Genomic DNA, 57,671 nt, shown 5'->3' on the forward strand with positions numbered 1-57,671 from the left:
CGACGCTCGCGCGGTCCACATGGCCTACATCCAGTTTTCGCTTCTTCATATCCCGGCGACCGTGATTGTGGGCGATAGCCTGGCAATGCGGTTCCGGGACGAATGGCACACAATGGCGCATATCATGGGCGGCTGGTCGGCAAAGCTGGGGGGAGCAAGGGAAAGCTCGGCCTGAACCTTCTGGCAAAAGACTCTGCTCTTCGTCGTGATCGAGGCTCCGTTCGCAACCTTCCCGGGTCGGCGTAGATGACACGGCAGCGGCCACTTCAGCCACCCCGATTTGTCGTCACTTGCAACCGAGGTGGCGCAAATCAGCTTTGCGAGGACTGCAGCGCTGTTCTTGGCAAATATCCGCGCGCACGCTTTTGTTTCAGAAGGTCGAGGAATAACAGGACCGCCTCCTCTTCCCGTTCGAAGACATGTTGCTTCTCCTGACCGCTTTTGCCGATCCTCCCCCATCGCCGGGTTAGGCAGGCCTCTCCGAATATCGTCTGCTCGATTTCCATGGCATAAAACCGGGCCATGTTCTTGGCTGGATCCATTCGTTCGACATACAGCTGGTAGGGTTGCGAAATCATGCCGGCATGATCGCCACACGCCACCGCCGCGTCCAACGACATATATGAATCATAGAGGTCCGACCGATTCATTTTCGTGAAGAATGGCATTCGGGTATGGCGCCGATGGCGTGCGGACTTCAGCCAGCTAGGTCACGGTCGGAAAGCCAAATGCCATCAGAGGCGGCAAGCGGTCGAGGTATTCGTCGAACGTAATCTTTTCATCTCGCCCCGGCTGGTGAATGAAAGCGGTTCTCACCAACGCAGGCCTTCATATCGCCGCGGCGGAACCAGATGGCGCGCCCGCATCTGAGTGGTGAGTTGCCGGCCGTGAAGACGATCTGGTCGTCGGCACGCATGCGCAGAACTTCGTGAGGCTGGATGAGTGGTCGAGCCGCGAGTTGCTTCGAGCGTGTTCGCGACGATCCCTTTGCCTGGAAGCTGCGGCTCATCTGGTCGATCTCGACCGTGGTCATGCCACAGCGCTTTGATATGTAATCCGCGGTTTCGGGATCGTTGATGGCAGCGAATGAGATCCAGCTAGCACTCTCGAACCACTTGCTTGCCGCATCGCGGCCGCCATAGGTCTCGCGCATCTGGCCGATTGACTGATAGATCATTGTCAGTGTGATGCCGTACTTGCGGCCAGCATCGCGTGCCGTTTCGAGAATCCGCATGTAGCCAAGCCGCGCGACTTCATCGAGGAGAAACAGCGCGCGCCCCTTGATCTGTCCGTCGCGATTGTAGATCGCATTGAGAAACGAGCCGATGATGACGCGTGCAAGGCCCGAATGGGTCTCCAACGTCTTAAGGTCGATGTTGATGAAGACGTCAGTTTTGCCGGTCGTAATGTCGTTGGTCGAAAATTTCTTTCCAGACACAAGCGCGGCATAGTTCGGATAGGAAAGCCAGTGTGTTTCCTTGACCGCATTGGCGAAGACACCGCTGAATGTTTCTGGCGTCATGTTGACGAAGGCCGCGACGTTCTCCTTCACGAAATCCGAACCCGAATTGTCGTAAATGTCTTGCAGCCGCCTGCGCAATGTCGGCTCTGGCTCCGAGAGATTCATGCGCACCTGCCGAAGCGTCTGATCCTTCTCATCCGTGTGGCCGGAAAGGCAGACATCGGCGATCAGCGCCGTCAGAAGTTGCAATGCCGACGCGCGAAAGAAGTCGTCACGGACGCCGCGCGCGCCGCCGCTGTCGCTCATGATCCAAGATGCGACTGAGGCGATATCCTCTTCCTTGGTTCCGCCGAAACGGCCGACCCAGTCCAGCACGTTAAAGCCGATTTCGGGTTTCCTCGGATCGAGAACGAACACGTCCCTTCCCGCTCCGCCGCGTTGCGCCGAGACCATCGGTGCGACCTCGTTCGAGGGATCGAGCACGATCAGTGTGCCGCCCCATTTGAGTGCTGTCGGGATTGTAACCGACGTTGTCTTAAAACCACCAGAACCGGCAAAGACGATGCCGTGCGACGAGCCGAAGGAGCCATCGAAGCACAGCAGCGGCGACTTTCCGCCGGCGCCCCAGGTCTCGGTGCGGTCGGCTCGAAACGCGTGGCTCCCGACATCGTCTTTGTCGACGCGATAGCGCTCACCGATGACTATGCCACCGGCATCGGGAAGCAACTTTGCCGCTTCTGTGAGTTTCATCCAATCCGCTTCACCATGGAGCGCCCGCTTGCCCTGAATGCGTTGCGGCTCGGCCCTTGCGAAGGCGGCATTGCCTATGAGCACCACGCGGAAAGCGAAGCAGGCACACATGAATGCTGCGCCCGCTCCGATCGATGTTGCCGGATCAAGATAGGCGAAGATTGGCTTGTCTGCAGGCAGCGCCTTCGTGAAGGCGGCAAGTCGCATCGTTTCGCGGGTAGCGGCGATCAGGATCGCCCCGCTGCATCCAAGAATGACGCCCCAGCCTGCCATCCTGATGTTGATCGAACCGGCGCTCGCGAACAGGAACAGGATGCCGATCACCACGCTGGCGATATAGGGTAGTGCGATGCCCGCCCGTCCCCATGCCAGCCGTGCGGCCTCGGTCTTGCCGAGACCGGAAAGCCACTGTTCGATCCCGGTCATTCCGATGACGACCAGGATCATCAATGCCGCCGGCCCGACGACGAGCGCAATCCTATTGATTGTCATTGCCAAAGGCCTCTGCGCCGATTGCGGTGAGCCGGGTTCGCTCGCCCTCATCGCCTTCGATACGGTGGGCTGCATCGATCAGCGCACCTAGCAACAGCGCGCGCTTCTCGTAGCGGAGCCCGGCTTTTACGATCAGGCCGCCGAGCTCGATCTTTTCGCGCGTGTCCTTCTTGCGGGCGTCGGATGTCATCGTCCTCGCCATACGCTCAAGCCTCGCTAGCGCTGCCCGCGCCCGCGCCAGACCCGTCCGCCCCGGTCGATGCTTGTCGGCTGCTCTCGCTGCCGCCTTTCTTCCCTCCGGTCGTAGCACCCTGCCCTCCGCGAAATCGCTTGGTTAGCTGCTCAAACGCTGCCTGAAGCTCCGCCTCGTCGATCTCGATCTCGCCAAGACCCGCCTTGAGCGCGATCCGGCCGATCCGCTCGGCTTCCCTTTTCTCGGAGTCCTTGAGCTGTTCCTGCAGCTTGGCGATTTCGTCGCGGATTTTCGAGGATGGTTTCTTCATGTCCGATCGTCTCCCTGGGTGAGAAAGCTTGTCTTTCGAACCGAGTTTCCGGGAGAGCAGTGCGGAACGCACTACTGTGAATTCTGCAATCGCCAACGGCGATGCTTTGGTGAATGATCCCGGCCGTTCCGAAGGAGCGGCTTCCAAGGGCGCAATTATACGTCGCTGGCGCGACGCCCTTGCTTGAGGCCCGGTCAGGCCTCCCGCTCCCGACGAACCCATTGATTTCGTTCGCAACCGGGAAAGAACTCCGCCGTGGCCGTCCCTCACTTCTCCGTCAGCATTGTCGCCCGCGGCTCCGGCCGCAGTGCCCTGCTGTCGGCGGCCTACCGGCACTGCGCCAAGATGGAGTTCGACCGGGAAGCCCGGACGATCGATTACACGCGCAAGCAGGGGCTCCTGCATGAGGAGTTCGTCATTCCAGCCGATGCGCCCGAATGGTTGCGTTCGATGATTGCCGATCGTTCGGTCGCCGGCGCATCCGAGGCCTTCTGGAACAAGGTCGAGGCATTCGAGAAGCGGTCCGACGCGCAGCTCGCCAAGGATGTGACCATTGCCTTGCCGTTCGAACTGAAGGCCGAGCAGAACATCGCGCTCATGCGCGATTTTGTGGAGCGACACATCACGGCCAAGGGCATGGTCGCCGATTGGGTCTATCACGATGCGCCTGGGAATCCTCACGTGCACCTGATGACGACATTGCGACCGCTGACCGAAGACGGCTTCGGTTCAAAGAAGGTCGCGGTTCTCGGTCCGGACGGCAAGCCGATCCGCAATGACGCCGGCAAGATCGTCTATGATCTATGGGCTGGTAGCACTGAGGATTTCAACGCGTTTCGCGACGGCTGGTTTGCCTGCCAGAACAAACATCTGGCGCTCGCCGGTCTCGATATTCGCATCGATGGACGCTCTTTCGAAAAGCAGGGTATCGACCTCGAGCCGACCATTCACCTCGGCGTCGGCACCAAAGCCATCGAGCGCAAGGCGGAGCAATCCGACCGGAAGCAGGAGACCTCGACTCCCGAACTCGAACGCATTGAACTTCACGAAGCTCGTCGTAGTGAAAATGCGCGCCGCATTCAGCGTCGTCCCGAGATCGTGCTTGAGCTGATCACGCGGGAGAAAAGCGTCTTCGATGAGCGCGATGTGGCGAAGGTGTTGTATCGCAATATCGACGATACCAGGCTCTTCCAAAGCCTGATGGTAAGGATCCTGCAGAGTCCGGAAGCGCTCAGGCTCGATCGCGAGCGAATGAATCTTGCGACCGGCGTCCGGGAGCCGGCGAAATACACGACGCGCGAGATGATCCGGCTTGAAGCCGAGATGGCCAACCGGGCGAACTGGCTTTCGGGCCGCGTCTCCCATGGCGTCCGTGAGGCGGTGCTGCAGGCGACCTTTGCGCGCCATTCCCGTCTGTCGGATGAGCAGCGAACGGCGATCGAGCATGTCGCTGGCGGCGAACGGATCGCCGCCGTCATCGGCCGCGCCGGCGCCGGCAAGACGACGATGATGAAGGCTGCCCGCGAGGCGTGGGAAGCGGCTGGCTATCGTGTCGTCGGCGCCGCCCTGGCGGGCAAAGCGGCCGAGGGATTGGAGAAGGAAGCGGGCATCCAATCGCGTACCCTGGCGTCGTGGGAACTTCGCTGGAACCAGGGTCGCAACCAGCTGGATAACAAGTCGGTCTTCGTACTCGACGAAGCCGGCATGGTGTCGTCGCGGCAGATGGCGCACCTGGTCGAAGCCATAACCAAGGTTGGCGCCAAGCTCGTCCTTGTCGGTGATCCGGAACAGCTGCAGCCGATCGAGGCAGGCGCCGCCTTCCGCGCCATTGCCGATCGCATCGGCTATGCCGAGCTAGAGATGATCTATCGACAGCGCCAGCAATGGATGCGCGATGCCTCGCTCGATCTCGCTCGTGGCAATATCCGCAAGGCTGTCGATGCCTACACCGCTCATGGTCGAATGATTGGTTTGAGACTGAAGGACGAAGCGGTCGAAAGCTTGATCGCAGCTTGGGATCGCGACTACGACCCTTTGAAGACCAGCCTGATCCTCGCACACCTCCGCCGCGACGTCCGAATGCTCAACGATATGGCGCGAGCCAAGCTGGTCGACCGCGGCGCCGTCGCAGACGGATTTGCATTCAAGACCGAGGACGGAACCCGCATGTTCGCGGCTGGCGACCAGATCGTGTTCCTCAAGAACGAGGGCAGCCTCGGCGTCAAGAACGGCATGCTCGCAAAGGTGCTTGAAGCCGCTCCCGGCCGCATTGTTGCCGAGGTTGGCGAAGGCGAACACCGCCGCCAGGTCACAATCGAGCAGCGCTTCTACAACAACCTCGATCACGGCTATGCGACGACGATCCACAAGAGCCAGGGCGCGACCGTCGACCGGGTGAAGGTGCTTGCCTCCCTCTCGTTGGACCGGCATCTCACCTATGTCGCCATGACGCGCCATCGCGAGGATCTCGCCGTCTATTACGGCAGTCGCTCCTTCGCGAAATCCGGCGGCCTTATCCCGATCTTGTCGCGCCGAAACGCCAAGGAAACGACCCTCGATTACGAGAAGGCGTCGTTCTATCGCCACGCTCTTCGTTTTGCGGAGGCGCGAGGTCTGCACCTCATGAATGTCGCCCGGACGCTTGCTCGCGATCGCCTCGAATGGACCATCCGGCAGAGCTCGAGGCTGGTCGATCTCGGCGTTCGCCTCGCCGCTGTTGCAACGAAACTTGGTTTCGTCGGTAGCATCAAAAACCCCCGAATCCAGGACCCGATCAAAGAGGCCAAGCCCATGGTGTCAGGCATCACCACCTTCCCGAAATCGTTGGAGCAGGCTGTCGAGGACAAGCTCGCCGCCGATGCCGGCCTCAAGAAACAATGGGAGGACGTCTCAACTCGCTTCCATCTGGTTTACGCACAGCCGGAAGCAGCCTTCAAGGCGATCAACGTCGACGCCATGATCAAAGACCATTCGGTCGCGCAGTCCACCCTGGCGAAGGTTGCCACCGCGCCCGACAGCTTCGGTACGCTGAAGGGCAAGACCGGTGTTCTCGCCAGCCGCGCCGACAGGCAGGATCGGGAAAAAGCCATCGCCAATGTGCCGGCGCTCGCCCGAAATCTTGAACGCTATCTGCGTGAGCGGGCCGAGGCCGAAATGAAACATGAGACGGAGGAGCGCGCGGTCCGGCTGAAGGTTTCGGTCGACATCCCGGAACTGTCTCCAGCGGCCAGGCAAACGCTTGAACGCGTCCGCGACGCGATCGATCGCAACGATCTCCCGGCCGGCCTCGAATACGCACTGGCAGACAAGATGGTGAAGGTCGAACTTGAAGGTTTCGCGAAGGCTGTGGCCGAGCGCTTCGGCGAACGAACCTTCCTGCCTTTGGCTGCGAAGGACGCCGATGGCAAGACCTTCGAAACGGTCACGGCAGGCATGACCGCCGGCCAGAAGGCGGAGGTCCAGACCGCGTGGAATTCCATTCGGGCGATCCAGCAACTTGCTGCTCATCAACGAACGGCCGAGGCGCTGAAGCAGGCCGAGACGCTGCGTCAGGCGAAGAGCCAAGGGCTCTCGCTGAAATGACGGCGGGAGTTGGAACGCGCCGGGTGACGACCGCGCAACGACGACGAGCGGCTGCGATCCTGTCGGCGGCGACGTTCGCCGCTATCGTGCTCGTGGTGACTGCCCTCGCCGGCGGTTACCGCATCAATCTGACACCGAGCGAGCCACTCGGCCTGTGGCGCTTTGTTCCGCTCGATCGCCCCGCTGCTGTCGATGACCTGGTGTTCATCTGCCCACCGGCAACCGCGGAAATGCGGGAGGCGCGAGCGCGCGGCTATCTCCGTCCCGGTTCCTGCCCGGACGGTGTTGCACCTCTGATCAAGACGGTGATCGCAGTTGCAGGACAGCATGTCGAAATCGGCGCCGATGTGAGCGTGGACGGGCGGCCGGTTTTCTCTTCCAGGCTCGCATCACGAGACGGAAGCGATCGGCCGTTGGTGCCGTTTACGAGTGGCATCGTACCGCCAGGATATGTCTTCCTGCATTCGTCGTTCTCCGGTTCTTATGACTCCCGATACTTCGGTCCGGTGCCCACCTCTGGCATTCTCGGGCTGGCGCAGGAGGTCCTCACCTATGCGCCGTGATCATCTTCGAACGACGCTGCTGCTATTCGCTTCGATCGCAATCGGCGTGGTGGGCTGGAGCGGCTATGTGTTGCTCCTCCCTGTCGCGCCGGCGTTTCCGATTCTTTGGTCGATCTCGCGCACGAGGTTAGTGGCCGCACTCGTCTCCACCGGATACTTCCTTGCCGCGTCGCGGGGTCTGACACAGGGCGTCGCCGCCTTTTATTCGTCCGATATCTGGCCGGGCTTGTTGCTCTGGCTATGCGCGTCCATGAGCTTTGTCATCGTGCATACCGTCGTCTGGACGAAGAACGCCTGTACTCGGCCGTTCCGCTATCTCCTCGCGGTCGTGATCATGGCCATTCCGCCGTTCGGCATCACGGGCTGGGCACATCCTATCACCGCCGCCGGTGTTCTGTTTCCGGGCTGGGGATGGTGGGGATTGGGCTTCATGACAGCTGGCCTTGCGGGCCTCGTAACCCGCATTTGGCCAGCTGTCGCCATCGCCTTGATAGGCCTTTGGCTTTGGTCCGCCGCGTCGTGGACCGAGCCGCATCTACCGAGTGGCTGGCGCGGTGTCGACCTCGAATTGGGCGCTTCGCTCGGTCGGGATGCTGGTCTTCAGCGCCAGCGTGACATGATGGCAACGGTGCGTGGCGCAACCGGCGATGGCGCCCTCTATGTGGTGCTGCCGGAAAGTGCGCTCGGCTTCTGGACGCCGACCGTGGAGAGGTTTTGGACAGACGTCCTCCGCGACGGCGATGCAACAGTCATCGCTGGCGCCGTGGTGGTCGACCACGGCGGCTACGACAATGTCCTCGTGGCGATCGATGGCAAGGGCGCTCACACCCTCTATCGCGAACGCATGCCGGTTCCGGGTTCTATGTGGCAGCCGTGGCGATCCTGGTTTGGGGAGAGCGGCGGCGCCCGGGCGGATTTCTTCGCGAACCCGGCCATCGCCGTTGGTGCCAACAGGGCGGCACCACTGATTTGCTATGAGCAACTGATCATCTGGCCCGTCCTCCAGTCCATGCTGCACGATCCTGACTTCATCATCGCCGTCGGAAACGGTTGGTGGACCGAAGGGACATCAATTGTCTCCATCCAGCGTGTTGCCACGACCGCGTGGGCAAAGCTCTTCGCAAAGCCACTCGTCATTGCCTTCAACACCTGAATGCCAAGGAGACACCATGCTGGACGCCGCTCTGATCAAAGAATGTGCAGACCCTGCCCTCAAGCCCGCGATCGTCGAGCAGTTCGTGACATCAGCGGGCTCGGCTGATCCCCTCGCCGTCACAGTCAAATCGGGCGGCCGGTTGATCCTCATTCCAAAAGCGGCATCGGCCGATGAGGCGATGGCGATCGTGCGTCAATATGCAGGTCAGGCCGTCGTTCGCGTCGGCCTCACGCAGCTTCCTGCTGGGATTGGAGTCAAGGATCCGACTGATCTGAATCCCGACCTTGTCGATGCCTGCCAAAACCTCCGCAAAGGTACGGCGATGTTCGCCAAGGCCCTGCGGATCGTCGCCAAGTGGTACGGCAACCCCACGAGTAAAGACGTCTTCCCGCAGATCTTCGAGGACGCCATCTACGCATGGAAGACCGGTGAGTTCGAGGGCGTGAGTGTGTTCCAGGCTTCCGATCCAGGAGGCGACGTGACGGCTGCAAGCGCGCCGGCCCTGGATGACGATGTCGCCCACCGTGGGAACAAAGGGGATTCGCACCCTGAGCAGTCGGATGAAAATCTCGGCGCGGAATCGGCTGAAATGCGGATTGACCTGTCGCGGATCGGTGGAAAATGATGCCTTAGGGAAGGTGACTAAGCCTCCGGAAGCGAATAGCGCGTGAGAACGGCGCCATCCTCCCCATCGAGGGTCACCTCGATGACTTCATTAACAAAATCGCTCGCGCCCGCGAGGTCTCCGAGAATAAGATCAAACAGTTCCCGTTGCAGCGACGGCAGGACCTGCGGCACGATAATGATCAGTCCGGCGTGCAGTTCTTCTTTGGCATAGAGTTTTCGGAAGTCGCGAGCGTTGTTCGTCACGAAGGTGAAATCCTCCTCGATGATCCGAGGCATCAGATCCCAGTCGGTTTCGCCGCTCAGTCCCAGCCAATTCACATGGAAACAATCATGGCCGTGAGTTTGTGCCACGGCCACAAGAGACGTGTGAAGGCATTCGTCGATAAGAAACCTCACGAGGTCGAGCCGGATTGTTTTGGGACAATCCCATTCCGAAGGCTCAGGCGCTTCACGGATTTGACTTTGAGACCCTGCTCCGAAAGCTTCCGCGGACGACCCCTGGCCGGATGTGCGGCAGCCCAGATCTCGGCCAGCCCGACCGTACGCTCAGTGAGCGAAGGATAACCCTCTAGGATTTCCGCGGTGCTCGCACCCTGGGTCTTCATCGCGGCGATCGTTCTCACCGGAACGCGAGTTCCCTTGAAAACCGGTTCTCCGCCGACGAGGCCCTTCGTGCTCTCAATCATTCGCTCGGCTTCTCGAAGCGCCTCGGCGCGCGCGGCCAACTGTTCCCGTGCCCGTGCTACATCGACAATGAGATAGTCGTCTGCCCTCACCGTATCAGCATCGGGGTTCTGATCGATGGTGTCGAATAGACGCTTGCGCCGCTCGGCAGACAAGATCGACCCGACGCCATACCAGAGCTTCAGCCGAAGGAGATCCTCGTCGTTGAGTGCTCGTCCCTTGCCGCCGATAATATGAGTCGCGATGATCCGCTTGTCGATTGCATTATGCACAGACTTTACAGCGATCTCACTGACAGCTGCAGCCTCGGTGGGCGTGTAGGCGTGTGATGTGGTGGCCATAATAATCATTCTCCTTGCGAAGAATATATAATAGGCGCGACGCTCATGTAAAGCCCTGATGCAAAGCGGGCTCGGTGGTAGGAACAGGCTCAAGGGTTTCACGGAAACGGATCCGCTGCGAAAGTCACCTCCAAGGCTGGAAAATTATTCGCCTTTGGCACGATTGGCCAGTCAGTTTGATTTCGTCACAAGCTCTGCGGGTTCGACGCCGAGCGCCTCTGATATCTTACCAAGGACGGTGACGGTTGCAGACCTCTCGGCGCGCTCGATCGCTCCGATATAACGCATACTAAGGCCCGTGCGGTGCGCCAATTCCTCCTGCGTCAGTTCCTTGCCATGGCGTATTCGACGCAAATTAGTCGCCATGACATCCTTGAGATCCATGACGAGAGCGGAACCTGAATCGGAACTATTGTTCTAGGAACTATAGTTCCTATTCCGCTCTGCACGTGATATTAGTCATCGTGCCGATGTTCCCTCGTGATCTTGGGCGTATGATTGCTGCACGCGGGCAGCGCAATCATGGCTCAAACCAGCACGGGCACCGAGGCACCTTTTCTGGTGATGAAGCAATGAAATTAGGGGAGAAATGGATGGCTGAAGTGGGCTCCTCCGAAACCGAAAGAGATGGAAGAGCAGCTGGATACGGTTCGATGCAAAGGTCAGAGCTTGAGACGCTGGCAGTTGCAGCGATTCGAGAACATCGCCAGCTCGTCGCGGCAGACCAGGTTGTCTATGACGAGTGGTTGCGCGCAAGCGATGACCCGTCGATCTCAAGTTCCGTGCTTCAGACCCTCCAGGACGAATACCTCGCTCGACAGAAGAGGTCCGAGGCCCAGCAGGAGGAGCTGTCTGAAATCTTGGACGCACTTGGCTACGTTCCAGACGTGGCTTTGGAAAGCGGCGAATAGACTTCAGACGAGCCCACGATCCTTGGCAATGGCAACGAGCTGTGGCACGGACTGGGCGTCATATTTTTTACGCGCCTTATCGAGATAGTGTTGTACGGTTCTGGCATTGATCCCGGTCACCATCGCCGTTTCAGATGCCGTCTTTCCCTTTGTTGCCCAAATAAGGCAGGTCATTTCGCGGGGCGACAGCATTCGCTTGGGATTCACCGCAGTCTTTGCCGCAATGATCTTTAGTTGATAATGGATGGCCATCACCAGCTGAACCGCTCTCTTGGAATCCAGCGAAGCTGAAATGTCCACTCCTTGCTCCGATGAAGCGAAGGTCAGCATCATCGCGGATCCGAAGCTTCCCTCCACCGGGATGGTTACACCGCAGCGAATACCGTGGTCGATCGCCTCGTCGCGAAACCGCCGCAACGGAGATGATCCCCGGGAAGGCCAGTCGTCTGCCGTCCAGAAGAATATCTCGCGTTTGCGCTTCGCATCCGTCACCACGGGATCGATGCGCGAATATTCACTGCTGAGATAGATGCGCTGCCACCGCTCAGGGTAGGAGTTGAACGTCCTGACTTCGAGACCCTCGGTTTGCAGGTAGGCGAACCGATCATATCCACAGGAATGCGCGAAATATTTAAGCGCACTCTTGATCATGTGCTCGTCCTGCGCAGCTTCCACACTATCGATAAGCGAGCGAACGTGTCCGTCCACGGCACCTCTCCTATGTTCCTGACCCGCCGTTATCGTTCATAGACGATGGTCAATCGGGCCACGTGTCTAGTGGGCCGCCGGGTGGCGTTACGATCGGTTTTCCATCGGCAACTAGAGGTGCTCGCGCCTGGCGAAGCAGTCCCTTGATCCGTGTAGAAAGTATTACCAGCACGGCGGCATCTTCAAGTCGCGCCAATCTAAAAGTCGACTGAGATGCGAAAGTTTATGCGGACGTGACAACACTGCCACTGATTCAATCGCGGACATGGTCCTTGGCTCTACGTGCCTAACTTTGACGATAGGCAGAAGGAAAAATGATGTCCTGGTCGACGAGTACGTTGAATTTGTACCCCGGACGAATCCGGATCGTTGGCTGAACGTTGAGGTTCTTCGAGATCGTCTCTTCCGCGACGCGGCCGAAGCTTTCCGCAAAATTCCGCCTCGCAGCATCAGAGGCAGTTTCCTGTGTCGCAAGGGTCGAACTCTCGGGCATCGACATATCGATCCCGGTCCCGATGATTGCCACCAGAGCCGCCGATCCGAAAGTCCTCCAGAGATGGCGGTCGACCTTGTCCTGGAATCCGCCATATCCTTCCGCGTCAGTTCCTGCCATACTACCGATCTGCAGGGTAGACCCATTCGGAAAGATCAGGTCCGTCCAGACGGCAAGAACACGTTCCTGACCGAATGAGACCTTGGAATCATAGCGACCGAACAGCTTCGCTCCCTGTGGGATTAGAAGGCGATAGCCGGTTGCGCTGTCGTAGACATTCTGGCTGACCTGAGCGGAAATCCGCCCCGGAAGATCGGAATTCAGGCCGGTGATCAGTGTTGCCGGGATGACCGATCCGCGCTTCAATTCGTATGGTGACATCTGGGGCACGACCTGGTTCGGCAAGTAGCCGAGATCCTTGATATCCTGATTGAGAAAATCCTCCTTCGACGTCTGCCCGTTCTGATCGATGTTTTGGCCCATCTGGCCGGATTTCATGGCCGCGGCATAAAGGTCTGACGCACTGTTTGCCGCGATATTCTTCGGCTGGCGCCCGGTGTTATCGGTGGTGCCGGCGACCTTCTCGACATCGGAGATGTCTACTTTAAGCGGCGAATCGAGCGCCGTGGAACGAGCCTGGAGGCGTGCCATCCGTTGGCGCTGGGCCCCGCGCAAAAATTGCTCATCCTGCTCCCGCTTTAGGCGAGCCCTCCATTCCTCTTCGGATTCGAGCTTTTGTCGGGGGGCTTGTCGTTCCACTGGTTGGCGCTCGACGGCCGGATCCTGCCTGTCCTTTTTCTCGACGGCGACGGGTGCAGGCTGGAACACCTCCTGCTTTTCTGGGTCACCGATAATGCCATCGGTAACGCCTCGCTTGAGCCGGTCGCCGAAACTGGTCGCCGGGCTGTTGGAAGCACCCGCGATGCCACCGCGATTGAAAGAAAGTCCTCGCAGTGACAGACCAATCACGACGATACCGACGAACAGCACGACGACAATGATGGCGATGATGATCGGCAGCCGGTTGAGTCGACGCATACCATTCTCATCGGCGGCCTGGCTGGACGTGCCAAGCTGGAGCGATTGGACCATGTTAATCTCCGTCAGTTGCGCTGCTTGATCGAAAGCGGACTGACCGGCGTGGTGCCGGCTGCCGTCGGCGTATAGGCGCGGCCGAGAGCGATGGAAGGCGTCGAGATCCGCACCAGCAACTGTCCCTCGAATCCCTCAATTGCATAGGTAAGCTCGACAGGCTTGATGTCTTTGGCGACTTTACCGTCCGAGACGACTGTATAGCCCCACCCCTTCAGAGCCGCCTCGAGGGCCGTCGCGAACTCCGACGTATCTTTCTCCATTTTGATCGTGGTCGCAGCACCGGCTGGGCCAATCTGTTCGATCAGACGACTTGCCATGTCGCCGGCGATCGCACTCGCAGCCGGTCCGGTGACGGCAACAGGTGTGGAGCTGATGGTCAGTGCATCGTCGGCTGTTTGGCAAGCTGAGAGCAGCGCGACAACGACGAAACACGCGAGAAGTTTGCCCATCGATCACCCTCCCCGCCGGATGGTGATCTGCTCCTTCTGCCAACCGACTCCAGAAACGAGGATCGCTTTGTCTATCGCATAGTCGACGGTCATCATGTCGTTCTTCATCCGATAATTGACGATGCGGTTCTGTCCGCCGGAGACGACGAAGAGCACAGGTGCATCCTTGCCGGAGATCGACTTCGGGAACTGAATGTAGGTCTTCACCCCATCGGAATAGACGCGCTTCGGTTTCCACGGAGCACCGCCGCTGATCGAATAGGAAAAGTTCAGCTTATCCGGTGCCGTGCCGGGAATGCCTCCGGTTTCGAGGCGGGCATTGATGTCAGCGAGCTTGGTCGACACGTCTTCTGGATACTCGAAACCAACACGTGCCATGTACTGGCTGGGATGGGACTTGAGCTGGATATGATAGGTACGGCGCGATGTCGTAACGACCATCGAAGTGAGAAGGCCTGGCTCCGACGGTTTAACGATGAGATGGATGGCCTGCCCGCCTGTGGCCCCCGATGTGGCCGGCTCGACCTTCCAGCGCACGGTGTCGCCGACGAGGACGTCGCGAACGATCTCGCCACCCTGAAGTTCGATGTCGCAGACCTGCAGAGGAGAGCAGACGACAGAAGGTTGGGTCTCGCCGAACAGAAAGATGACCTTTCCATCCGGACCTGTTGTAACCAGTCCCGGCGAGCCACGCCATTTGCTGGAAAGGTTTGTGCCCTTCACCTCGTTGCTCGTCATGCCTTGCGCCTGCGCGCCTGCCGCAAACAAGAGCCCAGCCGTGCAGCCGACGACTGCGATCAATTCTGTTTTCTTCATTGAAGGTATCCCTGCCCTTAAAGCTGTGCTGTCCAGTCGAAATCTCGGACATAGAGGCCGATCGGATTGAGGCGGATCGTCGCCTCATCCTGTGGCGCGGTGAGCGCAACAGTCGCGATGCCGCGGAAACGGCGTGTACCGGTTTCCGCGCCCTTGCGGTCCCGCTCATATTCCGTCCAGTCGATCTGATAGGTCTGGTTCGAGAGCGCCACGATGTTGTTGACCTCGATGGCAACGGTCGAGGTCTTCGCCTTCTCGAACGGAGAGTTGCCTCGGAACCAGGCGTTGACCTTCTCGGTCGACGGATCGGACGTGCGAAGAAGTGCGTAGGTGCGGTCGATATATTGCTTCTGCACCACCGCATCCGGCGTGATCGAGCGAAAGCTTGTAACAAAGTTGCCAAGTGTAGCGCGCACCACGCGGACATCGGCATACTCGATCTGCTCGGGAAAACCTGCCGTGACCGCCGTTCCGAGCTTGTCGACCTCGACGATGTAAGGCACGAGCCTGACCTGGGTGCTGAGATACATCGCGTAGCTGAAGCCGATGACGGCCATGACGAGACCGAGGACACCAACGATGCGCCATGCGGCGGCGGCCTTCACATAGGAGCCATAGCGTTCGCTCCATTCCTGACGGGCGGCAAGGTACGGGTTTTCCGGGGCGCGATTCGCTGCCATTTATTTTTCCCTTATCTTGATTACGGTTTGTCGTTGCGTTCCGGAGGAGGCTTCGGTCCACTATGACCGCCGCGCTGTTCATCGAGCTTGGCGTTGGCCAGTCCGAGAATGGATCCCGCATAAGCACCGGGAGAGCCGATTGCCTTATCCTTAGCAGCCGAGCTTGCTGCGCCCGACACCGATCCGATGGCTGCCCCCATTCCACGAAGCGCAGCACCAGCGAGGGAAGAACCCGCTGCTCGCGCGGATTGACCCGCTGCGAAGCCTGCACTGGCACCGCCGGCCGCGAGGAAGCCAGCACCGGTTGCAAATGACGCCGCTTGTCCGCCGTGGCGGATCGCTTCCATTCCTCCTGACACGGACGCGCCTTGGACAACGCCCTGGATGATGTTCGGGACATACATTGCGATGATGAAGACGACGACGGAGATGCCAGCAATAGCCAAAGTCGTGACGAACTGATCCGATGAGGCAGTTGGAGCTTGAGCAAGGCCAAGCAGAACGTTCGATCCGATCTTGGCGATCATCACCAAGGCCATGAGTTTCATCCCGACGCCAAAGGCGTAGATGAGGTAGCGAATGGCAAAGTCTTTTGTGAAGGAAGAACCGCCGAGCCCAAGCATGATCATGCCGGCGAGCAGACCAACATACATCTCGACCATGACCGACACGAAAATAGCTGCAACCAGCGAGAAGGAGATGACGATGATGCCCATGGCGAGGACAGCGGCAATCGCGAGCGCATTGTCCTGGAACACACCGAACCGTGCTTGTTGCGACATTTGGGAGGCGACGCGGATGCCGGCATCAAACACTTCCGCGGGTGAAGCTGAACCACCGCCGGCGCCAATCTGGAAAAGGCTGTCGACCACCGCGCGCGCAAAGGTCGGACCTTGGGTCAGAACGAATGCAAAGAACCCGATGAACATGATCCGCCGCACCAGTTCGGCGAACCAGGTGTCCAGCGAGGCTGACTGGATCGCCAGCCAAACGGCCGCAATGCCGATCTCGATCGTTGCGAGAATCCAGAATAGGGATTTCGCCGCATCCATGATGGTGGTTTCCCACCCTTTCGCGGCGGACGAGACCTGGTTTTCAAGCTCGGTGAGGACTTGTCCCTCCTGCGCGAAAGCAGGTGCGACATAGGCGAGGAAAAGGAGACCTGCAATCAGAAACGAACGGGGATCAGTTGCTTTCACCATCTCGGGCGCATCTCCTGACCATCCTTGATCGGTGGGAACTCCTTGCCAGAGCCGAAGAGTTTCTCCCCGGCGGCGCGTAGCTTTTCGGTGAGCGCCGGTTCGCCTGCGTTTCGTGAATTGACGATCAGCGCTGTCGCCGCAGACGATGCAGCGGCAACAGCCAACAGCAAGGCAATCAGGATGGAGCGGCTCACCAACGCGGCTCCATTTTCTGACCTTGGGGAACGCTCTTGACCTCGGCGTTGAAGAACTTCTCCCGCCGGGCCTGCGCCAGATCCTTGTCGGTCTGTTCCGTCTGAAGCCAGGTCCCCATCATCGTCATCTGTTGCGAAACGAGACCGCGAAGCTTCTGAATTTGCGCGACTTGCTGAGCGGCAATCTCGTGGCCGACCTGCAAAGCCTTCATCTGCCCGTCCGCCGTCTCGGACATCGACCGCAGCGAGGACATCGTGTCTTCCTCGCTATCGAACTGGTCGGCGGTGAGGCTCGCGGCCTTCAGCGAGCTGGCAATCGTGTCTCGGTTGGTATTCGACCAGGATTGGTAGGTCGAGGAGAACGTCGCGTTATCAGGCAAATTCGTCTTGAGATCGGCGTAACTCTGAAAACGCTGCTGAAGGACGTCGTCCGCATTGCCCATCGAAAAGGCGATACCCTGTCCCTGACCGACGATGCTGCGCAATTGGTTGAGATCGCTTTCGACCTGCCCCCAGGCATGGTTCGGAAGCTGCGCGGTGTTTTGCAGCATGTTCTGGTAGATCTTGAGCTGGTTCTGGATTTGCTCCGCAAGCTGACTGATCTGCGTCAGCTGATTGTCGACCTGGATGCCAGAGCTTTTCATAAGGTCGACGAGTTGCGCGTTGTTGGCGAGCTGTGTCCATTCCGTCGCAGCGCCGGTGGCTGTGCCGGCTTGCACTGTGCCTGCGGCTCCAATCGTGAAAGCGGCCGCCGCTAAGCAGGCGAGCCATCTATTTGAGTAGCGATGCACCATCGTGAACTCCTCTCGTTTCAAGCCAGTGGATCGGCCAGTCGCGGCCATGTTCGGATTTCAGTGCGCGGATGCGTTTGAGGTCCTCTTTGCCCGACGCGCCGACAAAGCTCAGCGCAACTGGTCCAAGCGACATGTCGAAGAGTCGCCGTCCCTCGGGGCTGACGACGTAGTATTCGCGCTTCGGCATCGCGGTTGCGACGATTTCGATCTGCCGCTCGTTGAAGCCGACGCGCTCATAAAATTCTCGCGCCCCCGACTCGCGAGCGGCGCCATTTGGGAGGCAAATTTTGGTGGGGCAGGATTCCTTCAGCACGTCGATGATCCCGGACCGTTCGGCATCGGAGATCGATTGGGTCGCAAGAACGACAGCGCAATTCGCCTTACGCAGCACCTTGAGCCACTCGCGAATCTTGTCGCGGAATACGGGGTGGCCGAGCATCAGCCACGCCTCGTCGAGGACGATCAGGCTTGGCGATCCGTCAAGACGCTTCTCGATCCGGCGGAACAGGTAGGTCAGCACCGGTACGAGATTGCGTTCACCCATGTTCATCAGCTGCTCGGTCTCGAAAGTCTGGAAGGCGCCGAACGTAAGGCCGTCTTCTTCAGCATCGAGGAGCTGGCCCATCGGGCCATCGACGGTGTAGTGATGCAGCGCGTCCTTGATCTCGCGCAGTTGCACGCCGCTGACGAAATCCGAGAGCGAGCGTCCGGATGCGCTCGCCATCAGTCCGATCTGCCGAGAGATGGCGTTGCGATGATCGGGGGTGATGGTGACGCCCTGTATACCGACCAGCATCTCGATCCATTCCGTCGCCCAAGCCCGGTCAGCATCACTCCTGAGTTCGGAGAGCGGGCAGAAGGCCAAGACCCTCCCCTCCTCCGCATTGTCGCCGCCGATCTCGTAGTGATCGCCGCCGGCCGCGAGCGTCAGGGGAAGAAGCGAACTGCCCTTGTCAAAGGCGAAGATCTGGGCATTTTCGTACCGGCGAAATTGCGCGGCGATCAGAGCCAGAAGTGTCGACTTGCCCGAACCGGTTGGACCGAAGATCAGCGTGTGACCGACATCATCGACGTGAAGGTTCAGACGAAACGCTGTCGAGCCGCTCGCAACCTGCATCAAGGGCGGTGAATTTGATGCGTAAAAGGGGCATGGCGCGACCGGGTTCCCGGACCACACAGAGTTCAGCGGAATCAAGTCGGCGAGATTGCTGGTGTTGATCAGCGGCTCACGAATGTTGCAATACCAGTTGCCTGGCAGGCTGCCGAGATAGGCGTCGGTGGCGTTCAGCGTTTCGATCCGCGCCCCAAAACCTTCCGCCTGGATCAGCCGCCGGATCGCTTCGGCCTTCTCCTGGAGCGCCTCGCGATCGCTGTCGAACAGCACGACGACCGGTGTGTAATAGCCATAGGCAACCAGTTGCGACGAGGCCTGCGCGATCGCATCCTCCGTTTCGACTACCATGGTCATGGCGTCCTGGTCGACGGATCGACTTTGTGTCTGGAATAGCTGGTCGAAGAAAGGCCGAACTTTTTGTTGCCATTTCTTGCGTGTGCGTTCGAGTTTTTGTCGAGCCTCCTCGGCGTCAAGGAAGATGAAGCGCGATGACCATCGGTAGGTGAGCGGCATCAGATCAAGGCTGTTCAGAATGCCCGGCCAGCTTTCTGCCGGCAGACCGTCGATCGCAACGACGCCGAGGAAACGGTTTTCGACCTTTGGCGTCAGTCCGTGTTCAAGCTCGGCCGTCGCGATCCAGTCAAGATACATGGGAGCACTAGGAAGCCTGATCGGGTGGCTCTCGCCGGTGATGCAGAAGCGGGCGAACTGAAGCAGCTCGTCATATCGGGCAATCCTTTCCCCTCCCCTCTCAACCGTTTCACGGGTTTCCATTCGCCGGATCGAAAGTGTGTTGGCAAAATACTGCTCAATCTCTCGCACCGCGTTCTTGAACACGAAGAGCACCGTGTCCGCGTAGGACTTCTTCCGGCTCTCCTCATCTGAGTAGATATATTTGCTGAGAGCGGTCTTCTTGGACTCTGGCGGCCGGTAGGTCAGGATCAGCGCATGCTTGCTCTCGAAATGCCCCTGCTCGCGGACAAAATGCGCCCGGCGCTCGGCGTCGATTGCGCGGGTTACCGGGTCGGGGAAATGGCAACGCTCTTCCGATGGATAGTCGACTGTTGGAATGCGGATGGCCTCGACCTGGATCATCCAGCCGGTGCCAAGCCGCGACAGGATCGCATTGATCTGCCTCGACAACTCGTTGCGTTCGAGGTCCGTCGCGCTTTCGGAATCCGGCCCCGCGAAGTACCAGCCGGCCATGAGGCTCCCGTCTTTCAAAAGGAGGACGCCATTGTCGACGAGTCCGGCATAGGGGACGAGATCGGCGAAGGACGGGCCGGTCACCCGGAAGCGTTTGAGTGCTACCATGACCGCCTCCTCAGTGCCGTCGCCACGGCGAAGTGGTTGCCTTGTAGGTGGGCTTGTAGGAAATGTGCCTGATATAGACCTGCCGCATGAGCGGATCGGACTTCGCCATCATTCTGAGCGCCCCGACGATCACGACCCAGACGGCGACGCCGAAAAGCACCGAATAGATGGTGAGGACGACGAAGATCAGGATGACGGCGGCAAGACCGGTGATTAGCACCAACTCCCGGTCGGCGCCCATGAGTAGGTTCGGGCGTGAAAGCGCCCGATGAATGCGATTGCGTCGCAGGCCAGACAGGGAGTCAGCCATGAGCCCGCTCCCCCGCCCCAGTCGAACCAATTGACGTGATCTGCTCGTCCGTCAGCCCGATCGAAGCGCCGGTCGCACCGAACAAGCCGACAATGTTGGTGGCGCCGAGCAGGATGCCGGCGACGAGAACGACGTAGACAAGCCGTCGCGCGAAGTCGTTGAGCTCACCGCCGAAGATGAGCATCCCGCCAGCGATCGCCACGGCTGCAAGTGCGATCGCACCCGCGACCGGGCCTGTGATCGACTCCTGGATCTGTTTCAGCGGCCCTTCCCATGGAAGACTTCCGCCTGAGCTGGCGAACGCCGGCTCGATCGAGGCAAGAACGATTGGTGCCGCCAAGAGCACAGCGGCGATGAGGGCATGCTTACGCGACATGGAGCGCCTCCTGTTCTTCGGTGAGCTGCTCGGATTCAATCTCATACTCGCCGTCCGCGAACCGCTCGACGTGGATAACGTCACGTACTCGCCGTCCGCGCGGCGTTCGCTCGATCGAAACAACAAGGTCTACCGCCTCTCCGATCACCTCTTGCATTGGCTGCTGGCTTGCCTCGGCCGTCAGTTGTTCAAGGCGGCGAAGCGCGGACATTGCGGTGTTGGAGTGAATAGTCGCAACGCCACCGGGATGGCCGGTGTTCCATGCTTTGAGCAATGTCAGTGCCGCGCCATCGCGGACCTCGCCAACCACGATCCTGTCGGGACGCAGGCGCATAGTGCTCTTCAGGAGCCGCGCCATATCGATCGCATCGCTGGTATGAAGAAGAACGGCATTTTCAGCAGCGCACCGGATTTCCGCCGTGTCTTCGAGAATGACGAGGCGGTCCTCCGGTGTGGATTTGACGATCTCGTCAATGACAGCGTTCGCAAGTGTCGTTTTTCCTGAGCCCGTTCCTCCGGAAATGATGATGTTTAGCTTCGCGGAAATGGCGCTTCTTATTGTCAATGCTTGAGACTCTGTCATGACGCGGGTCCGGACATAGTCTTCCAGTGGAATGAGGCGTGATGCTCGGCGCCGAATGGTGAAGGCAGGCTTGGTAACGACCGGAGGCAAAAGACCTTCAAAGCGATGTCCGCCAATCGGCAATTCGCCGGAAATGATAGGTTGCTCTGTGTCAACCTCGGATTGGAGGGCATGTGCCACGGTGCCGATCACCATTTCGGCCGCAACTGAGGACATTTCGCCAGCGGGCGCGACGCCGTGCCCGAGGCGTTCGATGAACAGCTTTCCGTCCGGGTTGAGCATGATCTCGACGACGGTTGCGTCGTCCAGCGCCACGCAAAGCTGATCGCCGAGCGCCTCCTGAAGTTTGCGGACAAGTCGTGGATGAGAACGGAGCTGGTTCACGGATTTCTCCTTACGCTGCCTGGCTGAGAGGGGGGAGTTCAGAACGATAGTCGGAGGGGCGGAGCCTCAGGAAGGTGTCCGCATTGGCGGGCAACGTGCCCGCCACAGCCATCGTCACGCCGATCTTCTTGGGTTCACCCAAACGCTGCAGCGGCCATCCGACGCGCGCAAGGATCCGCTCGAACCGAAGATCGGTCACCGTGACAATCTCGGTGTAGCCGTTCGCGATGCACCATTCGATGATGCCCGCGAACATGGTCAGTGTTGCTTCGTGGACCGAACCGTTTCCCCTTCCCTCCGCGAGAGCAGTGTCGACGCAGAAGCGGGAACTCTCGATCATCGCGGCATGACTGTTGAAGTGACCGTCGGGGAGAAGTGATGGAAAGACGTCGGCTACCATTGTCGGGCCAAGCGCAGGAAGTAGCCTCGCACATCCGGCCAGTCGTCCGGTCTCTGCGATTGCGACAACATAGGTTGGCGGAAGCGCGTCGAACCTATCCGACTCGCAACCCGCTGCAACGTCGACTTCCCAACCCAAGCGATCGGAAAAAACCCGTGCACGAAGCTGGTAATGTGTGTGGAGGAGGTGCGCTTCGAGGATCGTCCGAGGCGTTGAGAGGGCAAGAACCTGCATGAATTTCTCCGTCGTTGTTAGACGGCGAGGAAGTCAGCACAGATTGGAATCGAGGGGCAGTTGTAGAATCCTACAAGCTCGCCGTGAGTGAGTCGCGTTTCGACGGATGCACGGTTTCTCGGATTCAGACTTTTGCGCGCCAAAACCATATGAGGGTTCTTGTAGGATCCACAGTAAGACAGATCGTGAACACACGTGGTGGGAGCGCGCTTAACATGCGGATTCTAAACGTAAACTCTATTCCGGTTCCGGCTTTCTTGTTTTCCGTGTTAGGGATTCGTTAACCTAAAAACTCTTGCTCAAAAGTCAGAATCGGCGCTAACTGGTAGTGGCGGAACTTTATCAGTTTCGCGAAAATTATCGCCACTGGCAACGAATGGGTTTTGAGATGGCGAAGACCGCCGCAAAAGCAGCAGCTGTGATTGAGGGATTGACCGCCCTGATGGAGCGTCATGCCGACGCTCTTTCAAGCCAACTTCAAGCGCATCATCTCAAGGTGTTCCCGCCGACCTCCGAGAAGGGAATTCGAACGTTTGGTCCCTCTGAGGCGTCGAAGCTCCTCGGTGTTGGCGAGTCTTATTTACGCCAGATTGCTTCGGAAATGCCAGAGTTGAACGTTAGCGTCAGCCCGGGCGGCCGAAGAAATTTCTCAATTGATGATATCCATGCGATCCGCAAACATATGGACCACGTCGGACGCGGAAGTCGCCGTTACCTGCCCTACCGGCGCGATGGCGAACAGCTTCAAGTGATCTCGGTCATGAATTTCAAAGGTGGTTCTGGCAAGACCACCACCGCCGCGCATCTGGCACAATATCTCGCGATGCGCGGATATCGTATCCTCGCCATCGATCTTGATCCCCAGGCAAGCCTTTCGGCGCTTTTCGGCAGCCAACCGGAAACCGATGTTGGTCCGAACGAAACACTGTACGGCGCGATCAGATACGATGAAGAGCAGGTTCCGATCGAGCAGGTCGTCCGAGGAACATATATTCCAGACCTCCACCTGATCCCCGGTAACCTCGAGCTGATGGAGTTTGAGCATGACACTCCACGTGCGCTGATGAAGCGGAAGGAAGGCGACACGCTCTTTTATAGTCGTATCAGTCAAGTGATCGAAGACGTGGCCAACAATTACGATGTCGTCGTGATCGATTGCCCTCCTCAGCTCGGCTACCTCACGCTTTCGGCCTTGACCGCTGCGACGTCAATCCTGGTCACCGTCCATCCTCAAATGCTGGACGTGATGTCGATGAACCAGTTCCTCGCGATGACGTCGAATCTGCTCCGCGAAATTGAAAACGCCGGTGCCGAATTCAAATTCAACTGGATGCGGTATCTCATAACGCGTTTTGAACCGAGCGATGGACCACAGAACCAGATGGTGGGCTATTTGAGGTCGATATTTGGCGAAAATGTCCTCAATTTTCCGATGCTGAAGACGACGGCGGTATCGGACGCTGGTCTGACAAACCAAACCCTTTTTGAGGTCGAGCGCGGACAGTTCACGCGGTCGACATATGATCGCGCCTTGGAGGCAATGAATGCCGTTAACGACGAGATCGAGACACTAATCAAAGCAGCATGGGGTAGAACCACATGAGCCGGAAACATATCCTTGGCGTCGCCACAGACGTCTCAGAGACGTCATCTGCCGACAACAGGGCGCCGAAGAGCCGCTCCATGCCGCTTCTCGGTGTGACCCGGAAGGAACGCGATCCGGCAACGAAGCTGACAGCGAACATCGGTAACGCCTTGCGTGAGCAGAATGATCGACTAGGTCGTGCTGAAGAGATCGAGCGGCGCCTGGCCGAAGGTCAGACGGTCATAGAGCTGGACGCATCGGTGATCGAACCGTCGTTCGTCCAGGATCGCATGCAAGGCGATATTGACGGCCTTCTCGCCTCGATCCGCGAGCAAGGTCAGCAGGTTCCGATCCTCGTTCGACCGCACCAAGAGCTTTCGGGTCGATATCAGGTTGCTTTCGGACATCGGCGATTGCGTGCTCTTTCGGAGCTAGGTCTTCCAGTCAAAGCCGTTGTGCGGGACCTGACGGACGAGCAGCTCGTTGTGGCCCAAGGTCAGGAAAACAACGAACGCGAAGATCTCACCTTTATCGAGAAGGCCCGCTTCGCCTACCATCTGAACAAACAGTTTTCGCGCGAGATTGTCATCGCTGCGATGTCGATCGACAAAAGCAATTTGTCGAAAATGCTCCTGCTTGTCGACGCCCTCCCCTCGGAATTGATCGACGCCATTGGCGCTGCTCCGGGTGTTGGGCGCCCAAGCTGGCAGCAACTGGCAGAGTTGGTCGAGAATGCAGTGTCTGCTTCGGATGTGTCCGTCTATGCGGCCTCTGATGAGGTGCAGGCATTGCCATCGCCAGACCGGTTCAAGGCGGTGGTCGCCAGTTTGAAGCCTCGCCGTCCACCTCGCGCCCTGCCCGAGGTGATGTCGGCCCCGAATGGAGACAGGCTAGCGCAGGTCTCTCAAAGCAAGACTAAGCTGGAAATCACTATCGACCGGAAGGCGACGCCTGATTTTGCGACCTTCGTGCTGGAGCAAGTGCCGGCGCTATACCAAGCCTACCAGGCTGAGAACCAACGGAAACAGGGAGAGTAACCGCAAAAGAAAAGAGCCTCCTCAACGTCGCCGTCGCGGAAGCCCTTCTGTCTCTGTAGCAAGAACAGAATCGCATTTCCTCGAATCCTCGTCAAGAGTTCTTTGGCACCGTTTTGGTGAGCGCGTTTCTTTTGCCTGCTGAAAGGTGAGAGACGATGCAGACGGGAAGTGTGACGACGCCATTCGGGCGGCGGCCGATGACGCTTGCGCTCGTGCGGCGGCAAGTGGCGTTGGCCGAAATCAAGCAAGGAAAGGCCGCGGACAAGTGGAAGATCTTTAGGGATGCTTCCGCCGCGATGGATGTGCTCGGCATTCAATCCAATAGTCTCGCGGTGCTGGACGCACTGTTGAGCTTCTATCCTGACAACGAACTCCGCCAGGACACAACGCTGATAGTCTTCCCGTCGAACAACCAGCTTGCGCTTCGCGCGCATGGGATGGCTGGTGCGACATTGCGTCGGCATATCGCAATCCTGGTTGAGGCGGGTCTGATCGTCCGGAAAGACAGCGCCAACGGTAAACGCTACGCTCGTCGGGATGGTGCTGGCGAGATTGAGAGTGCCTTCGGCTTCGACCTATCCCCCCTTCTCGCCCGTTCTGAAGAACTGGCCATGATGGCGCAGCAAGTAATGGCCGATCGCGCGATGCTTAGAAAGGCCAAGGAAAGCCTGACGATCTGCAGGCGGGATGTTCGCAAACTGATTACTGCGGCCGTCGAAGAAGGTGTGGATGGCGACTGGCAGACGATCGAGACGATGTATGTAACGCTTGTCAGCCGGATTCCACGCGTACCAACGCTTACTGACGTTGCCGTAATCCTCGAAGAAATGCAGATGTTGCAGGAGGAGGTGGTCAACCGATTGGATATTTTGGGAAATTCAGAAAATAAGAGCACCGATGCTGCCCATAGCGAGCAGCACATACAGAATTCAAAACCCGAATCCTTAAATGAACTTGAACCAAGCTCTGAAAAGGAGCAGGGGGCGAAATCGGCTGGCATCGGTCGGCCGGTGAGGGAGACGATCAAGATGTTTCCGCTAGGGATGGTACTCAAGGCCTGCCCGGCGATTTTGGATTATGGGCCTGGCGGTGCGATCGCGAGCTGGCGTGACTTGATGTCCGCTGCCGTTGTGGTTCGGTCAATGCTTGGCGTTAGCCCATCGGCCTATCAGGACGCCTGCGAGGCCATGGGGCCGGAGAACGCCGCGGCTGCGATCTCCTGCATCTTGGAGCGTGCGAACTTCATCAATTCGGCCGGCGGATATCTGCGGGATTTGACGCGACGTAGTGAGCTCGGGGAATTTTCTCTTGGCCCGATGATTATGGCGTTGTTGAAGACAAACGGGCAATCGAGCCTGAGAGCTGGATAGCTTTTACGGTTGGGATGGTGCTACCGGGCTGATGCCTCCCAGGTAACGTTTTGGCCGCCTCAAGGTTACCGCGATGATGGAACAAGAGCCGGAGATTTTCGCTACGTGGTCAGCTGACCACAGCGCTAATTGTCTGAAATGTATAGATTTTTAGACGCACGATCTGAGGGGGCCTAAAAACCAGGAACTCACAGATCCTTCGAAAAGGGTTCGCCCAGAAAATTGGCCGTGGCGATCGATAGTCGACAGCGAGAGCAGAATGCGTGGGAAGGGAGGTTGAACGCCCAGACACAACGAAAAGCGAGCGCCTCGGATTTTTTGCGGAGTTGGAGAGTAGCGGCGACACCACAGTGTGTCGTACGTGATTTGATGAGGATAGCTCGACATTGTGGTCAGCTGACCACGTCTTTAACTCACTGGTTTTGCTTAAGTTTTTTTAACTGCCGTGCCAAAGGTCAGTCTTGACTGCTTCTTGGACGGTTTTCCGTGCCCTAAAACCAGAGAAATGGAAAACTGGCAGGTGGCTTGCTGCCTTGGAAGGCCGCAGCGAACTACGTGATGGCGTCTCAACACATAGAAACAGTCTAGCGAGAGAGACAGCCTGTAAGGTTTTCATAATGTTGGGCCTTCAATCGGATGCAACTTTTCATGAAGGAGTTGTGAAAATGCATTCGATCGCATTGGCGAGTTGCCCGTTGAAAGCACGCGTTAGGCCGTCAGCCGCGAGGTACAGGTCTGCTCTGGTGGCGACTTCAATCTTGATAATCACAAGTGGCTGCAGCTCAGTTCCGCTAAAGGAAGGAGGCATGCTTTCCTCCTACAGTAAACTTGGCGCGCCTAAAGGCAAGTTTTCGAAATCCAGGATTTATCTGGACGGCGTGAAGTTGAAGGAGATCAAAACAGTCGCCATCTGGCCAACGACCATGACGTTTTCGGCGGGAAGCAGAATTCAAAATTCAGGTGATAGGCTGTTGGTTTCAAATGCCATTGACCGCGCCATCTGTTTCACCATGAGCGAGAAATACAAAATTGTCCCGATCAGCGCGTCTCCTGATCTGACGATAAAGTCGGTCATTACCGATATCGTACCAACTCAGCCGACGGTCGCCGGTGCAGCGAAAGCAATCTCGATCGGCAGTTCAATCGCGCTGCCTGTTCAGATCCCGCGCCTTCCCTTTGGGCTTGGTGGCTTGGCGGTCGAAGCCGAGGCCCTAGACAATACCGGCGCTCAGCGCGCCGCAATTGTTTGGTCTCGCGGCGCGAACTCCTTCTCCAACGAGGCGCGCGTGTCAAAGGTAGGGGACGCATACGATCTGGCGGCGTCATTTGGAACCGAGTTTTCCAGGATGGTCATCGCCGGTAAAGAGCCGGGCGCCGTCAATATTCACCTACCTTCTATCTATGAAATTCGCACAGGCCTTGGTGGGAGACCCGGATCGCCGCTGTGTGAAGATTATGGGCGCTCTCCGGGCCTATTGGGTGCCGTCGGTGCGTCCTTCGGGGCGCCGCCCTCCTGGACGGACAAGGGCTCTCCAACACGCAATTCCTCAGGCGTTGCCTCGTCTCCGCTCTCGGTCGGTGGGCCGTCAAATTGACGGCGGCGGATGTTACGACCGCTCTAACCGTCAGATTACCGTAAGGTTCGCGTCGCATCCAAAACGGGGACGTTGAACAGAATGTAGATTATTGAGGTATCATCATGCGTTATTGGCTTACCCTGGCTCTGACCGTCGGGCTTGGTCTGTGGCTCGCAAGCTGCCAGTCTTCTGAGGATGGCGACCGCTGCGCCGGTTATGGTTTTGAACGTGATACGACGGCTTTCGCCGTTTGCAAGCAGCGGATTGACCTTGCACGTGAGCATCGAATGGAGAGGTCCATTGAAGCACCAAATTATGACTACTAAGGAATCATCCGTTCGATAAAAGGCTCGAACTGTCTCCTCCTGGCGGATCGGCTGGATCTTTGTTCAAGAGCAACCGTCGAAACACCGAAACCGCGAGGAGGCAGCCTGCTGCCCAATGCGACCCGCTTCAAGTCAAGGCCGAAAATGCACATTCTAATCGTTGAAGATGATCTCGAGTTGGCGTCGTCTCTCAAACTCATGATGGAGACCTCCATTGGGGTGACCGATACGTTTGCGACGATTGCCGAGGCGGAAGCCGCGTTGCTTGCCTTCAAGTTTGACCTGGTGATCGTAGACCGCCGCCTTCCCGATGGTGATGGTCTTTCCCTCTTGCCGGTCTTACGCCAGTTGCGTCCGCGCCCTGCGACGCTGATCCTGACGGCATTGGATGATCCGTTCGATATTGTCGCGGCATTGGACAAGGGCGCCGATGAATATATCGGCAAACCTTTCGAGCCGATGGAGCTCGTCGCGCGTGCAAGGGCTGTCCTGCGCCGCTACAACCTGGATGAAACGGGATCTACGCAGTTTGGAAACTTGGTCTTCGATCTCAATCATCGATCGGCGATGATCGGCGAAACCGTCTTGAACATTCCGAGGCGTGAACTGGGCATTCTCGAAGCCTTGATGAGGAGGGCCGGGCGTGTGGTTCAGCGCGATACGCTGGAGGCCTCCACATACAGCCTCGATGATGAAATAGAATCGAACGTCATAGAGTCTCATGTCTCCCGCCTGCGCCGCCGATTGCGCGAGGCCAATTGTGACGTGAACATTCGCACAATTCGCGGGATTGGCTACATGCTGGTGCAAGAATGAAGTGGCCATTTCGCTCTATTGCATTTCCGGTTGCCTGCCTGTTGATCGTCGGCATGTTTGTCGTCATGGTTTTGAGCACAGTTTTGACGCTCGGCGTCTTTTTGAGCACGAACACGCAGTCCGGCCAACGCGTCAGCACCGACGCGTTTAGCAAGCTCATCCGATCCAGTATGGATCACGACAGCAACGGACGACTCCGTCTGGATCCGAAAGGGATTTCAACGACGATTATGGGTTTTGCCGAAGCAGAACCTTCTTTCTGGTATTTGATGAGTGACGGGCAAGAGACGGTATCGCATGGCACAATCCCAGTGTCGGTCGACGCCATCATCAATGCGGCTCCTTCTGAAATCTTTGCTTCGGAGTTTTATTATACCTCTGGTGGGGAGCGCTATCTCGGACTGAGGCTGGTAGACGACCGAAATCCGAAAGTGGTCGTCGCCGTGGGCGGCCTTTCACTTTCCTATGCCCAGACCATATTTGTGGCGCTCTGGTCCGTCTGGCCCCAGGGCCTATATCATTTGCTCGGTCTCGTGCTGATTACGACGGCAACGATCGCGGCGGTCATCGTGAAGCGCACGATCGCGGCGCCTGTCAGGAAGGTTGTTGATTCGGCGGAACGGATTGATGGTCTTCCCAACGGCCGGAGGATTCCCGATGGGGATACACCCGCTGAGCTCCGGCCCATGGTCGCGGCGTTTAACACCGCACTCATGAGGATCGATAATGCGTTCGAAGCGCAGCGGAACTTCCTTGCAAGTGCGTCCCATGAACTGAGGACGCCGCTGACCAAGCTGCGTATCAAGCTGGATTTGGTGAAGGATGTCGAAGTCAGGGAAATGTTGATCCGCGACGCGACACGTCTCGCCTCGATCGTGACGACATCGCTGCAGCTTGCCCGTTTGTCCGGGCAATCCCTGGCCTTTACCTCGGTCGATCTGACGGCGATCGTCCGCTCGGCCGTCGCCGATCACGTGCCGAGGGCGATCAAGCAGGGTCTCGAAATCGAGTTGCGCGCTCCGCAGGCTGAGGTCGTCATTTCCGGATCGGAGGCAGCCATACGTGTTGCGCTCGATAACCTGATTTCCAATGCCATACACCACGCTCAACAAGCCGAGACAGTCATTGTCGAAGTCCTTGAGACCCTCACGCTGAAGGTCATAGACCACGGCCCTGGGGTTCCGGCCGAAGAGCGAGATGCGGTGCTGCGTCCCTTTACGCGGGGCATAAACACCGTGTCGGACGGCACAGGAATGGGATTGGCAATCGTGGCTCAAGTCATGCATGCTCACGGCGGTTCCGTCCTTCTCGAGGAAACTCCAGGTGGCGGATTAACGGTATGTCTGATTTTTCCACCGCATTCGTAACGTGCGGGGACCCACACCGGAATTTGCGGCGTTAAGGCTGAGTGAGCGTCTCCACGCGCCGAAGCTGTGACTATGGAATATAAGATGCCGGAAGGAGAGGGGCGTTCTTCACGGTGATCCCACGCGATCCTTTCCAGGCGATTGCCGCCCGGATGCTTATGATCCATATCCGGGTCTTGCCCAACCCGGCCGCGTTCGCCCTTGCTGTAGGTAGGGGCAGTATCGTCATCAGATCGCCAACCAGGAGCGGTTGAGCCGAGCAGCGCCCATCCGCCGGTGGCTGGGCGAAGTCCGTTAGTGCCTAGCTCACAGCGAAGCTGGCCATCAATGCCCGCACAATCTGCCGTGTCCCATGGGATATGAGCTGGGATTCTCGCCGATCGATGTCGTGTCGGTAAAAAGACAGGGCGCCGCCAACACGGCGCCGGGCGTCCTGACCGCAGATCAGACTGCGGTAACATTCGATACCTAACAGATGCGAGCACCGGGCCAGGCGAGTGTCTTCGACCCGAAGGTGGGCGGTTCCGATCACTTACTTACCGAAAGAATGACGGAGTTGCGAGGACTGCAACACGCTTGGAGAAGCTAAATGAATTTCTTCGAATCCGGACTGCGTATCGCGGGGCGATATTTTCTCTCAGCTCTCATTGTTGGGGCGCTCGTAGGCGGACCAATCGCCATCTTGATATTCAAACATAACTCTGGCGCCCTGATTTCTCAATTGGGTAGCTCCGGGACTACAAAGCTATCTCGCAGCGCATCTGTGTCGGGAATTTGACCGGCTTTTTGGATATCCATCTCGCAGTTGAGCAACAATGTCGCGCAGCGATGGTCCGGGATCTACAATGGCAATGCTCGCGACGAGTTGGCAAGCGGTCGTTTTGCCAGAGTGCGTTCGAGCTCTCTGATTATGCGTTGTACAGATAAGGAATGCGCGAGAAGGCGATCCTTTGCAGGCGTGTTTTATAGCTCGTGTCCGAAAGACACAGACACGAGAATCGCTCATCCGGTCGTCTATAGCGGAAAACTCGAGCGAGCCAGGACCTGTGGGTACAGACCATTGGCTGCTGACGTTACCACCCGTCATTTGACCGCCGCGTGGTCGGGAGCAACAAAGCCACTTATGGAACAGATCTGAGAAACACTATCAAGCGGGAATGATCGCTGGCACTCTCAACATAAGACTGCTAAACATATCCAATCGGGACAAGCCATTGGGCTGCGTTCTCGTTGAGGAACCCCAAAATGATTAATACCATTTTTCGGCCGCTGCACGACCGTGTCGTCGTGCGCCGTATCGAGGCTGAAGCGAAGACCAAAGGTGGTATCATCATTCCCGATACCGCCAAGGAAAAGCCGCAGGAGGGCGAAATCGTCGCCGTAGGCTCCGGAGTTCGTGATGAATCTGGCAAGGTCATCCCGCTCGACGTCAAGGCCGGCGACCGCATCCTGTTCGGCAAGTGGTCGGGCACCGAAGTCAAGCTTGACGGCGAAGATCTTCTCATCATGAAGGAAGCCGACGTTATGGGCATCATTGCCTGATCTTCGACCGCTTCCTTTTCCTCATCATGAAGACCATAGGGCCAACGGCCCGGGAGTTTTTCCATGTCTGCCAAACAGATCAAATTCGGCCGTGATGCGCGAGAAGCGCTGCTTCGTGGCGTCGACATCCTCGCTGACGCAGTCAAGGTCACGCTCGGCCCGAAGGGTCGTAACGTCGTTATCGACAAGTCCTTCGGCGCTCCGCGCATCACCAAGGACGGCGTAGCCGTCGCCAAGGAAATCGAACTCGAAGACAAGTTCGAAAACATGGGCGCCCAGATGGTCCGCGAAGTTGCTTCGAAGACCAACGACATCGCCGGCGACGGCACGACGACTGCAACCGTTCTCGCCCAGGCCATCGTTCGCGAAGGTGGCAAGGCAGTTGCAGCCGGCATGAACCCGATGGACCTGAAGCGCGGTATTGACCTGGCGGTCGCAGCCGTGGTCAAGGACTTGCTCGCCAAGGCGAAGAAGATCGATACGTCGGAAGAGATTGCTCAAGTTGGCACCATCTCGGCGAATGGCGAGAAGGAAATCGGCCAGTACATCGCCGACGCGATGAAGAAGGTCGGCAACGAAGGCGTCATCACGGTTGAAGAAGCCAAGGCCGCCGAAACCGAGCTCGAAGTCGTCGAAGGCATGCAGTTCGACCGCGGCTACCTCAGCCCCTATTTCGTCACCAATGCCGAGAAGATGGTTGCTGAGCTGGAAGATGCCTATGTGCTCTTGCACGAGAAGAAGCTTTCGAACCTGCAGGCCATGCTGCCAATTCTGGAAGCTGTCGTCCAAACCGGTAAGCCGCTCCTCATCATCTCGGAAGATGTCGAAGGCGAAGCTCTTGCGACCCTCGTCGTCAACAAGCTGCGCGGCGGCCTGAAGATTGCTGCCGTCAAGGCTCCTGGCTTCGGCGATCGTCGCAAAGCCATGCTGGAAGATCTCGCGATCTTGACTGGCGGCACTGTCATCTCCGAAGACCTCGGTATCAAGCTCGAGTCGGTCACCCTCGACATGCTCGGCCGCGCCAAGAAGGTCTCGATCACCAAGGAAACCACAACAGTCGTCGATGGTGCGGGCGCCAAGTCCGACATCGAAGGCCGTGTAGCCCAGATCAAGGCTCAGATCGAAGAGACCACGTCGGACTACGACAAGGAAAAGCTGCAGGAACGCCTCGCGAAGCTTTCCGGCGGGGTTGCCGTTATCCGCGTTGGCGGTTCGACGGAGATCGAAGTCAAAGAAAAGAAGGATCGCGTCGACGATGCGCTCAATGCGACCCGCGCAGCCGTTGAAGAAGGCATTGTTCCCGGCGGCGGAACAGCTCTGCTTCGCGCCTCCATCGTCCTCAACGTAAAGGCGGAGAACGACGACCAAAACGCCGGCGTCACCATTATTCGCAAGGCGCTACAGTCATTGGTTCGGCAGATTGCGGAAAATGCGGGTGACGAAGGTTCGCTCGTGGTCGGTCGAATTCTGGAAAGCAATACGGATGACTTCGGCTACAATGCCCAGACGGGCGAGTATGGCGACATGATCGCCATGGGCATCGTCGATCCGGTCAAGGTCGTTCGCACTGCCCTGCAGAACGCAGCCTCGGTTGCCGGCCTGCTGGTCACGACGGAAGCCATGATTGCCGATCTTCCTAAGAAGGATGCTGGCGGCGGCATGCCCGACATGAGTGGTGTGATGTAACGGGTTCCTTCTGGAAACTCGCAGATACTATTTTACATAGGGCTCCGATCGATCGGAACCCTTCATACCCCATAAGATGACACCGATATTTTATGTCTGGAGGCGCCCGCGCCTCCAGTTTATCCGCTTACGCCCATACTCCCGAACTAAAGAAAATGTTGGCCGATCAGCGTTGCTGATCAGCGCCCGACGCGATTCTGAAAGGATCGAAGCGATGATTCTCTATTCCTTCCCATGCCTTGGAACGTCCGCATCTGGCGGGATCAACGCATGATTGGTTATCTGATCCTCGTTCACCGCTACGCTGACCAATTCAAGCGCCTGTTCAGGGCGATCTATAACGATCAAAACCATTATGTTGTGCATGTCGACAAAAACTCAGGAACCGATCTCGAAAACGAAATCCGAGACTTTCTGCTTCCTTATTCAAACGCGGATATGATCAGAAGCGAAAAGGCCATCTGGGGTGGCTATAGTCTGGTAAACGCAGAGCTGCGCGGCATGGAACGCCTACTGGAAATGGGGGATTGGAGCCACTTCATCAACCTCAGCGGCCAAGATTTTCCGCTGAAGCCTCAAAAACAGATTATGGAGTATCTCAATGCCAACCTTGATCGCGAATTCATCAAGGTACTCGACCAGGATCAGTATCGCCCGGATACGATGCACCGCGTTACCGAGTATGTGGTCGAATTGGACGAAAGCATACAGCGCACTGCGCGTTCAAGGCCGTTTCTGAGCGACGCCACGCCCTATATCGGCAATCAGTGGATGATCGTCACCAGGGCTTTCTGCGAGTTCGTGTGCCGGGAACCGAGCGTGGACCGCTACAAGGCATTCTACGAGAACACGCTGATCGCCGACGAGGGGTTCTTCCAGACAGTGATGATGAACTGCGCGATTGAAAGCGAGATCATCAATGATGATTTGCGGATGATCGACTGGATTTCCGATGGCGACATCAAGCTGCGCCCCAGGACCTATCAGCGCGCAGACGCTGCTGACCTCAAAGGAAGCTCCAACCTCTTCGCCCGAAAATTCGACCAGACGGTTGACGGCGAGATCCTCGCGATCCTTGAACGGCATCTTGCCAAACAGGCGGTCGCGAATGTTGACAGGTTGCGCGCTATGCCGGTCGATCCTGCATTCGCCTTCCCCCTGGAGGGAAGCGCAGCGTGAGATGACGGGCCTTATGTTGATATTGAACAAACCACGGCAGGCCGGACCTTATTCCGACAGAGATATAGGCTGTCAGGAAGCCCTCGAACAGGCCTTTCTCGATCTGGCCAAGGGGCTGACGCCGGATAGTATCGTGGATACGGCTGGCGGCAAGCTTTCTCCTGTGCTGATGGCCCTTGCACAACGTGCCAAAGCTGTGGGCTGGACCTCGGAAGAGGCGGAAGTTGCCATCAGCGAGTTGGCGCAAAATCTTCTGGACGACATGTCGTCGATGTAAAACGGGCAAAGGCTCACCCGGCCGGATGGTTCAATATTTGGCGTTGGACTGGCCTGCTGTTATGTGAGCAGGTCCTGTAGAGCATCTGGTCTCTCGTCGTTTCGAAGACAGGAGTTTTCGCGACCAATCAGGTCAGATAGCGAGTTGGCGCGCTTGGAACGTGACAACGCTTTTCGATGAAATGGCCGCCGCTTTATGGTCACTCGCTGGCCGGAGTAACTGAAATGCGCGAGGCGACGTGCGTTGCTGCCGATCCCGGCCCACTCATTTGGAGAGATATATGACCCTTAAATATGACTCTAGATTTCCAAACAAAGCCGGAGTTTCGACGACGTGAAACGGACGGTGCGCTTTCACGACTATGACGGCATGTTCGAGGTGCGTTTCCTGATCGAGTCCACCGCTTTACTGAAAGAGGCGAATGGTGGTGATGTAGAAGCGGATTATCTCGACAGGTCTCGCCTGAAAATTCAGATGGCGGCGCTCAGGGTCTATTAGCGCTATCGCCGATCAGCTTACACATTCACGGCCAGCGAGCTCGAATGACGGTGTCCACCTCCCGCTCTGCGCTGGCATTTCCAACCAATAACCCGTTTCAGGGCCTTAAGGAAAATTCATTATGATCGAGTTCGAACCCGCACAGCCCCGTTTGGACGGACCGCGAGCCGCCGTTTACGAGTTCGCCAAGAAATACCGATTGAGCGACAAGGAAGCTGAACGGATTTTCCTCAAGCTGGGTCCCTCGGCGACGCAGGAGGCTATGCTTGCGGAGGCGCGGCTTCCTTCGCCGGAATTCAAGGCCGGTACGAACAAGCAATCATGAAGTCCCCCGTGCAGGAAGGCTTGGTTTTGAAGCACATTTCCGATGGTTCGCACACTGCTGAATTGCCTGTTACAAGCTTCTCCATCAAACCAGCCGAGAGCATTTCGATGAACCTGAGCGCACGCATTGCAGCGACGGTCAGAGAAGCTCGGGCTCAACGAGAGCTCGAACAGCAACAGGCGTCCGAACGAGCAAACGCTGAGCGTCGAGAAATACAGCAAAAGGCAAAGAACGCCTTGCTGTCGCTTTTGGCGGATGACGTCATTGATTTCATCATCGGTAAGCACGCCGCTTTGGGTGAACTTGATCTCGGAACGATAAAGATCACGAGGAGCGGTGTCGAGCTCATCAGAGGCGGCGGAGCCGGGGCATCCCATATGGCCGGCGACAGGCTCGATATCAAATTTGACGGCGCCATTTTGCAGGCCGGCCAGCAATTGAAATCCCTTGAGTTTCAGAATCGCGTGCTGGAACTTCAGGCCCAGGGCATAAAGATCGACGGCGCTTACGACGCCTCATCCCAGGGCATCTTGATCACCTTCGACTATCAAGGCGCTCTATACTGAGCCAGGGCGAAGGGTCACGGGAGCAGGCGTGCCGCCCGACCTGTTCGGCGTGTTGCGCTATTATAATAGTTTGAGGCTTGCTGCACCGACCGATGGCAAGATTGCTCCATCGCTTCGGGGAGGGGGATACCGCGGTTAGCCGCTTCGGTTAAATAACCAGACCGCAATCCATGCGCGGAAAACTCCCTAGGCTCCAATCCTGCCATCTCCACCCGCTGCTTGATGATCGCATTGACCGACTGCGGATCGAGCGCCCGCTTTGAAACCGTCCCCCAACGCCCGATCCCCCGAAATACGCTGCCCTTGTCGATCTTGGCAGCCGCCAGCCAGTCATGCAGCGCCTCCACCGGCCGGCCGGTCAGATAGACGACCTCGTCCTCTTCGCCCGTCGTGATCTTGGTGCGGCCGAGGTGTATGGCGAGAGAGGGGAGGGGAGGTCCACCCTGGACATCGATCGGCGGCTCGACGCTCAATTGCTCGCGTCGCAGGCCGGCCACCTCGCTGCGCCTGCGGCCTCCAGAGGCGAAGGCGACCATCAGGATCGCCCGGTCGCGCAGATCGCGCAGACTATCGGTGGCGCAGGTCGCCAGCAGTTTGGCCAGCACGTCGCCGGTGATTGCCTTGGCACTCTTGCGACGACGTGTCCGCGGGACGGCGCGCACCGCGAGGCGGATAGCCGACTTGAGGGCAGGGGAGGCGAAGGTTCCGTCAAGGCCGCGCCATTTCGTCAGTGTCGACCAGTTCGCCAGCCGCCGGCGCACCGTCGCCGGCGCATGTGGACCGATAGATTTGAGAAATCCCTGCTGGCGGAGGCTATCGTCGACGTCGGCTGGCATGCCGTGATCCGGATCCATCTCTCGGCGCTGCGGATCCCAGAGATGATGGGCGACGAATTTTAGCAGTAGCGCCTCGGGCGCAGGCCAGAGCAGGGATTGTCCGGTCGCCGCCATGCCCCAGGCTTCGAGATAGGCAAGATCCGAGGTCAGCGCCCTGAGCGTGTTGTCACCCATGCCCTGGTTGACGAGATGGCGAAGCGTTTCGATGTCCTGGTCGGTCAAGAGCTCGGCAAGCTCGTCGCGACGCTCGATCGGCAACACGGCGGCGATGGTGTCGAGTTCTTCGGCGCGGCGTTCGACGGCGGTCAGTGATGTCTTGGCTTTGGCCACGGGCGCTCCAAAAGGCGGGTTTTAGCGGCCGCTGGGACCGTGATCTGCTACGATTCTTTCCGATTTGCGCCGCCAAATCAATCTACCATCGATAAGGGTTACTTATCGATAGTGATGGGCACAGCGAAACGCCGTCCGAGCAACGGAAACAACGACGGAATTTACTTCGCCATAGAAAAAGAAAGGCAATAATTCATATGGTTAATGCTTTGAAAATCCGGAAAGTTCGAGTGGGTTCCGAAGTAAGTCGGGCAGATTTAGTGGCGGTACCGTTCCATTCGGCAAAAGCGATGGCGCAACCAAGCTGAAGCAGCCGCGGGTGACCTGACCGACCAGCGATATACCTCAGCCGCTGCTCTTGGGTTTTCTGAGGATCCTGCCTATTGCGAATTACCATGATCTCTCTGCCGAAACAGGTCACACCGCTTTGCGATCTCGGCGTCAAGTCCCTCGATTTCTTCTGGATCACAGGTTTTGCGTCTGGTGTCGAGGTCGGCGATCTCGTGGAGTATCCACCGTCCGAGTGTGTCGACACTTCTTTCAAGTCCTGCTTTGCGAACAAGCACGCGTCCAAGATCGCGTGGGGCACGCGTTACGCTTGTGAGCGATCCTCGCTTGTCCAACAGATAGAGCAACCATCGCGTATCATCATTTTCAGAATCGTGATTGTCGCTTCGGCGCGAAATCTCAACTGATAGGATGAGGCTTTTGTCGGCTTGATCGAGCAGAGCACCGAGGGCAGCGCGGCTCGACGTTGCGCGCCAACCAGAACCACTCGCGGAGCCTTCGCCTGCCCACTGGATAATTCTGACTATCTCGCCGTCACCAGGGATCTCCCAAGTCCCGCGTTGATAGTTAAAAGTCAGAAGCTCGGGCCTCGCCACGCCGACCGGCTTGATCGGTATGTTACCCACAGTTCCGCGGCGCTCGTCGAACTGATCTGCTTGCGGCTCCTCGTTCGATATTTCCAGCCAAGTTTTAAGCTCAAATCCGGGAGCGTGAATTTCGTGGTGATAACGGCCTTCCGGCAATGCAAAATCCATGTGGTTTCTTGTATTTACCAGTGCTTGCGCAAGCGAGCGCGCCGTCTTCGGGGTGACAAACGCTGAATGAATGTTAACATCCTGAACCGCATCCCCCCAACGAAGCCTGAAGTCAGCGGCGACCACGATATCGTTGCTCGTGGCGACTTCGCTGTCGAAGACGTCAGGCGGGAGATGGCGCCGCCATTGAGTGTTTTCAGTGATGCGGTCGCTCGATGCAAATAGCTGCTTGGGCGCGCCTTCGGGCGCCTGACCCCAAAACCTGGGCTCCAAAGGGGGTGGGTTTCGCAGATCACTGAGCCAGTAGGGCGCAACCGTCGGCAAATTCTCACTCAGCCATTCATTGAAAGCGCTAGCCTGGACATTTGCAGCAAGTGGTACCTCGCTGATCAACTCACCCATGACGCACATCATCGCATGCCATTCTAGATAATAGCTGAGGCGTTGAATGGTTGGGCGCGCACCGTGTCGTCGGGATGTTGACTCGTAATCCGCTCCCTGAAGCCGACGCAAGCGAGGCTCGTTGACCCAGTGCGTTGTGGTCTCACCATATCCCCACTTGTCATGAAGCCAGTGCTCAAGGCGATCAAGAAAGCGATCCATTGGCATGTCGAACAGGCGCGCGGCTGGTCCATACCAATAGGGGATCGCGTCAGTCGTGTCGAAACTGTATTTGCGCTTCTTTCTTCCCGCCTCCGACCCTTCATCGTTGCGCTGATCGATAGATCCTTTGGCACCTTGGCGGGACCAATGGCTACGGTTGAGCTGCTGAATAAAGGTTCGATCTTCCTCGGTGAATTGTCCGAGCCCCGCAGCATCGATCGCCAACAATGTCGAACGACCGAGCTCCCGCAAGACCACGTGGGGCTCGCGGCGTATGAGAGTGAGAATCGATGCGACATGCGGCTCGATAGCGCGAATATTGTCGACAGTTGCCCGCTGAAAAACCGTCATGAGTTGTTCAAGGGCCGCGTAGCGGTAGAAATGAGGGCCGGCAAACACCGACTCATGATTTGCGACCAAGCAGGTCGCGAGCTTTTCCCATGCGGGATCTTGCGCGCGCAGCAACGCAAGAGCGGCATGGGACGCGCGCCAAGCTATTCGCCGATCCATATCCCCCATTGCCGTAAATAGGATCCTCGCGACGCTTTCGGACACATCCTGCGGCGGTTCCAAACCTGCAAGGCGCACAAGCGGAGGGTGAGATGTTCGAGCCTCGATCCTGGATAACAGTGAATCAAGAAGGCCGACCCGATCCTGAGCGGGTGTCCGGGCTGCGATCAGTCCGGTGAGCGTGTATAGAAGCTCGGCGGAAATTCTTTCGCCCTGCCGCTCGATACCCTCAAGGAGGATGTCAGCCTGGGCAATAGGACCGAGACCGGTTGCCCCTAATGCGGCCTCAATGACCTCCGGATCGTCGTAATTCCAGCGGAACAAATGACTTAACGCACCAGCAATATACGATGGAAATTGCTCCCGCATCCACGTTGTCACCGGCGGATAGGCCGACCAGGATTTCAGGATATCCGGTATCGCCTTCCCCAGTTCTCCGTCACCATTTCCAAGCTCTTTTGCTATCGTGAGAAATGGCACGCGAAGCGCGATGCTACCCAATCGCTGTGCGGCTTGCAAAAGCCAATCCGCACGAAGTACCCTGTCGCTGGTTTGCAGTTCTAACGCCGTGCGTATCTCGCTCTCGGTCGTTAGAAGCGTGACCGCTTCTTCGCTCGATTCGTCCTCACCACCCTCGTCAAAAGCGTCCTGGCCGTTGCCTTTGCTTTCATCCCATGAACGAAGCACGTCCCTGTGCCCCTTCGCGGCCGTGAGCGACGCTCTTGCGTCAACCCCGGCGTGCTCCTCAAGTGTCTCGTAGGCGGTCAGGAATTCATCAATATCGCCGCTGCGCATATAATCCGATAAGGTCGGTCCCAAGAGCCACTCGGGCAGCGAGGTGTCTTCGCCGACCGCCTTTTCGAGATCAACCAGACCCTCGGAGGCGAGCGTCGTCAGCGCCACGCGTTGGGCAAGCGACAATCCGCCGCGAGCGGCCGTGATGATGCTGGGGAGGCTTCGGCTGAACGGAATGATGTCCCCATCATGCCATTGCGCTGCCATCACCAAAGCCATCGACAAATCGGCGGCTGCTGCCCAGCCGACCACCCCGTCCCAAGGAAAATCTCCCCCAACTGCGAGAGATTCAGCGACCGCACCGGCCGCATCGCCGAGACGTGCCGTGGCAGCGGCTCGTTCACTCGGATTAATATCAAGTCCTGCCTCTGCACTGATGCCGGCAGCAGCCAGTGCACTTCGGGCTTCGAAGTCTACATTGCCGGTCGCCTTCACTGCCTCGCCGAACAACCATTTTGCAAGCGCGGGATCGAGGGGCAATGCAATCTTTGCGCATCCATCGAACAGCTTGACGCGTTCGGATGCCGGCAGCGCATCCGCCTTGATTTCAGAGGCAAGACTAGTCAGCAATTCCAGCACAGCATCATGCGATTTTGGTAGCAACGCAAGCGCACTGGCCAGATTTTGGGCGCGCGGAATCTCATCCGCAGACCATGCGCGCAACGCTTTGCGCATGTTTGGAACCAGGCTGGCTACGTCGCCGCCCTCCATCGATGCATGAATGAGATGATTTCGCATCAGCAAGGTCGCCGCATCGGGATCTCGGCGCGACGAGTGATCGTAGCTGCGCGAGACGTCGAGCGCTTTAGCGAGTGCCTCCCAGGAAGAAACCGGATCAGCTGTAACCGAGGCAAGGGTCACACGCGCCGCTTCCACAAATCTTGAAAATGCGGATACGGTTTCGGATCGTGTTTCATTCCAATATTCTTCAGGCGACTTATCTCGAGATCGCGACGAACTGCGGTGAGTGCGAGGCGGCTCGTCTCGTCGGGGCGGTAGCCATTTTTCAACAGGAAGAACAGATCCAGCAATACGTTCGCGCAGCACATAGGCGCGCGCGTGGCGCGCCCCGGCTGAGCGGAGCCGGTATAAATGATGCGGTTCGCTCATCTCCGGCGGCGGTATCGCGCGGTCAAGAATTTGCGCCACAAGCGGCTTGAGGTCATCATGAATAATGGCGCGCTCGCAGACAAAGAGCAGCGCCTCATGCCAGGACAATGGTGCTGAATGGAGCAAGCCATTTTCGATTGGCTTTTTGCTCCACCGCGCGCTTGTCGCCTTTGCCAGACGAGCAAAAGCGCCACGAATCACCGGGTTATCGATCCCGGCTCCAGCAAACAAGGCTGCCGCCATCAAGGGCGCCAGTCCGACTGCGGGCCAGGGACGGGCATCAATGGCGTCGAGCAATGCCTTGAGGTTTCGGCCAGCGCCGCGCGCCGCGAGCACCTCAAACACAGGCTGCAACACCGATTTGGGCGTCCAATCGAACAGGCGACCGAAAGCGTCTTGCTCGCCAAACAGTGCCGAATGCGTCTGGTACTCTGCCGCTATGTCCCTCGCACTGACTTTAAAGTGATTGCGGCGGTCATCTTGCCGCAATTCGCCAAGATGAGCGTGCCACCATCGCAGGTGCATTTTGGCTGTCTCAGGATGGGTCGAAGCAGCAAGGCTAGCCAGTTCAATCCTCAAACGGGCGCGTTTCGAGCGGTTAGCTTGGCCGACCATGACAAGACGATTTGCTTCGTCTTCGGCAAAGCGCAGCGAAAGATTGAGACTTCCAACGGTTAGGCTTTCCAACAGCTTCGTGCGTCGAATAGCTTCTGCCGATGCGATCAGGAGCCGACATGCGTTGGTGATGTCGCCGGCGGTGCGGCAACAGCGGATCGCAAGCCCGAGCCGACGAGACCTGACGAACTCGGCTTCAAGCGATGTCAGAGCTTCAGACGGCGTCTCATCTCTCGTCACAAGTGCATAAAGTGTCTCAAGACGATTGGCAGCAACTAGCACTTCGGCGACACTGCTTGCGGCATAGCGATCCGTCAGTCGAGTTTCGAGTAGCAGATCAGCTGCAGCCGCCAGCAGCCCTTGACCATCGGCTTCGGGGCGCTCGACGACGAAGGCCTCGAAGTCCTCATCATGGAAGGACCAGCCCTCTTTGCGTTCAATGATACCGCCGACATCGTTTGCGATATCGTTGATATCGGCGGATGACAGCCCCGCAAGCTGAGCAAGGACAGCCGCGGGTACAGGCCTTGGGAGCCGCGATAGTGCATCGAGAACGCGCCAGACTTTAGCCGGGTCGCCCAAGTGTATTCCGGCTTCGCGAACCCGCTGCTCGAACAAGGGGTTGATGCCCTCGGCTTTCGGCATCAGGCGCTCGATCGCCTCTGCCGCGCCGGTGCTTGGCAGGCCTTTGACCGCATAGACGATGCGGCGTGGATTGCCGCCTGTGAGGTTCTCGAACGTTTCGGCAAGATGCGTAGGCCATTCTGGCTGCCATGAGGCGACGAGCTGCCGCACTTCATCGACATCGAAGCTTGGAACTAGGAAATCTTCGTAAAGATGCCTCTCGCCAACGTCGTCGCGACGAGCTGTCCGGCACGTCAGCACGATCCGAACATTGTCGGGCCAAGCGGATGCCTGGCCCAGTTCATCCAGGAAGCAAGGCTCACGCCAGTGGCGCGCTCCTGTTCGTGCATTGTCGACTGCGTCGAAGCACAGCACGAGACGCGCGTCGGCGTTGCGCAGTTTGAGAAGACCTGCCGCCACGTTGACGCGATTGCGGAATGCTTCCAGTACGCCAATGCTGCCCTGGCGCCGTATCACCAGTGGTGTTCTGAGGCGCATCGCAAGCTCGTTTCCAAGTTGCGTAAATGCTTGCTCGGCGAGATGCCGTTTTTGATCGGACGCCAGGAACAGGCCACCACCATAGCAATCGTAGACGAATGTCTCTGATCCCTCCGGCAGCACCGAAGACAGATCCCAAATAAGGCTTGTTTTCCCACAGCCTCCGCCGGCATGGACCCGCAGTGGTTTCGATTGCTGGGGCGTAAGCGCCTCTCCAAGGCGGTCAAGGATTGTACGATGCACATAAGGCTGCGTAGGTTCGATCTGCGATGGTGCGGGGAAAATCATCCCCTTGCTGCCGGCGCCCAGCCAGACCGACAGTACCTCCCTGGTGACCGCCGGGTCGTTGCGACTTTCCGGCAGCATGAGAGTGGCGACACGTCTTTGCAGGAGATTGGCGTCGTCGCGAGCATCGGCGTCTGCCATGCCCGCAAGGCGCTGAATGACCTCGCTTTCCATCACCAGTCGTGAGGCGGATCCAAAACTCTTCAAATCCCACGCCGTGAGGAAGATCATCACTTGCGCAGCGGTCAGGCCGAGCCCATTGGTGAGCTTGCGGATCAGCGCTTTATCATCGGTTGTGGGCTTGCCTTCGTTTTTGATGAGCTGTGCAACGTCATCTGCCACCGTCGTCGACAGCGGCTGGTTGGTGATGATGGCAAAATCGCCCTTGAAATCGACCGACTTCATCAGCCCGGCAAGCTTTCCGAGCACGCTGCTCAGTGGCTTGGTCTGAGCGCGGCGAGCTAAAAGGCGCGACCAGTTCCAACCATCATCGGGATTGGAAGCAGAATATTTGAGTTGGAGGTAACGATAGGCGGTTCCCGATGCCGTGTCGCGTATCAAGGTAACGTCGGCGGCCTGACCATGCTCGCCGAGTGCCGCATGAATTTCGTCCCTCGGCGGTCCCTCGACCTTAACAGCCTTAACATCGCTGCCCGCATCCAACATTCGCAGCATTTCACGTGACGCCCAAAGCGTGTGGAAGTCGTCGCCAGCGTTTGAAGCAACTGCACCCAGGAAATCAACGTCTTCGCTCAAAATCGCCCCTTGCAAGCTCAACTGTCATGCGCAACCGTTCTACCATGGCGAGCGACTTGGTTCGCCGTCAAGACATAGTCTGAAGCGGATGCAGTTCCGCTAACAGAAGACATCGATATCGCCCTGAGATCGATAGAGTGCCCATCGGGCCGACCGGGCACAACTCCGCCGACGGGAAATCTGGTTGCTGGACTCCTTTGCGCCCCTTAGTAGAAGGGGATTGGAAGGGAAATTTCGATAACGGATAACCGCGTCGGCATCTGAACCGCCAAAACGTGACGATAAATTCTACCACTATCCACAAGTTTTGAGCTAAGTTCGGCATCCTAAAAAACACCTACACGTTGTCTGCTATTTCATTTTCAGGATTTGTCGTGATCGATTGGAAACGCGGGGGAAAAACCGGGAGCATCAATAGATGGGCAAGACGAGAGGTCAGGGATTGGTACCGTCACAATCCTGCAGCTCGTCATGCCCGTTACGGTTGGGTGCACGGTCTCATGCGAGCATTCTTCTCGATTGCCGGGTTCGGACGTTTCTTGTGCCTCTACGCGATAGTGGATTGCATTGCTATTGCGGCCCAGACATTCGCCGCTTTCCTGCCATGTAAATGGTTGTCGTCGCTTCCAGCATCTTCTGATGGAGATGCGACGCTGCTCAACGTTGCCAGCTACCTTATTACGGCGCAGGTCGGGGCATTAGGGCTCGTTTCGCTGGGCCTGGCCCTGGTAACGCTCATTGCACAGCGTGAGGATGCGAGCACGGATGTCAGCGTCTACTACCATCAGTCGCTCGCTTTCGAGGTGGTAGCGAGCTGCATCGCTCTTCTGGCAGTTCTTTGCGTCCAACTTCTCTGGCCTGCCCAGTTATTGCTAGGTGTGGCGGGCATTGGAGCTGCACCACAAATCTTCAAATGGATCCTTCTCTACGTTCACCTTGCGTGGCTTCTCATGAATCTCGGAGGCCTAGCGCATTTCATCGCCACGACGTTCGGATTCGTGCATCGTTCCGAACGGCAGCGGCTGAGGGAACGCTATACCGCAAACGTCTCTCAGCCAGCGATATTGACGCTGAGGCTCAGGCAGCAAATCTATTCCGGAGCATCCGTCGAGATTCTCAAGACGGACGGTCATTCGGACAGGAATCCGACGGCCTTCTTTGGAACGGACATGGGCGCCCCTTTCGAGGTAGAGATGATGTCCAATTTCAAGTCGGGCATGGCACTTTACGACGTCCGAATGTCATGCGTTACGTGGGTGCTCCGCCGCTGGTCCGCTCGATGCCTAAAGGAGATGGTGCGGAAAACGGGTGCGGCCGCTCCCAACACCCCAGGACCTGTCATCTGGTTTACTCCGGTATTAGATCGACCAATTCTTGGAAGGATAGAATGGTGCCGACGCCAAGGAGGCGCCCATCTCTTCTGGTTCGAAAGAACCGTGCTCTGGTATGCATTTCGTTTCAGGAGAGTGCCCGATGAAGCGTGATCTTCCCACTCCGGAACAGATTCTTGAGGAACTGGCGGGCAAGGTCGCGGTGCATATAGAGCATTCGGCGCCCGTGGCGTTCGACAACGCGCTGGACGAACTGCTTCGGTACCATGAATTCCTGCTGTCGTTAAACGCCACGCCACATATCGTCGGAGAGTCCTTCAATTTCGCGCAGGTGCGTGGTCAGGAATTTCTGCCACCGCATGTTCGTTGGATCAGGACATACAGGCGGTTGTTCGAGCGCGCCGCTGAGCGCATTCCGACGGAAAGTCATTTTCTCCGGGTTCTATCCCGTGTCCCGCTGCGGTTGCTCGAATCCCCTGCCACGGCGGAACTTCCACAGGATGTCGTCGAATGGATCATCCGGTCCGGGCCAGTAATGATGCACCAAATCGAGGCGTGGGTAACCAGGCGGACGACGGTGGAAGTGCCAAAGGGCGGTTCGGCCGTACCAAGGCTGACTCTCGCCGGGGCCGATGAAAAATCCTATGCCAACGTCCTGCCAGAAATCATCGGCAGCTGGGAACGGCTCCTGCAGCTGGCCCCGTACGCATATCACTGGAGAGACTCCTTGGTCCATGGGCAGGACAAGGGCTGGGCAGCCTTCGCCGCCAGCTGGCCTTTCCTTTGGCAACATCTATCGAGCACTGCATATTGTCTCGCCGTAGCTGTGTGGAACGAGGATGAAGCAGGCGCGAAGTATTTTCGTGAAGCACTCGTTCGATGGCCAGACACGCTCGGTCACCGACAACAGGACCACTTGTTGCGATGGGATAACCTAGTCTTTCCGCACATCGTAACACTCGATTTTCCCGGTGCCGTGAATGCGGTCGCCAATCTTAGATTTGAAAATGCACCTCCTCCAACGGCGGAAGCTCTTTTCGACGCCCTGATCCGTGCCGCCCATCAAGACGTTGTTCTATTGACGTCAGCCCTCCTGCTTTTTTGGACGATGGAAGGCAAGCAGGCATCCGACATAGGCGGAAAAACAGCCCGGGCGCTACTTCTCCGCGAAGGACACGATCAGTTGGGACCTGCGGAGAACCAGCTGAACTTCCGCAACGTCTTGCTTGAGCTTTTTCGGCTATGGATGCCGGGACAAGATCAATCCGATCGATCGTACGATTCGGCATTGGACCGCTTGGTAGAATCGCTGGACGACATGACTGAACGAAGGGTCGTGCCGGGTCGAGTCTACACTCCATCAACCTTGAACGGCTGCGATGACCTTATGCTGGCCTTCGCAGCGTTGCTGACGGCCGCTCTTCCCGATGCCGATGAGAATGTCGAAGCGGCTGTGAGGGAGCTGGCAGCGAGGGATGAGAGGCTGCCAGGTGGCGACGCTTCGTTGCGCGGAATACTCCAGACGCTCGATCTGTTGGACAACGCCCTGGAGCAATCCGCCGATGAGATCATCCGTGTTCAAACGACGCTGACAGGCGGCGCGGGTTTGGCCGATTCAAAGGATCGCCTTGCGTCCGTCATTGAACTGACGAGACAAGTCATCGGCGAAGAACGGCAGAAGCACTTGCACGAGCGGCCCGCAGATCCACAACGGATCGAACGTATCCGGGCTTCGATCGAAACGGCACTCTTGGCCAAATCTGCTCAACTCTGGTTCTTCCGGAACGTCGACATTCGGGATACGCGAAACGAGAGGGGTGAACTGATTGAGGTGCGGCTGGCAGTCAGCAAAAAGCAGATTGTCGCCCCTCCAATGGAAACGCCCTGGCTCGGCCTTGAAGGATGGGCTGCGTCCGAGTGCAAAGGCCGTGTAGCGTATCACGCTTGGCGGAGTTTCCTGCGCCGCCCCCGTAAGGGGGTCGATGTGTCGGGCTCCGTGGCAGATGAAGCTTTCTGGCGGGCAATTTCGCCTCTTGTCGAGCAACTGCAAAGTAGTCCGGCACTTGTCGTTGCCGAAGCCGACGCAGATCTGCTTCTACGGCTCGTCCATCGAAACAGTTCGAACTTGCGGATAGAGCAAATGCAAGGTTTCGAACTTCCGGGCTCCTACATCGCCCATGTCGAAAGGATCGCGGTCTATAGCGGTGGCCCAAAGGATCTAGGACCGCTGCTTTTCTCATCCAGTGCGCTTCGGCAGATCGATCATGGTCGCATCGGCGAGCTACACGCCACCGTGGATTTCGATACGGTAGAGGGATCTGAGGGTAGGCTTCGAGTTCGCTTTCGCCAGATGGAACATTGGTCTGCGGCACCGATCTTTGAACTTCATGCTACGGGCCACCGGAAGGTCAGCGACGAAGCTCTCTGACACCTTTGTCGCGGATGCCGACGGAACCGCCGGTAGAGCATTTGAGATTAGACAGAAACGGGCGGTTTACAACCCAGCCACCAGGGTAAATATGGAATCGCAAAAATTTGCAATTCCACATTTTTTAGCCATGCCCGCAGACGGTGATTCGGCCTTAGCCACAGTCGACACTCCTCAATTCGACAAGCGGCGTGCGGATTATAGTGAGAAACCGTTGCAGCGAGCGGTATAAGCACCTGCTGGCGAGACGATATCCTTCTCTGACACCAGGCCTCCATCGGCATGATTCTCTCGATCAACTTCGGGGTCTGTCCGAGCCGGCCGGTCCTTTTTTTCCGCAGACCGAGCCATCAGATGTCTATATATTTTGGGGCTTGCGGAAAGCCTTGCTCGCCGTTGCAGTGGTACGCTCAGTCGCCAGCCGAGGACGAAGATCGAGACCCTTCGCCATAAGCCTTACGGACCCACCCGTTTCGGCTTCAAGCTTCCGTGCTTCGACGTTTAGAAACTCGATAAGCTCGTTCAACCCCATCTTCTGTTGGGTCTCTGGATGCAGCCATGCTCTGTCGGTGGCCGCGCTAACTACAAGGCAGCCTGAACGGGAGTGCTCTGGCGCCAAATACTTGGTAAGTAGTTGATCCTTCATTGCACTTCGCAATTCGGCGGCTGAACGTGGCTTCTCGCCGATCTTGAGTTCGATCGTCCCTTGCTCCGACGACGAAGTGGATCGCAGTCTGATATCCGTCTCTTTTTCGTCGGCTGTCGCTGCCTCTTGATCGACCGTGTAGAGGTGGTTGCTTCGGCTGTTCAGCTCATGGGCAAGCGCGCGACGCAAAACGCGTTCGTCTTCAATTGCTGCCCAATTTTCCCTGGGCGACGTATCCTGAAGCAAGAGATCGTCGATATCTTCAAGGCGGTCACGCAGGAGTTGAAACATTGTGTCACGGGTGTTGGGTGGCGCCTCGCCGTAGGTATCGAGCACTTTGAAATCAGCCTCTGACACGGTTACCGCGTCCGCCTCTTCCGCTGCTTTTTCTTCCGCTAGAATCCGTCCTCGATCCGCGAAGTGGACAAAAAGAGGGTCGTCGATTAGCGACATTTTTGCTGCCCAGCCGTCCGCTCCACCCAGATCGAGGATCGCGCCTAACAGAACATTTCGCGCACTCTGGGCGTTGTCGCGAGTGTCAGGCGTGAACGTGCCCGCATGATGCGTGTCGTCTTGGGGCCGAACTTGGATGTAGGCCAGTCGGGTAAGTCGGAGTAGCACGCTCGGAGTGAATTCTGCTCCCTTCACGTAAACGGTGTTGCTGACATGATCGCGGCCAAACAACCGTGCGAACCATGCAACGGCTTCTGTTTCTTTGCCCGGTGTAATCCCCGCAAGGCCGGCCTCAAGAACTTCAGTTCCACGGACTGGATTAAGCCTAAATAGAAGCGGAAGCCAAATCCTCGCTCCTTTAACTTCGAGGCCGCTTTGAAGAAATTGGGCCACCGCTTGCTCAATAAACGAACGATCATGCTCGCTGCCAAATTTCATAAGGATGTCGATAGCCTGATTGACGAGAAGATCAGAGGCGACGACGTTGGCATTGGGCTTCAGGATCGCTTCCACCCATCCGCGAATCAGCGGCAAGAAAAGGGCCGCAACTTTCGGCGATGCGTGCTGGATATCTTGTAATGCTCTTGAATGGTTTTCGGTCGCGTTCTCATCGAGGGAGAGCCTGAGTTCTCCGCCGAGCACCATTTCAACTGCATTGGGGTGAGGGGCGGCGAGGGTCTCGAGCCAGAAGGGGAAGCCGTTCAGTTGTATTGGGGCGTAGCGGCAGGCCAACTCGGCCTCGTCGGGAGTAAGCGTTTTCGCCCAATCCGCATCTTCCGCTTCTGCTTCAATGGCTGCCAAGCCAAACTGCCAACGTGTAAGAAATGTGTCCTTTTCTCCTTCAGGGCGTTCACTACGGAGCGTTGGGCGGTCATTTCTCCAGACCTTAAGCATGGTCGCTCGAAGTCTATCTGCGACCGCCTTGCCGAACTGGCTCTCTATATATTCCCTGTTCCATCCAGCCGAGCGGCTCTCGGACCCTGTACGCTCCATCACGCGCCATAGATTCCAGGCCGTTCCTGGCGCTCTTTCGTCTTGAAATAGCTCGTCGGGGTTGCCAGCTATCTTATTCCAGAACTCCACCCAGCTTGCATGCGCTTTAGCGGCTTTGCGCTTCTCTGCCTTTTGGCGCTTTGCATATTGCCGTTCGTGTCGTTGCATTTCTTCGTTATGAGGGCTCGGCTTCATCCGTTCTTCGACGGTCTCCGTCAGTTCCGGCGAATCCGCGACGAGAACTAGGAGGTCACGAAGTGTCGTTGGGCTCGCGCGTGTGCGGTACATAAGACCTGTCATTAGGGACCAAAGCATCATTTGGCGGTGAAATAGCGGCTCATTGGGATCCGCCAACCGCCGCAGAACCCACACTTCGTCCTTTTCGGCAGAAAGCGGCAGGCCACCTTCTTCAATGATGGTATACAGCCGTGACCACGGGTCGTCGGGCTGCGACATAGAGGACAAAAATGCGTGTTCGGCCCAAAAAGCCAACTCCCGCGCGGCGGAGGGCAAATCGCCAATGGCTGCCTCTAACGCCTTCACCCTCTCATTATCCCGGTGGTGCTTGTCGTTGAGCCGTAGGGCTAGCAAAGTCGACGATACCCAAGGGGCCGTTCGAACACCGAGATCACATTGGCGGCGACAAACCGCCAGAAGCGCGTCGAGCAAATCATGACGGTTGGTTTTAAGGTGGGGGTGATCGTTTGGCTGCCAACATGTTCCCGCTCGAACGATTGTGGTGAGCAAGTCCCTGAGAGTATCAAGGTCGACGTCGTCGGTTGCCACCTCCTCGATCATCCGAGGTAAATGGTATGTAAGACTGTCGATCGCGCTTTTCCCCTCACGAATCCGAGCGAGAATTTTGGCCAATGTTGGAAGCGGCAAATGCTTGGGGAAGAGATGCAAAAATGCTCTTCGAGTGACATCCTCGTTCCACTCGGTTGGCAACGTCGCGAGCGCATCTGCAATCTCCGAGACACGACGATCTCGAAGCGAAACCAGAACGCTGACAGCCGTACTTCTTAACGTGGGAGGCATCTTTTGATCGAGCGCTACTTCGTAAGCAATATCTCCGCAGGCGGGAATTGGCCCTGCGGCGATTAGGTCGAGGATCAAATCCCTGATCTCGTGGTTGGCGATACCTGCTTTCCAACGCCTTTGAATAGTCTCTGCCAATTCCGGGCATGCGAAGCGGCGAACTTGCACATGGGGGATGCTAAGTCCCCGCCATTCGCCATCCTTATAGCGCGTTATGAAGGCTTCGAGCGCGAGAATGCGCTGTTCCGGCCGTAGTGATTGAGGATCGCCGAAATCCAACACAACCGATGGATCGCGGCTAACAATTTCCTCGAAAACTGTGTCGCGGGTCAGGGCCAGCCAAGCTGCGACCGGCCGCATCGAGGGCCGTACGATTGGCATTCCCTGCGCAGTTTCCGTGAAGAGAAGGCGCTTGATGGACTTAATCGGCACGCCTCTCGCCAAAAGCGTCTCGAGCCGAACGGCAGCCAAATACTCCACAACGGACCGATGGTGAAATCGAACCCGGCCATAGCTCGCGAACCCGAAAAGCGGGCGTTCAAGTAGTGCCTTCTGTTCGTCGGGATTGGCATCTGACAACAGGCGCGACACATCCAATGCGGACTCGCTTGCTTCTACGTCGTCAGTGCTGGCATCATAGCGGAGAGTGAGCTTTCGCATAAGGATGGCCCCCAATGCTAATCGGCTGGCGTATGATCGCGCCGTTTCGGTCGATAGCGTCGTGCGTTCTTCGCGGTCGGCGTTTGGCTTCAGCTTCGCCACGACGTTGGACTCGACCTGGTCACGATGACTCCTTATCCGTTGCTGATCGCGCCAGTCCGCGCAAAGCTCCACCAGATCTTGCGGACGCTCGGCAAATTCTTCGGCGTCACGTTTTACAATATCGCGAAGCAATTCGTCAGGATTGGCGACCTTTTGAGAAACTGCCAGCGCGCGCATCTGGCTCGTCGAGAGCGGTAACAGACCGACATTTGCCCAGCCACTCTCACGATCATCCTTGTCAAGGTTACGGGCTCGGCTGCCGTGCATCGCGATGTCGGCGAAGGCGTCAGCGGACGCAACCACAGTGTCGGGTTTTGGAATGGGGAACTGCTCTATCATCAGTTGGCGATCGATCGGCACCGGCCGACTGGTGACAATTATGCGGACTCTTCCCAACTGGCGGTCGACTAACTTCCGGAGCTTCTTGAGGGCAGTGTCGAACTTTCCCCTGGTTAGTTTGAGCTCGTCGATCGAATCCAGGAAGAACGTAGCCATATCGGATTGCGACCGCTGCCAAGCGCCCAGCCGGTCCAGTTCTTCAAGCGAAAGCATGTCGCCGATTGGATCGGTGGCAAGAGTGGAGAGGTCGAGGAAAAACGCCGCCTCGCCATTTTTCCAAAGTCGTCTCTGCTGGACTTGGCATTCATACGTCTTGCCCGAGCCGGATTCCGAGACGATAAGCACACGCTGGAATTGGAATAGCTTATCCCAATCGAGCTCTTTTCGCCAGTACCTGCGCCGCGCCACTGAAGTCGCGGTTTTGAGATCGGCCACTTCCTCGTTGGTGAGCCGATAAAAGGTCCGGTGGACACCGTCACTCATTGTTGTTTCTGTCGTCACCTGAGGTCTCACCGTCCGTGCCGCGTGACGACGCAGTGCACTCCCGCGCAGTCGAAGTTCTGGTTTTACTTCTTATCTTTTAGGTACTTTTCGACCTTGGTTGCCGATTTTCCAACGGCTTTCACCGCACCCGCCAGCGCCTGGCCGGACACGTCGAATTTCTTCTTCCAATACTCTTTTTCCCAGTCTTCCGACATGTTGATGGTCTTCCTGTCCGGCACACCCGTTTTTTTCTTGTCGTCTGACATTTGCCGCTCCTCGCTGCATTAACGTAAAACTACAATCACGACACGCGCAATTATTTTCCCACTACATCCGCCTAGGTTGCAAGTGCTGAATTATGCCAAAGCGGAGCTAAATCGCTGAAAAAATGGCTACGCGTAACTCCGTTGGGCGCGGACATCCGATAGCTTGCTTCCACTCACTGAAGGCTGTCCGACTGCTATGGGCCCCTTCCGTCTGCAGCGCGCCCGCACTGCGGTTCTGAGTGGGCTCGAGTCAGATAATCCAAGACGGACGTGGATCTTGATCAAAAGTATGTTTGAATGCCACTCCAGTATGGACCTAAAAGAGCCGCGGCGATGAAAATCCTCTTATGTCGAATGGGTCGGACCGACGTGTATCCCAAGCAATTTACTTTCGATCCGCAACTAGTTGAACGGGCCCGCTTAGTGACTTTGCGTTCGCCAAACCTGAATGTTCTTTCAGAGGAAAATCGCTCGAAATTGCCTGGTTTGGCACATTTCCTCGAACAGGGCTTCAAGGCCCGCGACGCTGATGGGAAGCTTTTGCTCCCCAATCTCAGTGCATTGGCAAATCGAACTGTGGGCATATTCAGCGACTACGGCGGCGAAGATCAGTCGAGCCGTTTCTTCACCTATTCCTTTATGGTTTGCGCCTTCGGATCCTTAGGGCCCTTTAAACAGGAGATGGCGTCTCTTCGGGCCAAATCGGGCCTTGGAGAAAAAGAGATTGCCTTCAAAGACTTTCGATATGGCCCGCTGCGTCGAATGCTTCCAGATTATTTGCAGCTATGCGATAATTATATCAATGGGCTGTTATTCACCCTCGTTGTCGACAAAACAATCTCGTCCCTGTTCGGGCCAGGCGATGCCGAGACCATGCGGCATATCACCGACGCATTGGATCAACCTGGCTATGGGACCGTTGCGCCGCAAGTTGGCGAGAAGCTCTTCCGGATTTCGCATTGTATAGCTTATCTTCTTGCGCTGTTGGGGCAGCCTGGACAGAAGATTTTTTGGATGACCGATCATGACGCAATAGGAGAAACGCCAGAGAAGCACACTAAGCTGGTCGAGATTCTCAACATGGTCCTCCCGCTATACACCACCAAGCGGTTCAGTCGTCTGGGGGGTGCCCGCCCATTCACGCCAAGGGCGTTCGACTTTCTCGACCTTCTCAGTATCGCAGATATAGCCGCGGGCACAATCGCACAGGTCCTCAGTAGCATGGAAGCGCTTGGCAAGGACAACGCTCAAATAAAGGAGGGGGGAGATAAGGTTCTGCGCTGGCTCTGCTACGACAGTATAACCTTGAAAAAATTGAGCTTGATCGTGAAGCGCATGCCAAATGGCGACGTAGGTTGTGGCCCGATTGATTTCGAGGCCCAGACTCATGAAGAAGATGAGTTTTTTATTCCTATGCAGTTTCTTAGGTAGAGACGGCTCGAATTCAAAGTCCTCGTTCGATCAACTCAAGCCTTTCTCACGTCATGAGTAGTGGCGGACTCCGACCAACCGATTTTTGAGCTGTGAGCATCAGCAATGTTGGCGGATGGTGTAAGGCGGGTTCTCCTTTCCGGCGGCCAAAACCTGCGAGACCCTCGTCGGCTCCAAATCGGTCATTCCATCGAGGTCAAGCCGATGCATGCCATTGCAAAATTTAAGGTGGAGCGCTTTTTGCAATAGCAAGGTCGTGGGCTCGATTCCCTTCAAGAGCAGCGATGTGGAGCGGCTTTTAGATTGCTGGGCTCGTTCTTAACCCGGTTGTTCAACGGCACCGTTGTTGGGGGATAACCGCTTGGCATCGTCGCCAATGCTTATTTCCTTCCAGCCCTTGCTATCATCCTGCCCATTTCTGCCGACAAGGTTGGCAGCAGAAATAGGAGACCTGTTATTGCCTGCTGAGAGCGGTCTCGGATGCGGCGAACGTGCGCATCAACCACATGATGCCGAGGAAGGCTGCTACGGCGACCATTCCGAGCAGTGCGGCGACTGAAAGCGACCATGATACCCCGATGTTCCGCATCATGAAGGCCAGAACGAATGGCGCTGCGGACGAGATCACCAAACGGATGGCCAGCACTTGCCCCTGCCGTTGGCCATAGCCTTCGCTTCCGAACAGTTCGAGCGGCAAGGTTCCCTGCACGATGCTGCTTAGGCCCGAGCCAAGGCCGAAGACGACCGCGAAGACCAGGGCACCTGGCACGGACGGCGCAGTGGTGATCAGGATGACCAGCGCCGCCGGCAACAAGACGGCGGATACGAGCGCCAACGTCGTTTGCGACAGGCCGCCCCCGAGCATCATGTTGGTAAAGCGGCTCAAGACCTGCGCGGGGCCGAACAAGGTGCCGACCATCACTGCCATGGCTCCGAGCCCGAGCGCTGACAGAACGGGAACCATGTGGACGAGGAGGGCCGCGTTGACGAAGCTCTCGAGCGCAAAGCCTGCCCCCATCAGAACGAATGCTGGCGTGCGGATCGACGCTGGAAGGCTAGGCTTGACATGCCTTGCCGGCGTGGCCCCCTTCGCAGCCTTGGTAACTCTAAATGAAAGCCAGGCATGGGTCGGCAAACAGACCAGGAGGTTGAGCGCGGCGAAGGCCAGATAGACCTGCCGCCACGACATGTGTTCATGCAGTGCCGTCGTAATCGGCCAGAAGATCGTCGAGGCAAAGCCTGCTATCAGTGTCAGATAGGTGATGCTGCGTTGGGCGACCTGCGGCTTGATTTGGACGAGCAATGCGAAGGCGGCTCCGTACTGCACCAGGTTGGATGCCGTCTCGATCGCGATCAGCGAGACAACGAAGGCCACTTTGCCGGAAGAGAGGGCGCAGGCCACCAGCGCAAGAGCGGCGATTGCCGAGCCGCCTGTCATGACACGGCCAGCCCCGAACCGATCGATCCATTTCCCCATCGTCGGCGCCGCGAGGCCGCCGATCAGGAGAGCGGCGGATAACGCGCCAAAAATCCATTCTGGCGACCAGTTCAAATCTCGCGCCATGGCCGGCGCGAGAATGCTGAAGCTATAGTAGAGGCTTCCATAGCCTATGATCTGCGTTAGACCGAGGGCAAGGATCGCGGAGACGGGAACCTTGTGATCGCTCATCGAACCTGTTCCAGCGCGTTATCGGCGCGGGCCGTGCCATTGCATCCGCACCCTGTTTGCTTAGCCGCCTTTGCCGCCGCAGCATGCTCCGGACTTGCCGTCCTCCGTCAGGCTCACGCCAAGATCGACGCTGCAGACGCCCGTCTTCGGCAGTACCAGATGGACCTCGCGCGCCGCCTTGTGGTCGCCGGCGATCTCCGCCACCACGGAGCGCACCTGCTCGTATCCGGTCACCATCAGGAAGGTGGGTGCCCGTCCATAGGACTTTGAGCCGACGATGGTGAAGCCCGGTTCCGGATGCGCGAGTTCGACGACGCCATGCGGAGGCACGTCGCCACAGGAGTGGAGATTGGGATCGATCAGTGGCGCAAGCGCCGGGGGCGCTTCAACGGTAGGATCGAGGGCGATGCGTAGTTCCCGCAAGAAGGAGAGATCCGGCCGGAACCCCGTGGTCACGATGATCCGATCGACGCCGATCGAGTATGGCAAACCAGCGAGTTTCGCGTCGACGCGGAGACTGTCGCCTTCCTTCTGAATCCTGCTTACGGCAAACGGCGCCAGCATGTTCAGGCGACCGTCCTCCATGGCGCTCTTGGCGGCAAGGCCGAGCGCGCCGCGCTCCGGCAACTGATCGTTCAGTCCGCCACCCAGCAGGCGGTCGACGCCGCAGCGGCGAAGCGCCCAGAATATCTCCGTGCCCGGTGCTGTCTCCTGAACCTCCATCAGCGCCAGCGCCGCGTTGATCGCGGAATGGCCGCCGCCAATCACGAGGACGCACTTGCCCGCAAACTTGCCCCTCTCGACGCCACCGACATCGGGAATGCCATACGAGATGTAATCGGAAGCTGACGCCTCGCCGAGGACGGGCAGGCCGTCGACGCCGATCGGGTTCGGCTGCGTCCATGTGCCGGAGGCGTCGATCACAGCTCGGGCCTGAACCCGAACTTCCTCTCCATCCTTGTCCCTATATCGGACGACGAAGGCCGATGCGTCGCGGCCGGCGGACGAGACCTTGTCCAGCCCTTCGCGGGTGATCGCGGTGACGGTGACGCCCAGCTTGAGGTTCTGCGCGATCTGCGGGAGTGCGGCGAGCGGCTGCAGATACGCGCCGACAATGTCGGACCCGGTTGGCAGAGCATCGCCATCAGGGCCTTGCCATCCAGCGTTCTCGAGAAGGGAGCGGGCGGCTGCGTCAATATTGTATCTCCATGGAGAGAACACGCGGACGTGTCCCCATTCGATCAGCGAAGCGCCAACCGTGTCGCCGCGCCCAAGAACAACGAGGGGGATGCCACGGGTGACGAGATGCGCCGCGGCGGCGAGACCGACCGGGCCTGCACCAATGACGGCCACAGGAAGTTCACTAGCATTCAACATGACAGCTCCTTCTGTATTTCTAGTAATTTGGAATTATCTAGGCAAAAAAAGGGATCACTCCGCAGCCTCCGCGGTCGTCGAT

The 57,671-nt window shown here is 57.7% G+C and carries 48 protein-coding genes (1 of these 48 running past the window's edge); 21 read left to right on the forward strand and 27 right to left on the reverse strand.

All coding sequences use genetic code 11. From position 1 onward, the window contains the following. Nucleotides 1–311 precede the first annotated feature (311 nt). The 4 genes from A6U86_RS18355 to traC form a co-directional block, all read right to left on the reverse strand. Nucleotides 312–620: a WGR domain-containing protein gene (locus tag A6U86_RS18355; protein ID WP_068394238.1), complete on the reverse strand. Its 309-nt coding sequence runs from the start codon at nucleotides 618–620 to the stop codon at nucleotides 312–314. Between the two features lie 158 nt (nucleotides 621–778). Continuing rightward, a complete protein-coding gene (traG, locus tag A6U86_RS18360) occupies nucleotides 779–2,704 on the reverse strand; it encodes a Ti-type conjugative transfer system protein TraG (RefSeq protein ID WP_068394121.1) in 1,926 nt (641 codons plus the stop codon). Further along, nucleotides 2,691–2,906: a type IV conjugative transfer system coupling protein TraD gene (traD, locus tag A6U86_RS18365; protein WP_068394123.1), complete on the reverse strand. Its 216-nt coding sequence runs from the start codon at nucleotides 2,904–2,906 to the stop codon at nucleotides 2,691–2,693. Before traD ends, traG begins: the two co-directional genes overlap by 14 nt. Before the next feature lie 4 nt (nucleotides 2,907–2,910). Continuing rightward, on the reverse strand, nucleotides 2,911–3,207 hold the full coding sequence (gene traC, locus A6U86_RS18370) for a conjugal transfer protein TraC (protein WP_068394124.1): 297 nt from the start codon (nucleotides 3,205–3,207) through the stop codon (nucleotides 2,911–2,913). 255 nt (nucleotides 3,208–3,462) lie between these two features. Between traC and traA the strand changes: the two genes are divergently transcribed. The 4 genes from traA to A6U86_RS18390 are packed head-to-tail and all read left to right on the forward strand — an operon-like array spanning nucleotide 3,463 to nucleotide 9,133. Next, nucleotides 3,463–6,789 (forward strand): Ti-type conjugative transfer relaxase TraA, encoded by a 3,327-nt coding sequence (traA, locus tag A6U86_RS18375; protein ID WP_068394125.1) that lies wholly within the window; start codon nucleotides 3,463–3,465, stop codon nucleotides 6,787–6,789. Next, complete coding sequence (gene traF, locus A6U86_RS18380) at nucleotides 6,786–7,352, forward strand: conjugative transfer signal peptidase TraF (protein WP_068394130.1); 567 nt, start codon at nucleotides 6,786–6,788, stop codon at nucleotides 7,350–7,352. Before traA ends, traF begins: the two co-directional genes overlap by 4 nt. Then, complete coding sequence (locus tag A6U86_RS18385; RefSeq protein ID WP_068394131.1) at nucleotides 7,342–8,505, forward strand: conjugal transfer protein TraB; 1,164 nt, start codon at nucleotides 7,342–7,344, stop codon at nucleotides 8,503–8,505. Before traF ends, A6U86_RS18385 begins: the two co-directional genes overlap by 11 nt. 16 nt (nucleotides 8,506–8,521) lie before the next feature. Then, complete coding sequence (locus A6U86_RS18390) at nucleotides 8,522–9,133, forward strand: TraH family protein (RefSeq protein ID WP_068394132.1); 612 nt, start codon at nucleotides 8,522–8,524, stop codon at nucleotides 9,131–9,133. 17 nt (nucleotides 9,134–9,150) lie between these two features. Here A6U86_RS18390 and A6U86_RS18395 read toward each other — a convergent pair whose 3' ends face one another. From A6U86_RS18395 to A6U86_RS18405, 3 genes are all read right to left on the reverse strand, one after another. Beyond that, the gene (locus A6U86_RS18395; RefSeq protein ID WP_068394134.1) at nucleotides 9,151–9,531 is read right to left on the reverse strand and encodes a DUF5615 family PIN-like protein; all 381 of its coding nucleotides are present in this window, start codon (nucleotides 9,529–9,531) and stop codon (nucleotides 9,151–9,153) included. Then, nucleotides 9,528–10,160 (reverse strand): DUF433 domain-containing protein, encoded by a 633-nt coding sequence (locus A6U86_RS18400; protein WP_068394136.1) that lies wholly within the window; start codon nucleotides 10,158–10,160, stop codon nucleotides 9,528–9,530. Before A6U86_RS18400 ends, A6U86_RS18395 begins: the two co-directional genes overlap by 4 nt. Nucleotides 10,161–10,331: 171 nt before the next feature. Beyond that, a complete protein-coding gene (locus tag A6U86_RS18405) occupies nucleotides 10,332–10,544 on the reverse strand; it encodes a helix-turn-helix domain-containing protein (RefSeq protein WP_068394137.1) in 213 nt (70 codons plus the stop codon). A gap of 209 nt (nucleotides 10,545–10,753) precedes the next feature. On the opposite strand from A6U86_RS18405, the gene A6U86_RS18410 reads away from it, so the two are divergent. Further along, a complete protein-coding gene (locus A6U86_RS18410; protein WP_068394242.1) occupies nucleotides 10,754–11,071 on the forward strand; it encodes a transcriptional repressor TraM in 318 nt (105 codons plus the stop codon). Nucleotides 11,072–11,074: 3 nt separating this feature from the next. Here the strand turns inward: A6U86_RS18410 and A6U86_RS18415 are convergent, their stop codons facing one another. The 13 genes from A6U86_RS18415 to A6U86_RS18475 all read right to left on the reverse strand — a co-directional run bounded on the left by A6U86_RS18415 (nucleotide 11,075) and on the right by A6U86_RS18475 (nucleotide 22,217). Then, the gene (locus A6U86_RS18415; protein WP_068394138.1) at nucleotides 11,075–11,779 is read right to left on the reverse strand and encodes an autoinducer binding domain-containing protein; all 705 of its coding nucleotides are present in this window, start codon (nucleotides 11,777–11,779) and stop codon (nucleotides 11,075–11,077) included. Between the two features lie 286 nt (nucleotides 11,780–12,065). Beyond that, on the reverse strand, nucleotides 12,066–13,364 hold the full coding sequence (gene trbI / locus A6U86_RS18420; RefSeq protein WP_068394140.1) for an IncP-type conjugal transfer protein TrbI: 1,299 nt from the start codon (nucleotides 13,362–13,364) through the stop codon (nucleotides 12,066–12,068). 11 nt (nucleotides 13,365–13,375) lie between these two features. After that, nucleotides 13,376–13,816 carry a conjugal transfer protein TrbH gene (trbH, locus tag A6U86_RS18425; RefSeq protein ID WP_068394142.1) on the reverse strand — a complete coding sequence of 147 codons (441 nt, stop codon included), beginning with the start codon at nucleotides 13,814–13,816 and terminating at the stop codon, nucleotides 13,376–13,378. A 3-nt stretch (nucleotides 13,817–13,819) separates the two neighbouring features. After that, the gene (trbG, locus tag A6U86_RS18430; RefSeq protein WP_068394147.1) at nucleotides 13,820–14,632 is read right to left on the reverse strand and encodes a P-type conjugative transfer protein TrbG; all 813 of its coding nucleotides are present in this window, start codon (nucleotides 14,630–14,632) and stop codon (nucleotides 13,820–13,822) included. Between the two features lie 17 nt (nucleotides 14,633–14,649). Then, entirely contained in the window at nucleotides 14,650–15,312 is a 663-nt protein-coding gene (locus A6U86_RS18435; RefSeq protein WP_068394149.1) for a conjugal transfer protein TrbF, read from the reverse strand. 20 nt (nucleotides 15,313–15,332) lie between these two features. Continuing rightward, nucleotides 15,333–16,514: a P-type conjugative transfer protein TrbL gene (trbL, locus tag A6U86_RS18440; protein ID WP_068394151.1), complete on the reverse strand. Its 1,182-nt coding sequence runs from the start codon at nucleotides 16,512–16,514 to the stop codon at nucleotides 15,333–15,335. Further along, the gene (trbK, locus tag A6U86_RS18445) at nucleotides 16,508–16,708 is read right to left on the reverse strand and encodes an entry exclusion protein TrbK (RefSeq protein WP_068394153.1); all 201 of its coding nucleotides are present in this window, start codon (nucleotides 16,706–16,708) and stop codon (nucleotides 16,508–16,510) included. The genes trbL and trbK overlap by 7 nt, the downstream gene beginning before the upstream one ends. Further along, nucleotides 16,705–17,502: a P-type conjugative transfer protein TrbJ gene (gene trbJ, locus A6U86_RS18450; protein WP_068394155.1), complete on the reverse strand. Its 798-nt coding sequence runs from the start codon at nucleotides 17,500–17,502 to the stop codon at nucleotides 16,705–16,707. The genes trbK and trbJ overlap by 4 nt, the downstream gene beginning before the upstream one ends. After that, nucleotides 17,480–19,930 carry a conjugal transfer protein TrbE gene (locus A6U86_RS18455; RefSeq protein WP_068394157.1) on the reverse strand — a complete coding sequence of 817 codons (2,451 nt, stop codon included), beginning with the start codon at nucleotides 19,928–19,930 and terminating at the stop codon, nucleotides 17,480–17,482. The genes trbJ and A6U86_RS18455 overlap by 23 nt, the downstream gene beginning before the upstream one ends. 10 nt (nucleotides 19,931–19,940) lie before the next feature. Beyond that, on the reverse strand, nucleotides 19,941–20,240 hold the full coding sequence (locus tag A6U86_RS18460) for a conjugal transfer protein TrbD (RefSeq protein WP_068394159.1): 300 nt from the start codon (nucleotides 20,238–20,240) through the stop codon (nucleotides 19,941–19,943). Then, entirely contained in the window at nucleotides 20,233–20,616 is a 384-nt protein-coding gene (locus tag A6U86_RS18465; RefSeq protein WP_068394161.1) for a TrbC/VirB2 family protein, read from the reverse strand. The genes A6U86_RS18460 and A6U86_RS18465 overlap by 8 nt, the downstream gene beginning before the upstream one ends. Continuing rightward, nucleotides 20,606–21,583: a P-type conjugative transfer ATPase TrbB gene (gene trbB, locus A6U86_RS18470; protein ID WP_068394163.1), complete on the reverse strand. Its 978-nt coding sequence runs from the start codon at nucleotides 21,581–21,583 to the stop codon at nucleotides 20,606–20,608. Before trbB ends, A6U86_RS18465 begins: the two co-directional genes overlap by 11 nt. Nucleotides 21,584–21,593: 10 nt before the next feature. After that, nucleotides 21,594–22,217: an acyl-homoserine-lactone synthase gene (locus tag A6U86_RS18475; RefSeq protein ID WP_068394165.1), complete on the reverse strand. Its 624-nt coding sequence runs from the start codon at nucleotides 22,215–22,217 to the stop codon at nucleotides 21,594–21,596. 388 nt (nucleotides 22,218–22,605) lie between these two features. On the opposite strand from A6U86_RS18475, the gene repA reads away from it, so the two are divergent. The 13 genes from repA (at nucleotide 22,606) to A6U86_RS18545 (ending at nucleotide 36,368) form a co-directional block, all read left to right on the forward strand. Beyond that, nucleotides 22,606–23,820, forward strand: a complete 1,215-nt coding sequence (gene repA / locus A6U86_RS18480) for a plasmid partitioning protein RepA (protein WP_068394244.1) — start codon at nucleotides 22,606–22,608, stop codon at nucleotides 23,818–23,820. Then, entirely contained in the window at nucleotides 23,817–24,839 is a 1,023-nt protein-coding gene (gene repB, locus A6U86_RS18485) for a plasmid partitioning protein RepB (RefSeq protein WP_068394167.1), read from the forward strand. The genes repA and repB overlap by 4 nt, the downstream gene beginning before the upstream one ends. A gap of 155 nt (nucleotides 24,840–24,994) precedes the next feature. Next, a complete protein-coding gene (repC, locus tag A6U86_RS18490) occupies nucleotides 24,995–26,209 on the forward strand; it encodes a plasmid replication protein RepC (RefSeq protein ID WP_068394169.1) in 1,215 nt (404 codons plus the stop codon). 806 nt (nucleotides 26,210–27,015) lie between these two features. After that, on the forward strand, nucleotides 27,016–27,804 hold the full coding sequence (locus tag A6U86_RS18495; RefSeq protein ID WP_068394171.1) for a DUF3313 domain-containing protein: 789 nt from the start codon (nucleotides 27,016–27,018) through the stop codon (nucleotides 27,802–27,804). 452 nt (nucleotides 27,805–28,256) lie between these two features. Beyond that, nucleotides 28,257–28,928 (forward strand): response regulator transcription factor, encoded by a 672-nt coding sequence (locus A6U86_RS18505; protein WP_068394175.1) that lies wholly within the window; start codon nucleotides 28,257–28,259, stop codon nucleotides 28,926–28,928. Further along, the gene (locus A6U86_RS18510) at nucleotides 28,925–30,295 is read left to right on the forward strand and encodes a HAMP domain-containing sensor histidine kinase (protein ID WP_068394177.1); all 1,371 of its coding nucleotides are present in this window, start codon (nucleotides 28,925–28,927) and stop codon (nucleotides 30,293–30,295) included. The genes A6U86_RS18505 and A6U86_RS18510 overlap by 4 nt, the downstream gene beginning before the upstream one ends. Nucleotides 30,296–31,540: 1,245 nt before the next feature. After that, nucleotides 31,541–31,837, forward strand: coding sequence for a co-chaperone GroES (gene groES, locus A6U86_RS18515; RefSeq protein ID WP_068394179.1), 297 nt, complete (start codon nucleotides 31,541–31,543; stop codon nucleotides 31,835–31,837). Nucleotides 31,838–31,900: 63 nt separating this feature from the next. Beyond that, complete coding sequence (gene groL / locus A6U86_RS18520) at nucleotides 31,901–33,523, forward strand: chaperonin GroEL (protein ID WP_068394181.1); 1,623 nt, start codon at nucleotides 31,901–31,903, stop codon at nucleotides 33,521–33,523. A 270-nt stretch (nucleotides 33,524–33,793) separates the two neighbouring features. Further along, on the forward strand, nucleotides 33,794–34,702 hold the full coding sequence (locus A6U86_RS18525; RefSeq protein WP_068394246.1) for a beta-1,6-N-acetylglucosaminyltransferase: 909 nt from the start codon (nucleotides 33,794–33,796) through the stop codon (nucleotides 34,700–34,702). 1 nt (nucleotide 34,703) lies between these two features. Beyond that, on the forward strand, nucleotides 34,704–34,979 hold the full coding sequence (locus A6U86_RS18530) for a hypothetical protein (protein WP_234906287.1): 276 nt from the start codon (nucleotides 34,704–34,706) through the stop codon (nucleotides 34,977–34,979). A gap of 303 nt (nucleotides 34,980–35,282) precedes the next feature. Beyond that, nucleotides 35,283–35,477 (forward strand): DUF1488 family protein, encoded by a 195-nt coding sequence (locus A6U86_RS18535; protein WP_068394183.1) that lies wholly within the window; start codon nucleotides 35,283–35,285, stop codon nucleotides 35,475–35,477. Between the two features lie 121 nt (nucleotides 35,478–35,598). Then, nucleotides 35,599–35,802 carry a hypothetical protein gene (locus tag A6U86_RS18540; protein WP_068394185.1) on the forward strand — a complete coding sequence of 68 codons (204 nt, stop codon included), beginning with the start codon at nucleotides 35,599–35,601 and terminating at the stop codon, nucleotides 35,800–35,802. Beyond that, nucleotides 35,799–36,368: a hypothetical protein gene (locus A6U86_RS18545; RefSeq protein WP_068394186.1), complete on the forward strand. Its 570-nt coding sequence runs from the start codon at nucleotides 35,799–35,801 to the stop codon at nucleotides 36,366–36,368. The genes A6U86_RS18540 and A6U86_RS18545 overlap by 4 nt, the downstream gene beginning before the upstream one ends. A 14-nt stretch (nucleotides 36,369–36,382) precedes the next feature. Here A6U86_RS18545 and A6U86_RS18550 read toward each other — a convergent pair whose 3' ends face one another. Both A6U86_RS18550 and A6U86_RS18555 read right to left on the reverse strand, forming a co-directional pair. Continuing rightward, a complete protein-coding gene (locus A6U86_RS18550) occupies nucleotides 36,383–37,534 on the reverse strand; it encodes a site-specific integrase (RefSeq protein ID WP_068394188.1) in 1,152 nt (383 codons plus the stop codon). A 380-nt stretch (nucleotides 37,535–37,914) separates the two neighbouring features. Then, nucleotides 37,915–44,373 (reverse strand): dsDNA nuclease domain-containing protein, encoded by a 6,459-nt coding sequence (locus A6U86_RS18555; RefSeq protein WP_141683738.1) that lies wholly within the window; start codon nucleotides 44,371–44,373, stop codon nucleotides 37,915–37,917. 500 nt (nucleotides 44,374–44,873) lie between these two features. Here A6U86_RS18555 and A6U86_RS18560 point away from each other — a divergent pair, with 500 nt between their 5' ends. Continuing rightward, a complete protein-coding gene (locus tag A6U86_RS18560) occupies nucleotides 44,874–45,857 on the forward strand; it encodes a hypothetical protein (protein WP_068394191.1) in 984 nt (327 codons plus the stop codon). Then, a complete protein-coding gene (locus tag A6U86_RS18565; RefSeq protein ID WP_068394193.1) occupies nucleotides 45,847–48,132 on the forward strand; it encodes a hypothetical protein in 2,286 nt (761 codons plus the stop codon). Before A6U86_RS18560 ends, A6U86_RS18565 begins: the two co-directional genes overlap by 11 nt. 358 nt (nucleotides 48,133–48,490) lie before the next feature. Here A6U86_RS18565 and A6U86_RS35655 read toward each other — a convergent pair whose 3' ends face one another. Both A6U86_RS35655 and A6U86_RS18575 read right to left on the reverse strand, forming a co-directional pair. Then, nucleotides 48,491–52,846, reverse strand: coding sequence for an ATP-binding protein (locus tag A6U86_RS35655; RefSeq protein WP_068394195.1), 4,356 nt, complete (start codon nucleotides 52,844–52,846; stop codon nucleotides 48,491–48,493). Between the two features lie 83 nt (nucleotides 52,847–52,929). Continuing rightward, nucleotides 52,930–53,112: a DUF3606 domain-containing protein gene (locus tag A6U86_RS18575; protein ID WP_068394197.1), complete on the reverse strand. Its 183-nt coding sequence runs from the start codon at nucleotides 53,110–53,112 to the stop codon at nucleotides 52,930–52,932. A gap of 333 nt (nucleotides 53,113–53,445) precedes the next feature. Here A6U86_RS18575 and A6U86_RS18580 point away from each other — a divergent pair, with 333 nt between their 5' ends. Further along, on the forward strand, nucleotides 53,446–54,543 hold the full coding sequence (locus A6U86_RS18580; RefSeq protein ID WP_141683740.1) for a hypothetical protein: 1,098 nt from the start codon (nucleotides 53,446–53,448) through the stop codon (nucleotides 54,541–54,543). Nucleotides 54,544–54,997: 454 nt separating this feature from the next. On the opposite strand, the gene arsK is transcribed toward A6U86_RS18580, so the two are convergent. The 3 genes in view from arsK to A6U86_RS18595 are tightly spaced (at most 60 nt apart) and all read right to left on the reverse strand, a layout consistent with a single transcriptional unit that may run on beyond the window. Continuing rightward, a complete protein-coding gene (gene arsK, locus A6U86_RS18585) occupies nucleotides 54,998–56,212 on the reverse strand; it encodes an arsenite efflux MFS transporter ArsK (RefSeq protein WP_068394200.1) in 1,215 nt (404 codons plus the stop codon). A 60-nt stretch (nucleotides 56,213–56,272) separates the two neighbouring features. Next, complete coding sequence (locus A6U86_RS18590) at nucleotides 56,273–57,589, reverse strand: FAD-dependent oxidoreductase (protein WP_083196899.1); 1,317 nt, start codon at nucleotides 57,587–57,589, stop codon at nucleotides 56,273–56,275. 54 nt (nucleotides 57,590–57,643) lie between these two features. Then, on the reverse strand, nucleotides 57,644–57,671 hold the end of the coding sequence (locus A6U86_RS18595) for a helix-turn-helix transcriptional regulator (RefSeq protein ID WP_068394250.1). Its footprint extends 293 nt past the window's final position; 28 of the gene's 321 nt are visible here — the last part of the coding sequence; its start codon lies beyond the right edge, outside the window; its stop codon occupies nucleotides 57,644–57,646.

This window comes from Rhizobium sp. AC27/96, from assembly GCF_001692325.1.
In the GTDB taxonomy this organism is placed as follows: Bacteria; Pseudomonadota; Alphaproteobacteria; order Rhizobiales; family Rhizobiaceae; genus Rhizobium.

What these genes read in the sequence shown, in the direction of transcription:
- A6U86_RS18355 (WP_068394238.1), bottom strand. Translation starts at nt 620, where the DNA reads ATGTCGTTGGACGCGGCGGTGGCGTGTGGCGATCATGCCGGCATGATT.
- traG (WP_068394121.1), bottom strand. Translation starts at nt 2,704, where the DNA reads ATGACAATCAATAGGATTGCGCTCGTCGTCGGGCCGGCGGCATTGATG.
- traD (WP_068394123.1), bottom strand. Translation starts at nt 2,906, where the DNA reads ATGGCGAGGACGATGACATCCGACGCCCGCAAGAAGGACACGCGCGAA.
- traC (WP_068394124.1), bottom strand. Translation starts at nt 3,207, where the DNA reads ATGAAGAAACCATCCTCGAAAATCCGCGACGAAATCGCCAAGCTGCAG.
- traF (WP_068394130.1), top strand. Translation starts at nt 6,786, where the DNA reads ATGACGGCGGGAGTTGGAACGCGCCGGGTGACGACCGCGCAACGACGA.
- A6U86_RS18385 (WP_068394131.1), top strand. Translation starts at nt 7,342, where the DNA reads ATGCGCCGTGATCATCTTCGAACGACGCTGCTGCTATTCGCTTCGATC.
- A6U86_RS18390 (WP_068394132.1), top strand. Translation starts at nt 8,522, where the DNA reads ATGCTGGACGCCGCTCTGATCAAAGAATGTGCAGACCCTGCCCTCAAG.
- A6U86_RS18400 (WP_068394136.1), bottom strand. Translation starts at nt 10,160, where the DNA reads ATGGCCACCACATCACACGCCTACACGCCCACCGAGGCTGCAGCTGTC.
- A6U86_RS18405 (WP_068394137.1), bottom strand. Translation starts at nt 10,544, where the DNA reads ATGGATCTCAAGGATGTCATGGCGACTAATTTGCGTCGAATACGCCAT.
- A6U86_RS18410 (WP_068394242.1), top strand. Translation starts at nt 10,754, where the DNA reads ATGGCTGAAGTGGGCTCCTCCGAAACCGAAAGAGATGGAAGAGCAGCT.
- trbI (WP_068394140.1), bottom strand. Translation starts at nt 13,364, where the DNA reads ATGGTCCAATCGCTCCAGCTTGGCACGTCCAGCCAGGCCGCCGATGAG.
- trbH (WP_068394142.1), bottom strand. Translation starts at nt 13,816, where the DNA reads ATGGGCAAACTTCTCGCGTGTTTCGTCGTTGTCGCGCTGCTCTCAGCT.
- trbG (WP_068394147.1), bottom strand. Translation starts at nt 14,632, where the DNA reads ATGAAGAAAACAGAATTGATCGCAGTCGTCGGCTGCACGGCTGGGCTC.
- A6U86_RS18435 (WP_068394149.1), bottom strand. Translation starts at nt 15,312, where the DNA reads ATGGCAGCGAATCGCGCCCCGGAAAACCCGTACCTTGCCGCCCGTCAG.
- trbL (WP_068394151.1), bottom strand. Translation starts at nt 16,514, where the DNA reads ATGGTGAAAGCAACTGATCCCCGTTCGTTTCTGATTGCAGGTCTCCTT.
- trbJ (WP_068394155.1), bottom strand. Translation starts at nt 17,502, where the DNA reads ATGGTGCATCGCTACTCAAATAGATGGCTCGCCTGCTTAGCGGCGGCC.
- A6U86_RS18455 (WP_068394157.1), bottom strand. Translation starts at nt 19,930, where the DNA reads ATGGTAGCACTCAAACGCTTCCGGGTGACCGGCCCGTCCTTCGCCGAT.
- A6U86_RS18460 (WP_068394159.1), bottom strand. Translation starts at nt 20,240, where the DNA reads ATGGCTGACTCCCTGTCTGGCCTGCGACGCAATCGCATTCATCGGGCG.
- A6U86_RS18465 (WP_068394161.1), bottom strand. Translation starts at nt 20,616, where the DNA reads ATGTCGCGTAAGCATGCCCTCATCGCCGCTGTGCTCTTGGCGGCACCA.
- A6U86_RS18475 (WP_068394165.1), bottom strand. Translation starts at nt 22,217, where the DNA reads ATGCAGGTTCTTGCCCTCTCAACGCCTCGGACGATCCTCGAAGCGCAC.
- repA (WP_068394244.1), top strand. Translation starts at nt 22,606, where the DNA reads ATGGCGAAGACCGCCGCAAAAGCAGCAGCTGTGATTGAGGGATTGACC.
- repB (WP_068394167.1), top strand. Translation starts at nt 23,817, where the DNA reads ATGAGCCGGAAACATATCCTTGGCGTCGCCACAGACGTCTCAGAGACG.
- repC (WP_068394169.1), top strand. Translation starts at nt 24,995, where the DNA reads ATGCAGACGGGAAGTGTGACGACGCCATTCGGGCGGCGGCCGATGACG.
- A6U86_RS18495 (WP_068394171.1), top strand. Translation starts at nt 27,016, where the DNA reads ATGCTTTCCTCCTACAGTAAACTTGGCGCGCCTAAAGGCAAGTTTTCG.
- A6U86_RS18505 (WP_068394175.1), top strand. Translation starts at nt 28,257, where the DNA reads ATGCACATTCTAATCGTTGAAGATGATCTCGAGTTGGCGTCGTCTCTC.
- A6U86_RS18510 (WP_068394177.1), top strand. Translation starts at nt 28,925, where the DNA reads ATGAAGTGGCCATTTCGCTCTATTGCATTTCCGGTTGCCTGCCTGTTG.
- groES (WP_068394179.1), top strand. Translation starts at nt 31,541, where the DNA reads ATGATTAATACCATTTTTCGGCCGCTGCACGACCGTGTCGTCGTGCGC.
- groL (WP_068394181.1), top strand. Translation starts at nt 31,901, where the DNA reads ATGTCTGCCAAACAGATCAAATTCGGCCGTGATGCGCGAGAAGCGCTG.
- A6U86_RS18525 (WP_068394246.1), top strand. Translation starts at nt 33,794, where the DNA reads ATGATTGGTTATCTGATCCTCGTTCACCGCTACGCTGACCAATTCAAG.
- A6U86_RS18530 (WP_234906287.1), top strand. Translation starts at nt 34,704, where the DNA reads ATGACGGGCCTTATGTTGATATTGAACAAACCACGGCAGGCCGGACCT.
- A6U86_RS18540 (WP_068394185.1), top strand. Translation starts at nt 35,599, where the DNA reads ATGATCGAGTTCGAACCCGCACAGCCCCGTTTGGACGGACCGCGAGCC.
- A6U86_RS18545 (WP_068394186.1), top strand. Translation starts at nt 35,799, where the DNA reads ATGAAGTCCCCCGTGCAGGAAGGCTTGGTTTTGAAGCACATTTCCGAT.
- A6U86_RS18560 (WP_068394191.1), top strand. Translation starts at nt 44,874, where the DNA reads ATGCGAGCATTCTTCTCGATTGCCGGGTTCGGACGTTTCTTGTGCCTC.
- A6U86_RS18565 (WP_068394193.1), top strand. Translation starts at nt 45,847, where the DNA reads ATGAAGCGTGATCTTCCCACTCCGGAACAGATTCTTGAGGAACTGGCG.
- A6U86_RS35655 (WP_068394195.1), bottom strand. Translation starts at nt 52,846, where the DNA reads ATGAGTGACGGTGTCCACCGGACCTTTTATCGGCTCACCAACGAGGAA.
- A6U86_RS18575 (WP_068394197.1), bottom strand. Translation starts at nt 53,112, where the DNA reads ATGTCAGACGACAAGAAAAAAACGGGTGTGCCGGACAGGAAGACCATC.
- A6U86_RS18580 (WP_141683740.1), top strand. Translation starts at nt 53,446, where the DNA reads ATGAAAATCCTCTTATGTCGAATGGGTCGGACCGACGTGTATCCCAAG.
- arsK (WP_068394200.1), bottom strand. Translation starts at nt 56,212, where the DNA reads ATGAGCGATCACAAGGTTCCCGTCTCCGCGATCCTTGCCCTCGGTCTA.
- A6U86_RS18590 (WP_083196899.1), bottom strand. Translation starts at nt 57,589, where the DNA reads ATGTTGAATGCTAGTGAACTTCCTGTGGCCGTCATTGGTGCAGGCCCG.